The 57671-nt window shown below is 68.2% G+C and carries 47 protein-coding genes (2 of these 47 cut by a window edge); 34 read left to right on the forward strand and 13 right to left on the reverse strand.

All coding sequences use genetic code 11. The features are described from left to right. A protein-coding gene (locus WC326_05245; protein ID MFA7330464.1) for a tetratricopeptide repeat protein crosses the window boundary here: on the reverse strand, positions 1 to 1229 show its 5' portion. 31 nt of this gene lie to the left of the window's left edge; 1229 of the gene's 1260 nt are visible here — the first part of the coding sequence; the start codon lies at positions 1227 to 1229; the stop codon falls past the left edge of the window. A gap of 174 nt (positions 1230 to 1403) precedes the next feature. Here WC326_05245 and WC326_05250 point away from each other — a divergent pair, with 174 nt between their 5' ends. Together WC326_05250 and pckA are read left to right on the forward strand one after the other, a co-directional pair. Then, on the forward strand, positions 1404 to 2621 hold the full coding sequence (locus WC326_05250; protein MFA7330465.1) for an aminotransferase class I/II-fold pyridoxal phosphate-dependent enzyme: 1218 nt from the start codon (positions 1404 to 1406) through the stop codon (positions 2619 to 2621). 21 nt (positions 2622 to 2642) lie between these two features. Further along, positions 2643 to 4292 carry a phosphoenolpyruvate carboxykinase (ATP) gene (gene pckA / locus WC326_05255; GenBank protein ID MFA7330466.1) on the forward strand — a complete coding sequence of 550 codons (1650 nt, stop codon included), beginning with the start codon at positions 2643 to 2645 and terminating at the stop codon, positions 4290 to 4292. A gap of 63 nt (positions 4293 to 4355) precedes the next feature. On the opposite strand, the gene WC326_05260 is transcribed toward pckA, so the two are convergent. The 3 genes from WC326_05260 to WC326_05270 all read right to left on the reverse strand — a co-directional run bounded on the left by WC326_05260 (position 4356) and on the right by WC326_05270 (position 7065). Beyond that, positions 4356 to 4703, reverse strand: a complete 348-nt coding sequence (locus WC326_05260; GenBank protein ID MFA7330467.1) for a DNA-binding protein — start codon at positions 4701 to 4703, stop codon at positions 4356 to 4358. Continuing rightward, the gene (locus WC326_05265) at positions 4684 to 4980 is read right to left on the reverse strand and encodes a DUF6516 family protein (protein ID MFA7330468.1); all 297 of its coding nucleotides are present in this window, start codon (positions 4978 to 4980) and stop codon (positions 4684 to 4686) included. The genes WC326_05260 and WC326_05265 overlap by 20 nt, the downstream gene beginning before the upstream one ends. 426 nt (positions 4981 to 5406) lie before the next feature. Further along, positions 5407 to 7065, reverse strand: a complete 1659-nt coding sequence (locus WC326_05270) for a PPC domain-containing protein (GenBank protein MFA7330469.1) — start codon at positions 7063 to 7065, stop codon at positions 5407 to 5409. Between the two features lie 476 nt (positions 7066 to 7541). Between WC326_05270 and WC326_05275 the strand changes: the two genes are divergently transcribed. From WC326_05275 to WC326_05290, 4 genes are all read left to right on the forward strand, one after another. Then, positions 7542 to 8876 (forward strand): efflux RND transporter periplasmic adaptor subunit, encoded by a 1335-nt coding sequence (locus tag WC326_05275; GenBank protein ID MFA7330470.1) that lies wholly within the window; start codon positions 7542 to 7544, stop codon positions 8874 to 8876. 2 nt (positions 8877 to 8878) lie between these two features. Beyond that, the gene (locus WC326_05280; protein ID MFA7330471.1) at positions 8879 to 9631 is read left to right on the forward strand and encodes an ABC transporter ATP-binding protein; all 753 of its coding nucleotides are present in this window, start codon (positions 8879 to 8881) and stop codon (positions 9629 to 9631) included. Next, complete coding sequence (locus WC326_05285) at positions 9628 to 10845, forward strand: ABC transporter permease (GenBank protein MFA7330472.1); 1218 nt, start codon at positions 9628 to 9630, stop codon at positions 10843 to 10845. Before WC326_05280 ends, WC326_05285 begins: the two co-directional genes overlap by 4 nt. Before the next feature lie 139 nt (positions 10846 to 10984). After that, positions 10985 to 11617: an HAD family phosphatase gene (locus WC326_05290; GenBank protein MFA7330473.1), complete on the forward strand. Its 633-nt coding sequence runs from the start codon at positions 10985 to 10987 to the stop codon at positions 11615 to 11617. 119 nt (positions 11618 to 11736) lie between these two features. On the opposite strand, the gene WC326_05295 is transcribed toward WC326_05290, so the two are convergent. Beyond that, complete coding sequence (locus WC326_05295; GenBank protein MFA7330474.1) at positions 11737 to 15255, reverse strand: S8 family serine peptidase; 3519 nt, start codon at positions 15253 to 15255, stop codon at positions 11737 to 11739. 533 nt (positions 15256 to 15788) lie between these two features. After that, the gene (gene tnpA, locus WC326_05300; GenBank protein ID MFA7330475.1) at positions 15789 to 16241 is read right to left on the reverse strand and encodes an IS200/IS605 family transposase; all 453 of its coding nucleotides are present in this window, start codon (positions 16239 to 16241) and stop codon (positions 15789 to 15791) included. A gap of 232 nt (positions 16242 to 16473) precedes the next feature. On the opposite strand from tnpA, the gene icmF reads away from it, so the two are divergent. Next, positions 16474 to 19710: a fused isobutyryl-CoA mutase/GTPase IcmF gene (icmF, locus tag WC326_05305; protein MFA7330476.1), complete on the forward strand. Its 3237-nt coding sequence runs from the start codon at positions 16474 to 16476 to the stop codon at positions 19708 to 19710. Between the two features lie 70 nt (positions 19711 to 19780). Further along, positions 19781 to 20839, forward strand: coding sequence for a methylated-DNA--[protein]-cysteine S-methyltransferase (locus WC326_05310; protein ID MFA7330477.1), 1059 nt, complete (start codon positions 19781 to 19783; stop codon positions 20837 to 20839). A 6-nt stretch (positions 20840 to 20845) separates the two neighbouring features. On the opposite strand, the gene WC326_05315 is transcribed toward WC326_05310, so the two are convergent. After that, positions 20846 to 21427, reverse strand: a complete 582-nt coding sequence (locus WC326_05315) for a hypothetical protein (GenBank protein MFA7330478.1) — start codon at positions 21425 to 21427, stop codon at positions 20846 to 20848. Here WC326_05315 and WC326_05320 point away from each other — a divergent pair. The 19 genes from WC326_05320 (at position 21416) to WC326_05410 (ending at position 45529) form a co-directional block, all read left to right on the forward strand. Next, entirely contained in the window at positions 21416 to 21889 is a 474-nt protein-coding gene (locus tag WC326_05320) for a tetratricopeptide repeat protein (protein ID MFA7330479.1), read from the forward strand. The genes WC326_05315 and WC326_05320 overlap by 12 nt on opposite strands. Further along, the gene (locus WC326_05325; GenBank protein MFA7330480.1) at positions 21882 to 24101 is read left to right on the forward strand and encodes a M23 family metallopeptidase; all 2220 of its coding nucleotides are present in this window, start codon (positions 21882 to 21884) and stop codon (positions 24099 to 24101) included. The genes WC326_05320 and WC326_05325 overlap by 8 nt, the downstream gene beginning before the upstream one ends. 239 nt (positions 24102 to 24340) lie before the next feature. Then, the gene (locus WC326_05330) at positions 24341 to 24565 is read left to right on the forward strand and encodes a hypothetical protein (GenBank protein ID MFA7330481.1); all 225 of its coding nucleotides are present in this window, start codon (positions 24341 to 24343) and stop codon (positions 24563 to 24565) included. Positions 24566 to 24574: 9 nt separating this feature from the next. Continuing rightward, positions 24575 to 25903 (forward strand): hypothetical protein, encoded by a 1329-nt coding sequence (locus WC326_05335; protein ID MFA7330482.1) that lies wholly within the window; start codon positions 24575 to 24577, stop codon positions 25901 to 25903. Positions 25904 to 26011: 108 nt separating this feature from the next. Further along, entirely contained in the window at positions 26012 to 27841 is a 1830-nt protein-coding gene (locus WC326_05340; protein ID MFA7330483.1) for a rhodanese-like domain-containing protein, read from the forward strand. A 64-nt stretch (positions 27842 to 27905) separates the two neighbouring features. Next, entirely contained in the window at positions 27906 to 28841 is a 936-nt protein-coding gene (locus WC326_05345) for a hypothetical protein (protein MFA7330484.1), read from the forward strand. Continuing rightward, positions 28822 to 29862: a hypothetical protein gene (locus tag WC326_05350; GenBank protein MFA7330485.1), complete on the forward strand. Its 1041-nt coding sequence runs from the start codon at positions 28822 to 28824 to the stop codon at positions 29860 to 29862. Before WC326_05345 ends, WC326_05350 begins: the two co-directional genes overlap by 20 nt. Further along, a complete protein-coding gene (locus WC326_05355) occupies positions 29849 to 30637 on the forward strand; it encodes a cytochrome b/b6 domain-containing protein (protein ID MFA7330486.1) in 789 nt (262 codons plus the stop codon). Before WC326_05350 ends, WC326_05355 begins: the two co-directional genes overlap by 14 nt. Beyond that, the gene (locus WC326_05360) at positions 30634 to 31437 is read left to right on the forward strand and encodes a hypothetical protein (GenBank protein ID MFA7330487.1); all 804 of its coding nucleotides are present in this window, start codon (positions 30634 to 30636) and stop codon (positions 31435 to 31437) included. The genes WC326_05355 and WC326_05360 overlap by 4 nt, the downstream gene beginning before the upstream one ends. Continuing rightward, positions 31437 to 34037 (forward strand): hypothetical protein, encoded by a 2601-nt coding sequence (locus WC326_05365; GenBank protein MFA7330488.1) that lies wholly within the window; start codon positions 31437 to 31439, stop codon positions 34035 to 34037. The genes WC326_05360 and WC326_05365 overlap by 1 nt, the downstream gene beginning before the upstream one ends. Beyond that, entirely contained in the window at positions 34006 to 34956 is a 951-nt protein-coding gene (locus tag WC326_05370; GenBank protein ID MFA7330489.1) for a hypothetical protein, read from the forward strand. The genes WC326_05365 and WC326_05370 overlap by 32 nt, the downstream gene beginning before the upstream one ends. Before the next feature lie 47 nt (positions 34957 to 35003). After that, complete coding sequence (locus WC326_05375; GenBank protein ID MFA7330490.1) at positions 35004 to 37205, forward strand: cytochrome c3 family protein; 2202 nt, start codon at positions 35004 to 35006, stop codon at positions 37203 to 37205. Further along, on the forward strand, positions 37202 to 38218 hold the full coding sequence (locus WC326_05380) for a hypothetical protein (protein MFA7330491.1): 1017 nt from the start codon (positions 37202 to 37204) through the stop codon (positions 38216 to 38218). Before WC326_05375 ends, WC326_05380 begins: the two co-directional genes overlap by 4 nt. Next, a complete protein-coding gene (locus WC326_05385) occupies positions 38215 to 40005 on the forward strand; it encodes a hypothetical protein (GenBank protein ID MFA7330492.1) in 1791 nt (596 codons plus the stop codon). Before WC326_05380 ends, WC326_05385 begins: the two co-directional genes overlap by 4 nt. Then, entirely contained in the window at positions 40005 to 41654 is a 1650-nt protein-coding gene (locus WC326_05390) for a cytochrome c3 family protein (GenBank protein ID MFA7330493.1), read from the forward strand. Before WC326_05385 ends, WC326_05390 begins: the two co-directional genes overlap by 1 nt. A 118-nt stretch (positions 41655 to 41772) precedes the next feature. Beyond that, entirely contained in the window at positions 41773 to 42480 is a 708-nt protein-coding gene (locus WC326_05395; GenBank protein MFA7330494.1) for a DNA alkylation repair protein, read from the forward strand. 102 nt (positions 42481 to 42582) lie between these two features. Then, positions 42583 to 43023 (forward strand): hypothetical protein, encoded by a 441-nt coding sequence (locus WC326_05400; GenBank protein ID MFA7330495.1) that lies wholly within the window; start codon positions 42583 to 42585, stop codon positions 43021 to 43023. Between the two features lie 31 nt (positions 43024 to 43054). Next, a complete protein-coding gene (locus WC326_05405; protein ID MFA7330496.1) occupies positions 43055 to 43582 on the forward strand; it encodes a hypothetical protein in 528 nt (175 codons plus the stop codon). Positions 43583 to 43648: 66 nt separating this feature from the next. Further along, positions 43649 to 45529 (forward strand): KUP/HAK/KT family potassium transporter, encoded by a 1881-nt coding sequence (locus WC326_05410; GenBank protein MFA7330497.1) that lies wholly within the window; start codon positions 43649 to 43651, stop codon positions 45527 to 45529. 43 nt (positions 45530 to 45572) lie between these two features. On the opposite strand, the gene WC326_05415 is transcribed toward WC326_05410, so the two are convergent. The 4 genes from WC326_05415 to WC326_05430 form a co-directional block, all read right to left on the reverse strand. Beyond that, positions 45573 to 46442 carry an energy transducer TonB gene (locus WC326_05415; GenBank protein ID MFA7330498.1) on the reverse strand — a complete coding sequence of 290 codons (870 nt, stop codon included), beginning with the start codon at positions 46440 to 46442 and terminating at the stop codon, positions 45573 to 45575. Further along, positions 46439 to 46744 (reverse strand): hypothetical protein, encoded by a 306-nt coding sequence (locus WC326_05420; GenBank protein ID MFA7330499.1) that lies wholly within the window; start codon positions 46742 to 46744, stop codon positions 46439 to 46441. Before WC326_05420 ends, WC326_05415 begins: the two co-directional genes overlap by 4 nt. Next, positions 46741 to 47340, reverse strand: coding sequence for a sigma-70 family RNA polymerase sigma factor (locus tag WC326_05425; GenBank protein ID MFA7330500.1), 600 nt, complete (start codon positions 47338 to 47340; stop codon positions 46741 to 46743). Before WC326_05425 ends, WC326_05420 begins: the two co-directional genes overlap by 4 nt. Before the next feature lie 147 nt (positions 47341 to 47487). Continuing rightward, positions 47488 to 47880 (reverse strand): energy transducer TonB, encoded by a 393-nt coding sequence (locus WC326_05430; GenBank protein MFA7330501.1) that lies wholly within the window; start codon positions 47878 to 47880, stop codon positions 47488 to 47490. Between the two features lie 2100 nt (positions 47881 to 49980). On the opposite strand from WC326_05430, the gene WC326_05435 reads away from it, so the two are divergent. Continuing rightward, positions 49981 to 50190 (forward strand): T9SS type A sorting domain-containing protein, encoded by a 210-nt coding sequence (locus tag WC326_05435; protein ID MFA7330502.1) that lies wholly within the window; start codon positions 49981 to 49983, stop codon positions 50188 to 50190. Positions 50191 to 50197: 7 nt separating this feature from the next. Here the strand turns inward: WC326_05435 and WC326_05440 are convergent, their stop codons facing one another. Then, positions 50198 to 51364: an MFS transporter gene (locus tag WC326_05440; protein ID MFA7330503.1), complete on the reverse strand. Its 1167-nt coding sequence runs from the start codon at positions 51362 to 51364 to the stop codon at positions 50198 to 50200. Between the two features lie 333 nt (positions 51365 to 51697). Here WC326_05440 and WC326_05445 point away from each other — a divergent pair, with 333 nt between their 5' ends. Next, the gene (locus WC326_05445) at positions 51698 to 52261 is read left to right on the forward strand and encodes a hypothetical protein (protein MFA7330504.1); all 564 of its coding nucleotides are present in this window, start codon (positions 51698 to 51700) and stop codon (positions 52259 to 52261) included. 17 nt (positions 52262 to 52278) lie between these two features. Here the strand turns inward: WC326_05445 and fabV are convergent, their stop codons facing one another. Further along, the gene (gene fabV / locus WC326_05450; protein ID MFA7330505.1) at positions 52279 to 53487 is read right to left on the reverse strand and encodes an enoyl-ACP reductase FabV; all 1209 of its coding nucleotides are present in this window, start codon (positions 53485 to 53487) and stop codon (positions 52279 to 52281) included. A gap of 286 nt (positions 53488 to 53773) precedes the next feature. Here fabV and WC326_05455 point away from each other — a divergent pair, with 286 nt between their 5' ends. From WC326_05455 to WC326_05475, 5 genes are all read left to right on the forward strand, one after another. After that, the gene (locus WC326_05455) at positions 53774 to 55096 is read left to right on the forward strand and encodes an FAD-dependent oxidoreductase (GenBank protein ID MFA7330506.1); all 1323 of its coding nucleotides are present in this window, start codon (positions 53774 to 53776) and stop codon (positions 55094 to 55096) included. A gap of 18 nt (positions 55097 to 55114) precedes the next feature. Beyond that, positions 55115 to 55411 (forward strand): 4Fe-4S dicluster domain-containing protein, encoded by a 297-nt coding sequence (locus WC326_05460; protein ID MFA7330507.1) that lies wholly within the window; start codon positions 55115 to 55117, stop codon positions 55409 to 55411. A gap of 57 nt (positions 55412 to 55468) precedes the next feature. Next, positions 55469 to 56242: an electron transfer flavoprotein beta subunit/FixA family protein gene (locus WC326_05465; protein MFA7330508.1), complete on the forward strand. Its 774-nt coding sequence runs from the start codon at positions 55469 to 55471 to the stop codon at positions 56240 to 56242. Positions 56243 to 56251: 9 nt separating this feature from the next. Next, positions 56252 to 57199 (forward strand): electron transfer flavoprotein subunit alpha/FixB family protein, encoded by a 948-nt coding sequence (locus WC326_05470; GenBank protein MFA7330509.1) that lies wholly within the window; start codon positions 56252 to 56254, stop codon positions 57197 to 57199. A 77-nt stretch (positions 57200 to 57276) separates the two neighbouring features. Then, positions 57277 to 57671, forward strand: partial view of an acyl-CoA dehydrogenase family protein gene (locus WC326_05475; protein MFA7330510.1) — the 5' end (the start) only. The gene runs 1306 nt beyond the window's last position; only the first 395 of its 1701 coding nucleotides appear in the window; its start codon is at positions 57277 to 57279; its stop codon lies off the right edge, out of view.

A 57671-nucleotide genomic window follows, 5' to 3' on the forward strand; every position in this document is an offset into this window, starting at 1 on the left:
TCCTGATACATGCCGGTGGCGCAGTCCGGGCAGAGGCCGTGGCTGAGTAGCAGGCCGTGGCTCTCCAGCAGGTAGTTCTCCAGCGGCGCCCAGCGGTTGGCGTCCTCTCGCACTTTTCGGCAACAGGAGCAGATGGGCAGCGGCACCTCGTCCCCGTCATCGCCGAGGCCCGTCAGATTGGGCAGATTCTCCCCTTCCGTCAACAGACCGCGCCAGCCGCTGTGCTGCTCCTGCAGCCGCGCCGCGGCTTGGGCGCGCTGGCCGGCCATCTCGCGGTCGTGATGCAAGCGGTGCTGTTCCAGGGCCCGCTCCTGCCAGGCAAGTGCCTCCGCCCACTCGCCGCGGGCAGCCAGCAGGCGGCCCAACTGTTCACAGCAGTCCACCGCCGCCAGATGCAGGTTGCGGCGCCGGGCGATTTCCACGGCCGCGCGCAACACCTCCTCCGCCCGGGCGACCTCGCCCACCTGGGCCTCGCAGCGACCCAGGATCTGCAGGACTTCCAGCCGGGCCTCCTCCGGCGCCTCCTCCCCCAGACTGAGGGTGGCTTCCCGGGCCAGCAGCACGGCCATGGTGCCCGAGCCGCGGCGCAGCGCCACGTTGGCCTGCAGCGCTTGGCAGAACGCCACCAGGCTGGAGGACCCCGTCTCCTGCAATCCGCGGAAGGCCTCCCGGCAGACCCGTTCGGCCTCGTCCAGTCGCTCCGCGCGCTCCAGCGAGCGGGCCATGTTGAGCCGGCAATGCGCCTCTTCGCGCGCGCCGAACCCGAGTTCGCGACCCAGTTGCAGGGTCTCCTGGCAGGTCTCTACGGCGTCGTCGTAGCGTTCCAGCCGATGGAGGACCACGGCCAGATTGTGCAGCAGGCCCAGCAGCTGCTCGTCACGCCGCGCCGCGCCCAGGCGCCGGCCGGCCTGGAATTGCTCCAGCGCCAGTTCGTAGTGGCCTTGCAGCAGGTGGATCAACCCCAGTTGCCCGCGGATGCCGGCCTCGGCCCCATTGTCGCGGTGCAGGCGGCAGATGTCCAGGGAGCGTTGGAACCACTGGCGGGCCTGGCCGAACTCCCGCTCCTGAAGCAGGCAGACGCCGATGACCGTGCTGGCTTCGCGCAGCGCGCCGGGATGGCCCTCGCGTTGGGCGGCCTGGAGCAGGGCTTGGGCCACGGGCAGGACGCAGTCCGCGGTCTGACCTTGGAGCGCAGCCAACTCCGCCGCCAACTGGTGGGTGGTCTTCATGGGGGGGGCTTTCCTACTCTCGTTTAACGGAATGGCGGAAGTTCACGTAGCGGCCCAAGAATTCCAATTCGCCCTGCCGGAGGGCAGGAAAGCCCGGCCACGGCTTTGGGCGACGGGGCCTCCTTCCTATCTTGCACTGTCGTTCCGTTAACATCCCCAAAGGGACAACCCATCATGAGCATCAGTCTGCTGGCACAAAGCATCTCCGAGTCTCCGACTCTGGTCATGAATGAGAAGGCCCGGCTCCTGAAGGAGGCCGGCCAACCCGTGATCCACCTGGGCTCCGGCGAGCCCCAGAGCAAGACGCCCGTGGACGCCATCCGGATGGCGGCCGCCCAATTGGTCAGCGCCGACGTGCGCTACACGCCCACCGACGGCACGCCGGCCTTGAAGAAGGCCATCCTGCGCTACACCGAGGAGAATTACGGCAAGGTGCTGGGGCCGGAAAACGTGGTGGTGAGCGCCGGGGCCAAGCAGTCCCTGGCGGGCATCCTCACCTGCATCCTCAACCCGCAGGACGAGGTGATCATCCTCTCGCCCTACTGGGTGAGCTACCCGGAACTGGTGAAGCTGTTCTACGCCAAGCCCATCATCGTCAAGCCCGAGGACGGGCGCTTCCATCCGCGGATGGAGGACATCAAGGCCAACGTGACCAGCTACACCAAGGCCATCATCATCAACAGCCCCAACAATCCCAGCGGCGCGGTCTACAGCGAGGATTTCACCCGCGAGATCGTCGAGTTCTGCGAGAAGAAGGGCATCTACCTGATCACCGACGACATCTACCACAAGCTGGTCTTCGACGGCGCCCGCTGGTACCCGGCCACGCGCTACCAGAAGTGCGACTTCGACGAGGGCAAGCTGATCGTGGTCAACGGCGTCTCCAAGCTCTACGGCATGACGGGCTTCCGCATCGGCTGGACCCTGGCGCCCAAGAAGCTGCAGGAGGCCATCGTGCGCGTGCAGGCCCAGACGGCCAGCTGCGCCCCGGCGCTCTCCCAGGCCGGCGCGGTGGGCGCGCTCAACGGGCTGCAGAGTTCCATCGAAAACCTGCGCCTCTCGCTGCAAAACAACGCGCTGGTGATGAAGAAGGAGCTCAACGCCTTCAACGGCGTCTTCCTGCGCGAACCCCAGGGCACCTTCTACTGCCTGGCGGATTTCAGCGCCTTTGAGAAGGATAGCGTCAAGCTGGCCAACCTGTTGCTGGAGAAGGTGATGGTGGTGACCGTGCCCGGCGTGAGCTTCGGCGCGGAAGGGCACCTGCGCCTGTCCACCTGCGGCACGGTGAAACAGATCATGGAGGGCGTGGCGCGCATGAAGTGGGCGCTGGATCCGGAGTCGCCCAACGAGATCTTCATCGGCGACCGCAAGCTCGTGCGCAACTGGAACTAGGCCGGCAAAGGGGACATATCCATGCTCAACTACCTCAACATCAAGAGCCCGGCCGCCGGCATCGCCAAGGAACTGAAGAGCGATTACGGCCTGGTCAACCACGGCTTCTCGAATTTCGGCAACGTCTACTGGAACCTGAGCGAGCCCGCGCTCTACGAGGAGATCCTCTTCCGCCGCGAGGGGCAGATCAGCAACCAGGGCCCCATCGTCGTCAACACCGGCAAGCACACGGCCCGCGCCGCCAACGACAAGTTCGTGGTGATGGAAGACGCCGTGCAGGAAGAAGTCTGGTGGGGCCAGTACAACCGGCCCTTCGGCAGCATCAAATTCGCCGAGGTGCTGAACCGCCTGCAGGCCTTCCTGCAGGAGCGCGACCTGTTCGTCCAGGACTGCTGGGGTGGCGCCGACCCGCGCTACCGCCTGCCCGTGCGCATCATCACCGAGTACGCCTGGCACAGCCTGTTCGCGCGCAACATGTTTATCCCGCTGGCCGGCGCGGACGAGTACCGGCGCCACGTGCCGGACTTCACCATCGTCAGCATCCCGAGCTTCAAGGCCGTGCCCGAGCTGGACGGCACGCGCAGCGACACCTTCATCCTGCTCTCCTTCGAGCACAAGATGGCCATCATCGGCGGGACGGGCTACGGCGGCGAGATCAAGAAGAGCGTGTTCACCGTGCTCAACTACCTGCTGCCGCGCCAGGGCGTGATGACCATGCACTGCTCGGCCAACGTGGGCAAGCAGGGCGACGTGGCGATCTTCTTCGGCCTCTCGGGCACGGGCAAGACCACGCTCTCCGCGGATCCGCGCCGCCAGCTCATCGGCGACGACGAGCACGGCTGGAGCGACGAGGGCGTCTTCAACTTCGAGAACGGCTGCTACGCCAAGGTGATCAACCTCTCGGCGGAGGCGGAGCCCGAGATCTACGCCTGCACGAAGAAGTTCGGCACCATCCTCGAGAACGTGATCCACGATCCCATCACCCGGCGCCTGGACCTGGACGACGACAACCGCACGGAGAACACGCGGGCCAGCTATCCGCTCTCCTTCATCGACAACGCGGTGCCGGAGAAGATGGCCGGCCATCCCACCAACATCATCATGCTCACCTGCGACGCCAGCGGCGTGATGCCGCCCATCGCGCGGCTCACGCCCGAGCAGGCCATGTATCACTTCATCAGCGGCTACACGGCCAAGGTCTCCGGCACGGAGCTGGACATGGGCAAGGAGCCGGAGATCACCTTCAGCGCCTGCTTCGGCGCGCCCTTCATGGTGCACAAGCCCGCCTACTACGCCGAGCTGCTCAAGCGCAAGATCCTGCGCCACGGCGTGCAGTGCTGGCTGGTGAACACGGGCTGGGTGGGCGGGCCCTACGGCGTGGGCAAGCGCATCAGCATCCGTCACACGCGCAACCTGCTGGATGCGGCGCTGGACGGCGAGCTAATGAAAGTGAAGTACCGCGTGGATCCGCTCTTCGGCTTCGAGGTTCCGCTGACCTGCCCCAACGTGCCGGAGGACGTGCTGGTGCCCGAGGAGCGCTGGCCGGACAAGGCCTCCTACAAACTGAAGTACAAGCAGTTGGGTGGCTTGTTCGTGGAGAACTTCCGCAAGTTCGCCGACGAGTGCCCGCCGGAAGTGGTGGCCGCCGGTCCGAACCTCAACAACTACTGATCCAAATCATCCACATCCATGACGAGAGCGGCCCGCGTGAGCGGGCCGCTTTTTGTGCGGGCCTCAGGCCGCCCGCAGGAGGAATTCCACCTTGATGGCGTCGTAGGGAAAGACGATGCGCCCATCCGCCACGCGCTGCAGGATGCCTGCCTCCAGCAGGGCCTTGACGTCGCCATGCACGGCTTTGACGTCCCGTCCCAGGCGCCGGGCGGCCTCGCGGATGGGGAGCGGACCGGCACCGCAGAGCTGCTTGATCAGCTCCCAGCGCTTGGCACTTAGCACCGCCCACAGTAGTTCGGGCGTGGCGAAAGAGATGCGGGCCTCCCGCTCGCCCCTGCCCGTGGCCATGGCCTTGGCGCTGCGTGCCAGCACCTCCGCCAGGGGCACGACCTCAAGCACGACCGTGTTCATGGTTCCACCTTTCCACATCGGCAAGAAAATCCGCCAGCAGGCGTTCGGGCGTGGTGAAGCTATAGGCTGCCTCAGTCCGCCCTTCGTGACGGTGATCGCCCTTGCCGCGCTCGTTGTCGTAGCGCAGGACACACACTTCCTCCACCACCAGTGCCAACCGGTACTTCAACGGGTGGGCGCATGGAGGCAAGGGCTCAGGCAGGCGCCAGACGACGATTTCCACAAAGGAATTGACGCTCGTCACAACGCGACGCTGGAGCAGCAGCTTGGCCTTCATGTTGGAGTAAATACCAACACTGGGGGGCCATGTCAATGGAAAATCCGACTCCTGGTACGCAGGCTGCAAGCGTCTTCCTCCTCATGCCCACTGGTGGAAAGGTGTCGCTTGCGCTCTTGCGAACAGAGGATGGGCGCCGGGGAACAGCGAGGGTCCAGACGCACTGTCTCCGTTCCGGGACAGTCGAGGGGATGACCGGATCCTGGGCAGTCTCTGTCCAATTCAGACCACTCACCAAGAACTTGTCCGTGTGGACGCCCAGGCGGCTGTGGGTGTAGGGCTGCCGGCGTTTGGTCCGGGCTGGAAGCTACCGCACCGCCGCACGGTCTTCTCCACATCCATGACGAGAGCGGCCCGCGTGAGCGGGCCGCTTCCATTGTGACTTGTGACGTGTTGGTGCGGCATCTCGGCCAGAGCTTCCGGCCGTCAGTTGCCCCCGCAGACATGCACGGCGCGATAGAAGCGGCGGCCCGCCGCCAGTGCGTTCTCATCCGTGAAGGACATGGCCTCGCCGGGCTGGACGCTGAGCAGGGTGCCTGGCGTGTAGGCCTCGGCCGAGGCCCAGATCTGCACCAATCCCTGCACCGGCGGCCAGCCAAGCCGTGCCGATCCCCCATCCATCTCCAGGGTGAGCGGGATGCCATCGCAAGCGGTGGAGTACTCCACGCAGAGGTTGAGTTCGTCGAAGAAGTCGTAGCCGCTGGACCACCAGTTGTCCCAGGTCGCCCCGTCGGAGAAGGAGCTGAAGCCTTCGTAGCCGCCCACGCCGCCCGCGTAGAAGCTGAGCTGTTGGCCCGGCATCAACGGTTCGTACTCGAGTTTGACCCAGAAGCCCTCGCCAGGCTGGACGTCGAAGCCCAGCGAGCTGATGTCGAACTCCGCCCAACCCTGGGGCAGCCAATCAGTGCCAAACCACAGCGTGCCCATCTCGAGCCACGGTCCGCCGGGCGTGCCATACCAGCCCTCCACGTCGGGGCGGCACAGCGTCAGTTTCAGCCAACCAGCCTGGTTGCCCCAATTCTGGCTGTTGATGTTGAGCAGCACGCGCGCCACCCAGCCCGCCTGCTCCGGCAGAAAGAACTGATAGTAGGCCTGCGCCTGTCCCAGGGGATCCGGCAGGGTCAGGACCTGTTGCGTGCTCATGTGGTGGCAGCTGGTACTCGCCGCCGGGTAGCAGGTGCCGCTTTCCAGGTAAAAGTCGTAGCTGTTCCCGTCCCAGTTGTAGGCGTCCACCACCACGTAGTAGGTGCCGGCGGGGAATGTGCCGGAGATGATCTCATCGCTACCCACCAGCCAGGGCTGAGCCAGGCAGCTGTCGGGATCGCAGGCGCTGAGCAGCATCAGGTCCAGTTGGTCGCTGGTGGAGGAACTGAGGCGCAGCGTGAGCAACCCGCCGGGGTGGGTCATTTCGTAGACGCTCTCCGGACCGGTCTCGCCGCCGAAGAGATACTCGCCCCACACGTTGCCAATGGGCGAGCTGTCGCTGGTGCCGTGCTGGGTGTCGTTGCAGGCGAGCGGCTGCGTGAAGAAACAGGGGCTTTCCGCGGGGCAATTTGAGGTGAGGGTGAAGGTGTAGGGATTGCCGTCCCAGTTGTAGGCGTCCACCACCACGTAATAGGTACCGGCGGGGACCTCGACGGAAATGGTCTCCCAACTGCCCAGCCACCAGGGCTGGGCCACGCAGGCGGTCTCGCCGCAGGCATTGAGCAGGATCAGGTCCAACTGGTCGGAATCCGTGCTTCTCAGCTGCAGGGTGAGCAGTCCACCGATATGCTCCAGCTGGTAGATGACCTCGGGTCCCGTGTCCCCCCAGTTCAGGTAGCTCTCCCACACGTTGCCGTTCTGGGATTCGACCGAGCCGCCGTTGATGGCCCAATTACAGCCGAAGGGCAAGGCGTTGTCGCAAAGCACGCGGTTGTCGCGCGCTGCCTGGGACGGGTTGGCAAGGTGCGGGTCGCTGTTCAACAGGACCTGGTGTCGCAGAAGCTCGTGCCTCGAACCGCTGTCGGAGGGAGTCGTCGGCACGGCCTGGGAGATGGTGGCGAACGCGCTCAGCATCGCAAGCAGGGAGATCAGGTGGCGCATGGAACCTCTGGGACAGAATTTTTTGGTGGGGCCGTGGCAAGATGCAAGCCAAGAGCGCCTCGATTCTGGATGAAATCAAGGGTCTCGAAATTCATTGACGGTCTTGATGTTCCTTCGCGGCGCGCCCACTGGAAGGGCGAGCCAGACCCTTCGCCTGGGTAATCAGGGTGTTGATGCCGACGGATTCCGGACACATTTCCACGGCTTGGGGTCGAGCGTCGCCGTTGACTGGGGCGCTGGTGGGTTTGAGGTTCAGGCTCGCGCACCTTTCGCCGGGCGGGCAGGCGGAGCGCACGACGTGCTGGCGGAAGAACAGGTCACGCGAGACCGTCCTTCATCCCAGGCCTCGTGCCAGACACCGCTGGCCGGGCAACCGCCGAACCGCTTGCGCACCGTACCTTGGACCGTGAGGGAATGCTCGCGGGACCGACCGCGTCTGAGCCCTGTTGTCCGAGTCGAATGCAAAGGACCCTCGAATGTTCAAGCGCCTGCTGATTGGCCTGGTGGCCCTGGCTGTTGTGGCGGCCGGACTGTTCTACTGGCTGGGATCGCGAAAGAAGCAGGAGGAGTCCGGCTGGCGGATGGTGGACGTGGTCAAAGCCGACATCACCGCCACCGTGGGCGCCACCGGCACCCTGGGGGCCACGCGCACCGTGGAAGTGGGCACCCAGGTTTCCGGGCAGATCGTCGAGCTGCTGGCGGACTTCAACGACCATGTGAAAAAGGGCCAGCTCATCGCACGGCTGGACGACACCATGCTGCAGCAGGCGGCCGTCCAGGCTGAGGCGGAGCTGCAGCGGGCGAGCTCTGACCTGGACTACAAGCAATATCTGCTGGAACAGTCCGAGTCCCTGGCCAGGAGCGGCAGTCTCTCGGACACGGATCTGCGCTCCGCCCGGCTGGCGCTCTCCCAGGCCAAGGCCGCGCTCAGCAGCGCGGGGGCTGGCCTGGACCGGGCCCGGCGCAACCTCGAGTACACCAAGATCACGGCGCCGGTTTCGGGCATCATCATCGACCGCAAGGTGGACGTGGGCCAGACCGTGGCCGCCAGCCTCTCCGCGCCCCAGCTCTTCCTCATCGCCGAGGACCTGACGCGCATGCAGATCCTGACCTCGGTGGACGAGAGCGACATCGGCCGCATCCAGCTGCAGCAGCCCGCCGAGTTCACCGTGCAGGCCTGGGCGGACAAGAAGTTCAAGGGCCAGGTCAGCCAGATCCGCCTGCAGCCCACCTCGACGGAGAACGTGGTCAACTACACGGTGGTGGTGGACGTGGAGAACGCCGACCTGCAGCTCATGCCGGGCATGACGGCCACGGTGGACTTCATCGTGGACAAGGCCAGCCAGGTGCTGGCTGTGCCCAACGCGGCGCTGCGCTTCAAGCCCAGCGAGGAGCTGCTGGCCGAGCTGCGGGCCGCCCGCCAGAAAGCCCGGGCGGAGAAGGGCGCGGATTCCGCCGCCACGACGCAGCAGGATTCCGGCAGCGGCGTGACACGGAAGCGCAGCGTCTCGGCCGCGGGCGGGGATCCCCATGGGGCGGCGAGCATCGCCGGATCGCGCTCCACCACCGCGCGCAAACCGGGCGCCGCCGTGCTCTGGGTGCTGGGCGAGAATCAGAAACCGCGCCCGCTGCGCATCACCACGGGCCTCAGCGACGGGCAGCAGACGCAAGTGACCGGTGAGGGCCTGTCGGAGGGTCTCCAGGTGATCGCCGGCCAGATCAGCGGCGAGGCGGGATCCGGCGCCGCGAAGAGTCCCTTCCAGACCACCCAGTCCGGCGGCATGTCCGGTCCGCCGCGCGGAGGCATGTAACGATGGCGGATTCCCGGGCGGTCATCCGGATCGAGGAATTGACGCGGACCTACTCCGAGGGCGACACGGCCGTGCACGCCCTGCGCCACGTGGACTTGAGCGTGAACCCGGGCGAAATGCTGGCCATCATGGGCGCCTCGGGCTCGGGCAAGTCCACGCTGATGAACCTGCTGGGCTGCCTGGATCGCCCCAGCAGCGGCCGCTACTGGCTGGACGGGTTGCGTGTGGACGAGATGAACCGCCGCCAGCTGGCGGACATCCGCAACACGCGGATCGGCTTCGTCTTCCAGGGCTTCAATCTGCTGGCCCGCACCAGCGCGCTGGACAACGTGGAACTGCCTCTGCTCTACGACCGGCGCGGACCCAAGGTGGACCGCGTCAAGCTGGCCCGGACGGCGCTGGAGCGCGTGGGCCTGGCCGACCGCATGCAGCACCAACCCAGCGAACTCTCCGGCGGGCAGCAGCAGCGCGTGGCCATCGCCCGGGCGCTGGTGATGCAGCCGGCCCTGCTGTTGGCCGACGAGCCCACGGGCAACCTGGACACGCGCACCAGCCTGGAGGTGATGGCGCTGTTCCAGGAACTCAACCAGGCGGGCATGACCATCCTGCTGGTGACCCACGAGCACGACATCGCCGAGTGCGCCGGGCGGCTGGTGGAGCTGCGGGACGGCCGGATTCTGCGCGATCAGCCGGTGGAGGCGCGGCGCGACGCCGTGGCCGAACTGCGGGCCCTGCCCGCGGGAGTGGAGGAATGAACACCTGGGTGCTGATCCGCATCGCCCTTAAAAGCATTCGCAAGAACAAGACACGCACGCTGCTGACCATGCTGGGGATCATCATCGGCGTGGCCGCTGTGATCGTGATGGTGGCGCTGGGGCAGGGCGCGAAGGAGCAGATCCGCTCGCGCATCGACAGCCTGGGCTCCAACCTGGTGGTGATCACGCCGGGCGCCAGCCGGAGCGGCGGGGTCAGCCAGGGCGCGGGCAGCATGAACCGGCTGACCTTGACGGACGCCGAGGCCCTGGCGCGCGAGAGCATGTGGCTGAGTTCCGTCTCGCCGCTGATCGTCGCGCCGGCCCACGCAGTGGGTGGCTCGGGCAATTGGCGCGTGGGCGTTTCCGGCGTCTCGGCGGACTACGCGGCCATTCGCAACTGGGACGTGAGTTCGGGCCGGCTCTTCGACGAGACGGAAGTGCGGGCCATGCGCAAGGTCTGCGTGCTGGGCAAGACCGTCGTGGACAACCTGTTCGCCGAGCAGGATCCCGTGGGCCAGCAGATCATCCTGCGCGACGTGCCCTTCGAGATCATCGGCGTGCTGGAACCCAAGGGCCAGACGGCGGAAGGCCGCGACCAGGACGACACCATCCTGGCGCCCTACACCACGGTGAAGACGCGCCTGGCGGGCCGGCAGTTCATCCCGATGATCCTGGGCGCCACGGACAACAAGGCCGACGTGCCCGCCGCGCTGACGGAAGCCAAGGCCATCCTGCGCGAGACCCACGGCCTGGCCAGCTACGACGACGACGACTTCACCGTGCGCGACCAGAACGAACTGGCGGAGACGGCCGAGGGCGCCACGGAAGTAATGACCCTGCTGCTGGCGGCCATCGCGGGCGTCTCGCTGCTGGTGGGCGGCATCGGCATCATGAACATCATGCTGGTGAGCGTCACGGAGCGCACGCGGGAGATCGGCATTCGCATGGCCGTGGGGGCGCGGGGCGGCGACGTGCTGCTGCAGTTCCTGATCGAGGCCATCGTGATGAGCCTGTTCGGCGGCCTGATCGGCGTGGCCGCGGGCTACGGCGGCTCGGCGCTGCTGGAAAAGTTCACGGGCTGGGAGACGGTGATCACGCCCCAGCTGGTGGCCATCAGCCTGGGCTTCTCCGCGGCGGTGGGCATTTTCTTCGGCTTCTACCCGGCGCGCAAGGCGGCGGCGCTGGATCCCATCCAGGCGCTGCGCTACGAATAGGCGGATGCGGGAGCGCTGCGGGCGACGTAGGCTTTCCAAGTGAACCGCATGTTGGATCCGCGAGACAAAGCGACCAGCTGGTGTCAGGCATGATGCCAGACACCAGCTTTGACTCCACCTCCCAGGGGAAGGCAAGCGGGTGATCAAGGCGATCTTCTGGGACAACGACGGTGTCCTGGTGGACACGGAACGACTCTACTTCCAGGCCACCCGGGAGGTGCTGGGCCAGGCAGGCATTGAACTCACCCCGGCGCAGTACCTGGAGTGGTTCATGGTGCAGGGAACCGGCGCGTGGCACCTGGCGGCGGAACGGGGCTTCCCGCCAGCGGCCATCGACCGGATGCGCCAGGAGCGCAACGCGCGTTACAGCGACTTGCTGGGCCGGGAGCCGCTGGTCATCCCCGGCGTCCGCGAGGTGCTGGAGGCCTTGCACGGCTCCTACACCATGGGGATTGTCACCAGCTCCGAGCGGGAGCACTTCGAGATCATCCACCGCTCGTCCGGTCTCCTGCCTTACTTCCAGTTCGTGTTGACTAACGGCGACTACACCCACAGCAAACCCCATCCCGAACCCTACCTCCTGGCCGTGGAGCGCAGTGGATTCCGCAAGGCGGAGTGCCTGGTCGTTGAAGACACGGAACGCGGGCTCACAGCGGCGCTGGCCGCCGGCCTGGCCTGCGTCGTGGTGCCCACGGACCTGACCCGTCGCTGCGCGTTTGCCGGAGCCCGGCACGTGCTGGAGAGCATCACGGAACTGCCTACGGTGCTGTGACCTGCAGGGGGCCCGGGCCCCCCCGTGCATCCTGGTATCACCTCCAACGAAAACCGGCCCGTCTCGCGACGGGCCGGTCTTGTAGCTGCGAATGTCGAGGCTGCGCCTCTGGAACCGGACTAGTCTCGCGGTTGCGAAACGAGGATCGGCAGTCCGGACGGAGAGACGGGAAGCGTCGACGCGCCCTCGGCCTGCGGAGATGCGAGCAGCACGCCATCCGTGTCGTGGGCCGTCACGCGGAAGAACAAGGGCGGATAGAAGCTCACACCGAAGTAGAACTCACTGGTCGCGCTGGACCAGGCATAGCTCCAGCCGGCAGGGAAGGGGGCATAGGGGTTATAACTGTAGTAGAACGTATAGGAGTCCACGCTGAGCGGGTTGCCGTCCACATCCTGCGTCACGTCGGGGAAATCCAGCACGTAATCGGCGTAGCCATAGTCCTCATAGGTGGTCAATCGGATCAACTGCTGTCCCGTGACCTGCGCCGGCGCCCGCGGGCCGGGCGTGACCGTGAACTCCACCGGAACGGACACGGAGCCCGGCAGCTCGTTGGTGTTCACCTGGACCGTGCTGTGATAGACGCCCGCGGTGAGGGCCACCGCACTCATCGACACATCCAGGTTGGTGCTCTGCCCGGGTGCCAAGGTGCCGGCCACTGCAGAGAAACCGGTCCACGGCGCAAGGCGGATGGCCATGTCGTTGTGCAGGTAGGGCGCGTTGAACACCACCTGCAGGCCCATGCTGGCGTCGATGTTCTCGATGCCCACCGTGGCGCTGGTCACCTCGCCCATGGCCCCGTATTGGAACTCGATGGAGTTGTCGGCGTGGAGGATCACCTGGAAGGTGTAGGACCCCGAGTTGGAGAAATGCGGCACGCCGGTCCACTGCACCACGAAGCGGTCGGCGAAGGCCTGGACATGCACCGTGCCGCCCACGCCGGGGTTGAGGTCGTCCCAGAAGGGGGCGATGACCGCCTGCGGCTCGCCGCCGCTGGGCAGCGGCTGGTTGATGAAGGTGTTGATGGTGGAAACGAAGCTGAGGAATCCGTTGCTGCAGATCCGGACATCGCCGAACACAAGGCCATAGTAGGTGAACGGGAAGCCCAGGGAGAAGGGCCCCTGGTTGACGTCGTCACCCAAGGACAGGGCGGTGCCCGTGGCGCTGATGTCCTGGAAGTTCACCGCGGGTCCGCCGGGCTGGTCGCTGTCGCTCCAGACGTAGCCGAAGGGGTCGGGACCACCGACGGCCGTGATCACCGCGCCCGGGCGGGGATCGGCCTCGCCCTTGGCCAGCTCCCGCGGCTCATGCACGAGCTGCGCCGGCGCGTTGGCGAAGAGCTGCGCCGCGGCGTTGACGTTCCAGTTCAGCGTGCGGTGGCCGGTGTTGGTCAGGGTGAGCGTCTCGGAATCCGCGCCGCCTTCCATGGCTGTGCCGCTCAAGGAGGGAGGTGAAACCGCCAGGTAACCGGGCAGCACGTTGAAGAGGGCCTCGCCGAACAGGGTCTCGATGATCGGCTGGAAACCGCTCAAGCCGGCCAGCTCGAAGGAGACGCCCGCGGTGGTGCGGGGGCCGGTCTGGTAGTAGCCGCAATTGTAACCGGCGGCATCGTTGCTGAGGAGCAGGAACGCCCCGGCAGTGCTCAGGCGGTCGATCCAATTGTTGGCGCCCGTGTAGGTCCAGCTGCCGGCGAGGGGGCCGTGGCCGGTGGCATTGGACAGGTCCGCGCCGCCGTCGGAATCGCCATTCAACCCGAACAGGGCGTTGAAGTTGTGCCCGCCGCTATAGATGGGGTCAAAGGCCCAACTGTCGCCACCCTCGAGGTAGACCTTGCCGCCCGCGTTGACGAAGGACTCGATGGCGGTGGCCATGGCGCTGCCTGCCGGAATCACATAGTTGCTGGAGTAGATGCCCAGCAGCACGATGAGCGCATCGGTCTGCGGCCCCAGGATCACGCCGTCCAGGTTGTCCACGTTCATGATGGTGCCGTCATAGCCGGCCGCGGTGAGAGCCGTGGCCCACTCGGTGCCGCCGGAGAGCGGGCTGGCGGAGGGCGTCAGCAGGACGATGCCGTCCGCGCTGGCGAGCACGGTGAAGGTCCAGGTGGCGCTGGTGGCCGTGTTGGGCAGGGCGGCGCCGTCCGTGGCCGTCAGGTAGTAGTCGATCACGCTGCCCGCGGGCTGACCGGGAATGGAACCCACCCAGGAGGGACCGGAAGGACTGAGCGGGCTGCTGCTCCACGCTCCGCCGTCGACGCGGTGGTGCAGGTCCGCCGCCGCGATGCCGGACGCGTCCGACAAAGTGACGCTGACAGCGTAGGGACCCACGTTGTCCGCCGTGTTGCCCAACGGCATGTGGGCGATGACCGGAGGCGTGCCGTCCGGGGTCAGGGCCAGGGCCGCCGCGATCAGTTGGGGGACATCGGGCTGATTGGAGATGAGCTTGGAGAAGCTGCCGGTCTGGGGCGTGCCGGTGGTGCGCAGCAGGGAGCGGAACTGCCAGGCGTCCAGCACCGTGCCCGTGGCGCTCTTGAACGCGCCCTGCGTGGCAGCCACGCAACCGGAGACGATGGGACAAGCCGACGAGGTGCCGCCGAAGCTGCTCGTGTAGTACTGGCGCGTGTCACCGCCGCCACTGAACAGGTCGCCGTAGCCGGCGCTGTAGACCGCGCTGCCCCAGGCGTGGGCGTCCACGCGGCTGCCGTGGTTGGTCCAACAGGTAGGATTTCCGCCCGGATCGATGGCGCCGATGAGCAGGGCGCCACTGTCGCGCACGTTCAAATTGTAGGCGCCGCCGTAGAAGGCGTCGTCCAGCGGCATGGAGCCGTTGCTGGCGGAATTGACCACGATGTAGCCGTTGGCGGTCACCGTTTGGATGGCGTCGAAGTCGGCTTGGTTGGCCTCGGCGGGGACGCCGCCGAACTGGCCGCAGTTGCAGACGCAGACCTGGCCGGGGACAGGCGTGCCACTGTAGCCCCAACTGGCGGAGATCACGTCGCCGACGTTGAGGTAACCCATGGAGGCGATCCAGGCGGCGGGTCCGCCGGCGTCCATGATGCCGTGGCTGAAGAGGCCATCGAGGAGGGGCGTCATGCCCGTCACGCCGTAGCCGTTGTTGCGCGCGCCCAGGATGGAGACGCAGGCGGTGCCGTGGTTCCACCAGCCGGAATCGCCGGAATTGCCGCCACCCGTGTAGGTCAGGTCGTAATCCTCGTGATCCAGCACCCAGCCGCCCTCGCAGTGCAGGACGCGGATTCCCTGGCCGCTGCCGCCGGGCATGGCCCAGGCGGAGGTGATGCCCGTGCCAGCGGGCGCCGCGGCCTGGTAGCCCTGGTTGGCCAGCCAATTGGGCGTGGCCGGCGCGATGTCGGCGGCGAACATCACCGGAAGCGGCGTGACCGACGCGCTACGGATGCGCGGGTTCTTGGCCAGCCGGGCGGCGAGCTCCACGGCGGCCTCGTCGCTGGGCAGAACCACCGTGTACCAGTTGTTGAGATTGGCCAGCTTGATCCCGCGGCGAGCCTCGCCCGCCTTGCGCAGCTGGTCGAGCTGCTCGGGACTGTGCTCGCTGAAGAGACGCTTCCACTGGGAGGCGCCGGTCTCGCGCAGCAGCGTCTCCACATCGGAGTAGTCCCACTTCATGGGACTCGTGAAGTCCTCGCCATTCAGGCTGACGGCCGCCTCAGCGCTAAAAGAAAACTCCACTCGGGGCTGGGCGTAATACCCCTCCGCCGGACGTTCTGGGGCCTCGGCCCAGGAACGCGCCGGAACCGACAGGATGCCTGCTCCCAGTAGGATTGCCAGACGGCAGGCGTTGAAGTGACGAACCGTGGATTTCAAGAATCCCCCTTGTTGTTGCCGGGTTCGAGATTCGCGCTCCGCCCGCCTCGAATGGGCGCAGCGGGAAGCGGGAAGCTCGATACCCGTTGTGTGTGCTGTGTGTGGGCGAGCGGTTGGGCCGATCACGAAGGAACAGAGTCCGGAAAGCAGACCACTGCGACAAGCTTCAGCGGGCTTGTGAAGAAATGAACGTTGAGCCAACCGGGAAGCTCGTGGGTGGCGCGAAAGCTCCGCAGTGGGGAGTTCGCCAATGGATCCCTTCATGAGCGCAGCACTTCACACTGGTGGAGATGAAGGATCAGGGTATCGCCCCATCGGGGCGATACCAGGCCTGATCAGGACCACAAGTAGCGTTCATCGAAGCGCATGTCGTGAGCTGCCAGCAGCATGCGCAGCTCATCCTGGTAGTTACTGACGGCATGGTATCGCCGCTGCGCGGCAAGACGGAGCATGAGCGAACGAAGGCGGGATTCACTGACGGAGAACACGACGTAGCCATCCTGCCAGGAAAACTCGGTCAAGGCCGGATCCTGCTGCTTGAGCCACTTGCTGGATCCGGTCTTCAGCTCCTCCACAACCTTGGCGATGGATCGTGTGCGCGCCAGCTCGAACACCAAATGGACATGGTCAGGCTGGATTGTGGCAGCATGTGGTGGACAAGCCAGGTGCCGCAGAATCCCGACGAGATAAGCTTGCAGCCGTCCGTGGATGTGTTCTTCCAGGCAGGCTTCCCGGTCTCTTGCACTGAAGACAAGGTGTATCAGGATCTGGGCAAGCGATTGAGACATCTTCGATCTCCTTGCGCTTGACTGTGCTGTGGGGCTATCGGGACGATGCCCCGATAGCGGACTCGCCACGACAGCATGCCATCGCCACTCCAGCAGACCAAGTTCTCGTTGCGCCGCAAGGGATTCGTTTCTCCACACTGTCAGGCCAATCGAACATTTCACTTTCGCCCCATCGGGGCGAAAGCCGATCAGGTGGTAGATTCCGCAAACGAATCAGTTTCAGAGAGCCGTCATGTCCCAACGCTACACCGTCAAGCACCCCGTCCGGGTGATTACCGCCGCCAGCCTCTACGACGGCCACGACGCCGCCATCAACATCATGCGGCGCGTTTTCCAGGCCGCCGGAGCCGAGGTCATCCACCTGGGGCACAACCGCAGCGTGCTGGACATCGTGCGCGCCGCCGTGCAGGAGGACGCCCAGGCCGTGGCGGTCTCCAGCTACCAGGGCGGCCACGTGCGCTTCTTCAAGTACATGAAGGAGCTGCTGCTGGAGCGCGGCGCCGGCCACGTGAAGATCTTCGGCGGCGGCGGCGGCGTGATCGTCAAGGCCGAGATCGAGGAGCTGCACGCCGCGGGCATCGACCGGATCTTCAGTCCGCAGGACGGCACGGAGCTGGGCCTGGAGGGCATGATCGACCTGGCCCTGGAACGCAGCGACTTCGACCCGGCCCAGTTGGAGGTGGAGGAGTTGGCGGCCCGCGTGCTGCGGCGGGAGGAACTGGCCCTGGGCCGCGCCCTCACCTTGTGCGAACGGCGGGCCGGCGGGACGGCCGTTCCACCCGCCCTGGAGTCGTTGCTGGAGCGGGGGAAGGCCGCCGGCACGCCGGTGGTCGGCATCACGGGCACGGGCGGCGCGGGCAAGAGCAGCCTGACGGACGAGATCCTGCGCCGCTTCCAGACCTGCTACCCGAACAAGAGCGTGGCCGTGGTGAGCGTGGATCCCACCAAGCGCAAGAGCGGCGGCGCCCTGCTGGGGGACCGCATTCGCATCAACAGCCTGACCGGGGAGAAGACCTTCCTGCGCAGCCTGGCCACCCGGCGCAGCGGCAGCGAGTTGTCCGCGGCCACGGGCGACGCCGTCCACCTGCTGAAGGCGGCGGGCTTCGATCTGGTGCTGCTGGAGACCAGCGGCATCGGCCAGGGAAGCAGCGCGGTGGTGGACCTGGCGGACTTCTCCATCTACGCCATGACCGCCGAGTACGGCGCCGCCAGCCAGCTCGAGAAGATCGACATGATCGACTACGCGGACATGGTGGTGCTGAACAAGTACGAGAAGCGCGGCAGCGAGGACGCCCTGCGCGACGTGCGCCGGCAGTACCGCCGCGCCCACTCGATTCCCTGGGAGGTGGCCGATGAGGAGTTGCCCGTCTACGGCACCGTGGCCAGCCGCTTCGACTGCAACGGGACCAACTGGTTCTTCGACCACCTGATGGCTGCGCTGGAGGCGCGCTTCGGCGGCGGATACAGCCACGCGCCGCTGGCCAAGGACGCGCGCGTGCTGCGTCGCCAGCTCATCCCCGAGGACCGCACCACCTACCTGGCCGAGATCGCCCGCGGCGTGCGCGAGTACAAGGCCCGGGTGGTGGCGGACGCCGGCCGGCTGCGGCTCCGTTCGCATCTGGCGACGGCCGTGGGCGAACTGGGCGCCGGCGCGGCCGCCGACTCGCTGACGGCCCGGCGCGACGAGTTGGAGCGCCAGCTGCATCCGTCCGCGCTGCCCGCCCTGCAGGCCTACCACGACACCGCCGCGTGCTACACGGGCGACAGCTACGAGTACATGGTGCGCGGCCAGGTCCACCGTCAGGAACTGACCCGCATCAGCCTGTCGGGCACGCACGTGCCGCGCGTGGCCCTGCCGCGCTTCAGCGACGAGGGCGACCTCTACCGTTTCGTGGCGCTGGAGAACCTGCCGGGCTTCTTCCCTTACACGGCCGGCGTCTTTCCCTTCAAGCGCCAGGGCGAGGATCCCACCCGGCAGTTCGCCGGGGAAGGTCCGCCGGAGCGCACCAACCGGCGCTTCCACTACCTCTCCCAGGACAGCGCGGCCAAGCGGCTCTCCACCGCCTTCGACAGCGTGACGCTTTACGGCGAAGACCCGGCGGAGCGCCCGGACATCTTCGGCAAGGTGGGCGAGAGCGGAGTCTCCATCTGCACGCTGGAGGACATGAAGCGCCTCTACGCGGGCTTCGACCTCTCCGCTTCCAACACCAGCGTATCCATGACCATCAACGGACCCGCGCCGATGATCCTGGCCATGTTCCTCAACACGGCCGTGGACTTCGCGCTGGACAAGTTCCAGGCCGAGCACGGCCGCGCGCCCAACGCCGTGGAGCAAGCGGAGCTGCGCCGCCTGACCTGTTCCACCGTGCGGGGCACGGTCCAGGCCGACATCCTGAAGGAGGACCAGGCCCAGAACACCTGCATCTTCTCGACGGAGTTCGCGCTGAAGTTGATGGGCGACATGCAGGAGTGGTTCATCCAGAACCAGGTGCGCAACTACTACAGCGTGTCCATCAGCGGCTACCACATCGCGGAAGCGGGCGCCAACCCCATCACCCAGTTGGCCTTCACGCTGGCCAATGGCTTCACCTACGTGGAATACTACCTGAGCCGCGGGATGGCCATCGACGACTTCGCGCCCAACCTCTCCTTCTTCTTCAGCAATGGGCTGGATCCCGAGTACAGCGTGATCGGCCGGGTGGCGCGGCGGATCTGGGCCGTGGCCGTGCGCGACGTGTATCACGGCAACGAGCGCAGCCAGAAGCTCAAGTACCACATCCAGACCAGCGGCCGCAGCCTGCACGCCCAGGAGATGGACTTCAACGACATCCGCACCACGCTGCAGGCGCTGCTGGCCATCTACGACAACTGCAACAGCCTGCACACCAACGCCTACGACGAGGCCGTGACGACGCCCACCGAGGAGAGCGTGCGCCGCGCCCTGGCCGTGCAGCTCATCGTCAACCACGAATTCGGGGTGACGAAGAACGAGAACCCACTCCAGGGCTCGTTCATCATGGACGAGCTGACCGAGCTGGTGGAGGAGGCCGTGCTCAGCGAGTTCGTGCGCCTGAGCGAGCGCGGCGGCGTGCTGGGGGCGATGGAGACCCAGTACCAGCGCGGGCGGATCCAGGAGGAATCCATGGTCTACGAACTGCGCAAGCAGTCCGGCGAGCTGCCCATCATGGGCGTGAACACCTTCCTGCGGCCCGGCGGCTCCGAGGTCTCGGCGCAGATGGAGCTGGCGCGGGCCAGCGACGAGGAGAAGATGCTGCAGGTGACCCGGCTGCGGGAGTTCCAGCAGGTCCACGCCGCCGAAGCGCAGCAAGCGCTGGCCCGCCTGCAGCAGGTGGCCGCGGCGGGGGGCAACCTCTTCGAGGAGCTGATGCAGACCGTGCGCGTGGCCAGCCTGGGACAGATCACGCGGGCGCTGTTCGAGGTGGGCGGGCAGTATCGGCGCAACATGTGATCCGCCATTTCGCGGATTGACGCCGCTTTTTCGGTGGCGCGGCTGAACCGCCGCACGCCACCTTGGAGCCATGAATCCACAATTGCCCAACCGCGTGGAGATGCTCCGGGCCGTGGCTGCCCGCGACCGCTCCTACGACGGCATCTTCTTCCTGGGCGTGCGCAGCACGGGGATCTTCTGCCGTCCGGGCTGTCCGGCCCGCACGCCACGGCCGGAGAACTGCGAGTTCTTCGCCCACCCCCGCGACGCCCTGTTCTCCGGCTACCGTCCCTGCCTGCGCTGCCGCCCGCTGGACGTGGCCGGCGCGCCGCCCGCGGACATCCAGGACCTGTTGCGGCGCGTGGACGCGGAGCCCGAGCGGCGCTGGCGGGCGGCGGACCTGCGCGCGCTGGGTCTGCATCCGGACCGCGTGCGGCGCTGGTTCCAGGCCCGGCACGGCATCACGTTCACGGCCTATGCGCGGGCCCGGCGCCTGAACCGGGCGCTGCAATCCATCCGGGAGGGAGGACGAGTGACGGATACGGCGTGGGAGGCGGGCTATGAATCCCTGAGCGGATTCAGCGAGGCGCTGCACAAGGTGGCCGGGGAGGCTCCCCGGCGGGCGGGCGCGCGGCGCGTGATCCACCTGCGGCGGCTGCTGAGCCCCTTGGGCCCGCTGTTGGCGGGCGCCGTGGACGAGGGCCTCTGCCTGCTGGAGTTCGCCGAGCGCCGCATGCTGGAGCGCCAGCTGGGCACGCTGGCCCGGCGCCTGGACGCCGTGCTGCTGCCGGGTGCCCATCCCCTCCTGGACCAGGTGGAGCGGGAACTGGAGTCCTACTTCGCGGGAAGAGGCGAGCCCTTCACGACGCCCCTGCTGCTGCCGGGCACGCCCTTCCAACTGAAAGTGTGGGAGGAACTGCGGCGGATTCCCGCCGGCACGGCCATCAGCTACGGCGAACTGGCGGCGCGGATCGGCCAGCCCAGCGCCAGCCGGGCCGTGGCGCGGGCCAACGGCGACAACCGGGTGGCCATCCTGGTGCCCTGCCACAGGGTCATCGGGGCGGACGGCAGCCTGACTGGCTACGGCGGCGGACTCTGGCGCAAACAGCGGCTGCTGGAGCTGGAACAGGGCCTCGCGCGCCTGTTGTAACCCGGGCTATTCCCTCACCAGGACCGTGGGTTCGTCGTAGAGGGCGGGATCCTGCAGGCGAGACTCCAGGAAGTCCGCCATCTCCTCGCGGCTGCCCAGGAAGAGCAGGCGGTTGTCCAGCTTCTCCAGCCGCGGATGCTCCGTGCCCTCCAGCAGCAGTTCCACGGACTGCGGATTCAGCGAGCTCAGGCGCAGCGTGTCCTGATCCAGCGTCCAGCGGTGCAGGCCGTGCAGCGGCAGCAGGTACCAGCTGACGGGTCCCGAGGCGTAGGATCCGGGCACCGGGCTGAGATCCAAGAAAGCGTTCTCGCCCACGCGGAAGTTCAGCGCGAAGAACTCGCCGGACTGGTTGTCCTCCTGGTAGAGCAGGCGCAGCGAGTCCCCGTTGGCCAGGAACACCCAGGTGTCCTGGCCGCCCGCCTCCCGCCACACACCCCGCAGGGCGGGTTCGGCGCCGCCCGTGCCCTCCGGGTACCAGGGCTGCAGGGAGTAGACACATCCACCCAGCAGGGTCAGCAGCGGCAGAAGTCCCGCTTTCAGCTTGCGCAAGAGCCCGGTCTTCCTTTGGTTGGAGACATGCTGCGACATGGAATTCTCCTCATCTTCTGGTTGAGTCTGGCCCTCGGCGTCCGGGAGCTTCCCGGCGTGGAGGCGCCCGTCAAGAGCGGAACCCTGCTGGCCCAATATGAACAAGCCCTGGCGTCGTTCAACGCTGGGCGGGCGGAGCGCGCGCGTTCCCAGTTCGAGGACCTGCTCACCCGCCCCGACCTGCCCCTGGACTTGCGGGACAACTGCAGTTTCTGGCTGGGCGAGGCGTGGTACGCCCAGAAGGCCTGGTTGGACGCGCTCTCGTGCTTCTTCAAGGTCCTGGAGCAGGCCGACTCCAACAAGGAGGAAGACGCGCGATTGAAGATCGCCCTCTGCTGGCAGAATCTGGGCGAACCCGAGCGGGCCTGCGCCGAGGCGCGGACGCTGCTGGGTCGCTTCCCCGCCGGTGATTCCGCACCGCGTGCCCGGCGGCTGCTGGAGCGTTGTCCCCCGGGTGAATGAGCCCGCGCACATGGCCGCGGACGCCCGCGGGCGGCCCGCTGGTGAGGGGCGCCGTTGCGCCTGGCGCCGCCATCCGGTCCTGCTGCTGACCCTGCTGCTGATCTTCGCCGCCACTTGGCCGGCCCTGCGCATGTGGACCACCGTCCGCGCCGCCGACTCCGACCCCCTGCCCATCGCGCCGCTGGGGCCCTTGCTGGCCGAGCGCACGCGCTTCACCTCCGGCTTCGCCGAACCCCGCTCCCTGCGCCTGCACGCAGGCGTGGACTTCTCCACCAACCGGCGCCAGGGCATGCCCGTGCTGGCTCCGGCGGGCGGCTGGATCAGTCGCATCGCCGCGGACTACACGGGCTACGGTCTGCAACTCATGCTGACGGATTCCCTGGGACGCCGCCACCTGTTCGCCCACCTCTCCGCCTTCCGTGAAGACCTGCAACAAGAGCTGGAGCGGGCCCGGCAGGCGAGCGGCGCCTATTCCCAGGCCCTCTTCCCGGAACCCGGGCGCTTTCCCGTCCGGGCCGGCGAGGAGATCGGGCTCAGCGGCGACACGGGCAACGGCCCGCCGCACCTGCACTACGAATTGCGCTCGGCGACCGAAGACCGGGTCTACAATCCGCTGCGCCACGGACTGCGCGTCTACGACGACCAAGCGCCGGTCCTGGAGAGCCTGGCCCTGATCCCCGCCGCCTGCGGCAGCCGCGCCGGGGGCGGACTGCTGCCGGTGCGGGTTACGCCGCGGGCCGCGGGCCCCGGTCGCTGGACCCTGCCGGACACGCTGGACTGCGAGGGACTGACGGGCCTGGCCCTCCACGCCGTGGATCACCTGCCGGGCAACGAGGCCCGCCTCCTGCCCTGGCAGGTGGAGGTGGTGGAAGAGGGGGACACGCTGTTCCGGCTCTGCCTGGATTCCTTTCCGCTGACGGCCCAGGGAGAGAGCGGCCGCTTCTTCCAGCGCTGGCTGCAGCAGATGTACGGGCGGCCCTATCTGCGTCTCTGGGGCGGCGAGGGCGAGTTGGGAATCTGGGGCGGACGGGCGGCGGGCGGTCTGCTGGTGCCGGATCCGGCGCGCCCGCTGCGGCGCCTGGACCTGCTGGTGCGGGACGCCGCGGAGAATCTGGCCTCGCTACGCGTGGTGCTGCGCCTGCGGCCGGCGCCCGTGACGGAGCCGCGCTTCGCCCCGCCCGACAGCGCCGCGCTGGCGGCCCTGAAGCCGCCGCCTCCCATCAAGAAGGAGAAGAAGACCAGCAGGCGTTCCCGCTCCCGGCGCAAGTCCAAACCGCCGCCGTCGTCCCCGCCGCCCGTGCCCGAATGGACGCTGCTGGACACGGGCGACGGCCTGCACGTGCGGCTGGCGCCCCTGCCGCCCTCCGCCGCCGCAGTGAGCGTGCCGGTGCTGCTGGGCGAACGCGGCGCGCTCCCGGCCTGGGGGCAGCTGCGCGACAAGGGCTGGGAATGGGTGCTGCCCCGGGCGATGGTGCCCGACGGTCCGTTGCGGGTGGCCGCACCGGCGGATTTCCCCGTGCTGGACCTGAGCGGCTTCTGGCTGGAACCGGACCACGACCAGATCCTGCGCGCCACGCGGGGCGGCGCCCCCATCGTGCTGTATCCGGAGGCCGGCACGGTGCCGGACCCCACGCGCCTGCTGCTGCGGCGCGGCGCGCGGGGCTCCTTCCACCTCGGGCCCGGCGAGCTGCAGTTCGAGACCCCCGTGCTGCTGGAGTTGAGCCTGGCCGGGCTGCCCGAGGCGGAGCGGGCCCGGGCGGCGCTCTTCCAGGCCAACGAACGTGGTCTGCCGGTGGGACTGGTGGGTGGAACCGTGGCGGACGGGCGCCTGCGGGTCAGCCTGGCCCGGACGGGGCATTATGTCCTGCACGCCGATACCCGGGCCCCGTCCATCAGCCTGCGCAAACCCCCCGTGGTCAAGGCCAAGGGTCGCAAGGGCCGCAAGCGGAGCAAGACCCCGACGGGCTACGATCCGCGCCCCACCCTGAGTTGGGAGATCGGCGGGGATCCGTCCGGAATCGATGTGGTGGTGTTGGTGGAGAACGGACGCACCCACTACCCGCGCTATGAGCCCGACACCCACCTGGTGGTGTTCCGTCCCGCAGAAGAGTGGCCGGCGGGTCCGCTGGAGCTGGAATTGCGGGTCCGGGATCGCTCGGGCAACCTGGCCGTGGACCGAAATCGAATTCAAATCCGTGCCGCCAAACCCTGATCCATTCTATTGACAAGCAATGATCACTTGATTCTCAACCGCTCTCGGCTATATTGTCAAAGTGCTAACAGTTTCAAAGCTGAACGGCAGCCGAATTGTCGGGAGATAGTTCGAAAATAGATCTAATCTCCCCAACTTGTTAAAAATGCCTCGGGCACTGCCCCGTGGCTCCCGATAAAGGTCGGGTCCGGCAGCGCCGTCGAACCAAGTCGCAACCAGTGAAACATTAGGAACGCGCCATGGTGCACCCACATCCTGCTTCCTCCTCCTGGAGCTGCGGACTCAGCCTCGTCATCCTGGCGCTGCTGCTGCTCTCCTGCGAGAGGATCGAGCCGGTGCGCCAGGCCCCGGAGATGGGTGCGGAGTCCGTGGTGTTGACCTGTGAAGGTTGTCACACCACGCGGGCCTATCTGCGGCGCCTGGCCATCGATGACGGCAGCGGCGGCGGCGGGGGCGGTGGCTGAGGCGGCACCGTGGTTCCGTTGGAACCCTTCGAGAAGGTCTTCATCAACGCCGCGACCTACGCCGAAATCGACCCCAACCACGCGGCCGTGGGCTGCGTGACCTGTCACGGCGGCACCGAACCCGTCGTGGCGGCTAGTGAAGCCCGCGACGACCTGTGGGTGGCCATGGCCAAGGCCCACGAATTCGAGGCGGAGTATGACGATCAGGGTGTGCTGATCCGGCGCAAACCCGAAGTCAAGGGCGTCCTGCGCGACCCCTCCTCCCAGGCCGAGTCGAATTGCAACGGCGCCGGCTGTCATGCCCAGATCGTGGCGCTCAACGCCACCTCCATGCACACGCAGCTGTGGGGCGAAAAGCACAAGATCGCACTCCGGGCCGGCTACGAGAGCTACGAGGAGTGCCCCCAGCTGCTGAAGGACGGGTACGAGGGCGAGTGCACCAACTGTCACACGACCTGCGGTCAATGCCACGTGTCACGGCCCAACGGCGTGCACGGCGGCTTCCTGGACAGCCACAAGTTCCAGCGCACGCCGGACATGGAGAACAACTGCACGGCCTGCCACGGCAGCCGCGTGGGCAACGACTTCAGCGGCCACCACGAAGGCAACCGCCCGGACGTGCATCAGGAGCAGGGCTACGACTGCTTCTTCTGCCACCAGGAGGACCTCCACGGGGACGGGCGCACGGACTACACCTCGCGCTACGCCGTGGAAGGCCTGCCGCAGTGCGTCAATTGCCACGAGCTGTCCGCCAGCGACAACCTGTTCCACGAGTACCACTGGCCGGACGGCAATTCCCTGGAGGAGGGGCTCTCCTGCCACGTTTGCCACAGCCAGCCCTACACCAACTGCCTGAACTGCCACTCGGGCGGCGTGTGGAGCAGCAGCGATCCGGAGGGCTACTCCGAGTACGTGGACTTCCGCATCGGGCGTAACACGGGCGAATGGCCGAACCACCCGGTGGCCAAGGAGGAGTGGGTGACTGTGCGCCACATTCCGGTGATCAAGGACGGCTTCCGCGAGTGGGGCTGGTGGTCGCAGCCCAATTGGTCGGACTTCGAAACCTGGGAATACGCCAGCCCGCACAACATCCAGCGCTTCACGCCGCAGACGGAGATCGCCCTGACGAATCCGGCCTACAGCATGGGCGACTGCTGGATGAGCTGCCACGTTCAGGGTCCGCACGAAGAGGAAAACGCCCGGCGCTTCCTGTGGATGAGCCGCCTCGACAGCCTGAAGAGCTCCGTCACGGGGTTGAGCGATCCGGACGAGTACATCCGGGCCAACCGCCGCGTGGCCGTGGACGACAGCATCAGCCAGTATTGGAACCGGCATTGAATTGATGTGAGACGGGTCGCACCCGGCGGTCTGGGAGGGTCGACGGGACGGTTGGACCAGTAAGCGGGGATTCGCCAAGCCCCGGAAGTATCATCGCAAGGAGAGTTCATGAAACACACGAAAGCCGCCCTGGCTCTGTCAGTGGCCCTGACCCTGTCCGTCTTCACGGGCTGCTCGGAAGACGACGACGACACCACCCCGGCAGCGGACGAATTCGCCCTATTGTCCGACATCACCGATGTCCAGTTCGCCGCCTGGACCACCTCGTGGATCCAGCCGGCCTCCTACGTGCAGACCAACCTGTCCAACCTCTACATCATGGACGTGCGATCGGCGACGGACTTCGCCGCCGGGCACATCGAGGGCGCCCACAACGTGGCGGCCGCGGATGTCGTGGAAGCGGCGGCCAGCGCCGGCTCCAGCACCATCTGCGTGGTGTGCTACACGGGCCAGACTGCCTCCTGGTGCACCATGGCCCTGCGCATGGCGGGCTTCGACGACGCTTTCGCCATGAAGTTCGGCATGGCGTCCTGGAACGACGAGTTCGCCGCCAGCTGGGACAGCGGCGCTTCCAGCGACTACGTGGCCCAGTTCAGTGACGACAACGCCCCGAACCTGCCGGTCTACACGGCCATGCCCGTGTTGCACACCGGACAGACCACGGGCGAGGCGATCCTCGACGCCCGCATTGAGGCCGTCCTGACCGAGGGTTTCGGCGCCAACGCCGTCACCGCCGCCCAGGTCTTCGGCGCCCTGGACGACTACGAGACCTACAACTACTGGGCGGCCGCCGACTACGCCGCCTTCGGCCACGTCCCCGGCGCCTTCCAGCTGACACCGGGCACCCTGACCACCGACGACAACCTGACCGCCCTGGACCCCGACGGCGACAACGTGATCTACTGCTGGACGGGCCAGACCAGCGCCTTCACGGCCTTCTACCTGAACGTGCTGGGCTACAACGCCCTGTCGCTGAAGTTCGGCGCCAACGGCATGATCCACTCCGCGCTGGATGCCAGCCACGCCTGGCAGATGGGCGGCTATCACGCCAACTACGCCTACACGGGCGGCCAGCAGACCGACGAGTTCGAGCTGCTGACGGCGGTCACCGACGCCGAGTTCGCCGGCTGGAACACCACCTGGGTGAAGACGGCGACCTACACCCATGACAACATGGCCGACCTGTTCATCGTGGACCTGCGCAGCGCGACGGACTTCGCCGCCGGCCACATCGAGGGTGCCCACAACGTGGCCCTGGCCGACGTGGGCGACTACGTGGCCGCCAACAACACCAACAGCGACGAAGTGGCGGTGGTGTGCTACACGGGCCAGACGGCGGCCTTCGCCACCATGGCGCTGCGCATGCTGGGCCACGACGCCTTCTGCATGAAGTGGGGCATGGCGGGCTGGAACGACAGTTTTGCCGGTCCCTGGGACGCGGCCATCAGCAACGACTTCTCCGCCGACATGGTGACCACGGCCAGTCCGGCCCTGCCGACCAACAGCTGGCCCACGCTGAGCACGGGCCTCACCAGCGGCCAGGCCATCCTGGAAGCCCGCGTGGATGCGCTGCTCGCCGAAGGCTTCACGGCCAACACGATCTCGGCCTCCACGGTGATGGGCGCCCCCGAGTCCTACAACATCTTCAACTATTGGAGCGCGGCGGACTTTGAAGGCGTCGGCCACATCGACGGCGCCTATCAGCTGACCCCCGGCGCGGTGACCACCTCCACGGACCTGGCCGGTCTGCATCCCACCGAGACCAACGTGCTGTACTGCTGGACGGGCCAGACCAGCGCCTTCACGGGGTTCTACCTGGGCGCCCTGGGCTACGACGTGGTGAGCCTGAAGTTCGGGGCCAACGCCCTGATGCACGACGATCTGCCTTCCAACGGCTGGGCCCACACGGCCCTCAACTACCCCGTTGTGACCAACTAGTCAACCTGGAGCCCGGAGCCGCTGCGGCGGCTCCGGGTCCCCTTTCCAAGCGGCGGAGTCCCCGGTGGAACGACCTGCAACCCGCAGCCTCCTCTGGTTCCTGCTGGCGGCCCTCTGCGCTGGCGGTTTCCTGTTGCTGATGGGCCCTGCCGCCACGGCCGAGGCCCCCAAGTCCGCTTCCTGCGGACTGTGCGCGCCCGGGGCTCCGGCCTGCAAGACGCCCGCCCCGCGTGACACGCTGACCCACCACCTGACCCGACCGGGCAAGCTGAACCCGCACGGCCGTGAGAACCGCTGCGCGGAGTGCCACGTCGCCGGCGCCGAACCCGGCGCCGCCTCCTTCCGGGGGGAGTCCTGCACCGAATGCCACGACCCCGTGGCGCACCTGCGGGAGATCCATCCCACCAATTTCGCCGGGGACAACCCCAAGGCGCCGTCCTTCAAGGGCGCCCGCCTGCAGGAAGGCCGCTCCACGTGCCTGACCTGCCACAACATCGGTTGCAAGGGGGACGGCAACTTCCGCGTGCACCGGGAGAACCGCGCCATGCTGGTGGGCGGCCCCTGGCCCCGGGAGACGGACTTCTGCTACCAGTGCCACGAACGCGCCCTCTATCCCCAAAAGAACCCCCACCGCACGGCGGGAGACCCCAACCTCTGCTGGTACTGCCACGCACCGGGCAGCGACGGCCAGAGTCTCTCCCCCCAGCCGCAGTTGCCCGCCGGGGAACTGTGCCTGAAGTGCCACAAGGATGTGAAGCACGAGCGCGAGCATCTGGGCCGCTCCGTGCTGCACAACCGCCTGAAGATGGACACAGCCTCCGCCCTGAAGCGGTTCCATGATACATCCGGAGTCACCCTGCCCTTGCGGGAGGGTGAGTTCCTCACGTGTACCACGTGCCACACGCCCAACCCGGCCTGCGGCCAGGGGGTGGAGCCTCCTCCCTCCAAGCTGCTGCGCGCGCCGAAAGAGCGGATCTGCTATGCCTGTCACGATCTGTAGAAAACCCGGAGCCTGGCTGGCCGGGGGCGTCCTGGCCCTGTTGCTGCTCGGAGCGGCAACCACGGACGCCGCCCCACGCCCGGCGGACTCCGAGAACTGCGAACTCTGCCACGGACTGCCCCTGTTGTCGCGCATGGACGACCAGGGAAATCTGCGGCTCTTCGAGGTCAGCGCGGAGACGGTGCTGCACTCCTCCCACAAGGGGATCAGCTGCCGGGACTGCCACGTCGACATCGAGGCCTTTCCGCATCCGGCCGTGGTGCAGAAGGTGGACTGCGGCAAGACCTGCCACGTCAACCGGCCCTTCGAACTGACGGTCTTCTCCCACCGCACCGAGGTGGAGGCCCACGGCCTGGGCGTGCACGGCTTCAGCGCGGAGGATGACGCGGAGACCAACGCGGCCAAGCCCACCTGCAAGTACTGTCACGGCAGCCACCTGATGGCCGAGCCCTCCCTGCGCGTGCAGGAACAGGCCGAACACTGCGCCAACTGCCACGACGGCAACTCGCTCGAGGGCGTGATCGAACACGTGGACCGCCACACGTCCCACCGCAGCGCGGACAATTCGCTGGACATCGTGCGGCTCTGCGCCAGCTGCCACGGCGACGCCACGCTGATGCAGAGCGTCAACCTCAGCAGCACGCAGGTGGAGGGCTTCCAGCACCACTTCCACGGCAAGGCCATGCGCCGGGGCCTGGACGGCGTGGCCAACTGCGCGGACTGCCACAACAGCCACATGATCCTCGCCCAGGACGACCCCGCATCCACGCTCTCCACGGCCAACATCCGCCAGACCTGCGGCACCACGGGCTGCCACCAGAACCCCAGCCTGGAGTTCGCGCGCTCGGCCATCCACTCCAAGCCAAGCATGCAGGGGAATCCGGTGGTCTACGCCGTGACCTGGGGCTTCATCCTGCTCACCGCCATCACCATGGCCTTCCTGTTCAGCCACATCCTGCTGGACTTCGGACGCTGGGTGCACGGGCGCGTCACCCGGGGAGGGCGCCATGAGGACCAGTGACCGCATCCGGATCGTGGGCGATCAGCGCCAGTACGTGCGCTTCTCGCTCAGCCAGCGCCTGCAGCACGTCTTCATGTTCGTGCCCTTCATCGTCCTGGTGCTGACGGGCTTCCCCATCAAGTTCCCGGACAACGCCTTCTGGGCGCGCAGCGTGGACCTGTTCGGCGGCATCCAGACCATCCGCTCCGTCCACCGCATTGCCGCGGTGGTGATGATCGCCGACTTCTGCATCCACGTGCTCTATGTGTTGTTCAACGTGGTGCGCAACCGCACGCCGCTGGCGCGCATGCACCTGCTGCCGAACCTGCAGGACGCGCGGGACATCCGGGACAACCTGCGCTACTTCCTGTTCATGACGGACGAGCGTCCACGTTTCCACCGCTTCTCCTACATCGAGAAATTCGACTACTGGGCGGTGTTCTGGGGCATGTTCATCATGGCGGGCAGCGGCCTGATCCTCTGGTACCCGGAGGCGGCGGGGCGCTTCATCTCGGCCGAGCTGATCCAGATCGCCTACGTGGCGCACAGCGACGAGGCCCTGCTGGCTTTCCTGGCCATCGTGATCTGGCACTTCTACAACGTGCACTTCAACCCGCGGGTCTGGCCCGCCAACAAGGTGTGGTACAAGGGCACGCTGACGGAGGAGGAAATGCTGCACGAGCATCCCCGTGAACTGGAGGAGATCCTGGAGCAGCTGAAGCGCGGCCGCCCCCGGCGGCGCGAGGACGCGGAGGCGGAACAGGGGCCGACGGACGGCCAGGGCGGGCGCGCATGAACGGCAAAACCCTCATCCGCGTGGTCTACGGACTGGTCATGCTGGCGGTGGGCAGCACCATCGCCGTGCTGCTGGTCCGCTGGACCAACACGCCCCACAAGCCCCACGTGGAGGCCGTCGAAGGCAAGCGCGTCTTCGCCGACCACATCCGCCACCTGGAGACTTGGTTCGAGGACTACCGCAACCAGGAGCAGCACTATCACGGCGTCCAGCTCCACGGGCTGCTGCCGCTGGGCCAGCAGGAGGCCTGTCTGACCTGTCACACGCTGTTTCCCCACGACAAGGACCCCAAGCGCCGGGCCTTCTACAACCAGCACTCGCACTTCCTGAGCTGCCTGGCCTGCCACCTGGACGACGAGAACCGCAGCCGGACCCGGCTGGAATGGACGGATTTCGGCGTGAAGAACAGCGTCACGGCCCAGGGCCCCTACGGCCTCGAGCGGCTGGAGAACGGCGGGCTGACGGGCAAGGGGAACTACATCCAGCGCATCGTGCCCGTCCAGGACTTGTCCGGGCGGCGCACGCTGATGTTCACGCCCTACGACGACCAGCGCTACAAGGAATTCCGCGCCGACGCGGTGGGCGGCCTGGAGATCGACGAGGCCCAGTTCCGCGAATTCGCCGAGGACCACGTGGGCGACAAGCCGCTGGCCTGCCTGTCCTGTCACACGCCCGAGGCGACCTTCCCCTGGGCCACGCTGGGCTTCAGCCAGGCCCGCATCCACGAGCTGACCCATTCCGCCGCCGTGGGCATGGTGGAGAACTACGAGCCCTTCCACTTCCCGATCCTGGAGGACTGATGCGCCGCGCGCTCATCCCGTTCCTGAGCCTGTTCCTAAGCGTGAGCTTAGGCCTGCTCCTGGCCCTGTCCACGGCGTCCCGCGCCCAGGACACGAGCTTCGACCCGGAGAACTGCCTGTTCTGCCACGGCAAGCCCTGGATGGCGGTTTCGGACTCCGCGGGGGTCCGCAACTTCCACATCGACGAGGGGGTCTACAAGGAATCCGTCCACGGGCGCTTTGCCTGCCGGCAGTGTCACACGGACGTGGACCAGGTCCCGCACCGCGCGCCGGTGGCGAAGGTCAACTGCGCCGTGGCCTGCCACGTGATCGACCCCTACACGGGCAAGGACTACAGCCACTTCAAAATGGCCCAGGATCTGGCCGCCTCCGTGCACGGCAAGACGGGGCACGGGGCCTACGACCACCGCAAGCCCACCTGCAAGGACTGCCACTTCAACTCCGTCTACTGGCAGGAGCTGCCGGTGGAAATGGAGCGCGCCAAGGCCAAGTGCAAGACCTGCCACGAGAACTACAACGAGCTGGACAAGGACTTCAAGCACCTGGCGCTGCACATCAGCGAGGACGAGTACTGGCGTCACCAGCAGAACTTCGAGGCCTGCATCCGCTGTCACACGGACAACAAGCTGGTGTCGGACAGCCTGGAGGCCCTGCTGATCGACGGCACGATGGTCTCGAGCTTCCTGGAGTCCTTCCACGGCCGCGGTTTCAATTTCGGCGACAAGCGCAGCCCCGTCTGCGCGGACTGCCACGGCCACCACGGCATCCTCAGCCACGAGGACCCCAATTCCATGATCAACCCGGCCAACCTGCAGAAGACCTGCAGCACGACGGGTTGCCACGATGGAGCCACTGCGGCCTTTGCCACGGCGGGCTCCATGCACAACCTCTACCAGGGCGTGAAGGTCTCGATCCTCGTCTGGGTGAAGCGCGTCTACATCTGGATCATCCTACTGACCCTGGGTGGGATGATGCTCCACAACCTGCTGGATTACATCGCCTGGCGCCGGCACCGCAAGGCCCACGCCGCGGCGCATCACGAGCCGGCGGAAGGCGTCGTGCCGCGGGTGTTCAAGCGGCTCACGCCGGCGGAGCGCATCTCCCACGTGATCATGTTCGTCAGCTTCACCATGCTGGCCCTGACCGGCGTGATGCTGTGGATTCCGCCGGAGCGCTTCGGCACCCTGACGCAGTGGGCTTACTTCATGCCGGTGCGCGACTGGAGCCACCGCGTGGCGGCCATCCTGCTCACGCTGGTCTCCTTCTACCACTTGTTCTACGCCGTGTTCACCCGGCGCGGTCGGGCTCTGATGCTGGCCATGTTGCCCGCGCCGTCGGACATCAAGCTCTTCCTGCACAACTTCGCCTTCATGCTGGGCAGGCGGAAGGATCGTCCCGCCTTCGGCTTCTTCAACTACGGCGAGAAAATGGAGTACTGGGCCTTCGCCTGGGGCTCCGTGGTGATGACCGGAACGGGCATCATCCTCTGGTTCGAGCACCTGGGCTCCAAGTTCGTGGTGGACCTGGCCCGCCTGGTGCACTCGCTGGAGGCGATCCTGGCCGTGGCGGCCATCGTGGTCTGGCACTTCTGGAACGTCCATTGGAAGCCCGCCCGCTGGCCCATGAGCGAGATCTGGATCGACGGCAAGATGGGCGAAGAGGACATGGAGGAAGAGCACGGCGCCCTGATGCAGGAGGGCGCGCTGGAGAAGTTCGGCCCCATCCTGCTGCAGGAGGTGACCGGGCGCAAGCGGGACCGCCGCCAGACGCGCAAGGTGCTGGCGCGCACGCTGGGCTGGACCTTCCTGGTGCTGACCATCGGCACCTGCGCGGCGATGGTCTGGTCCTTCCGGCTCTACCTGGGGCTGGACAGCAAGCCGGATCCCGACTCCGTCATCAACCAGTGGTGCAAGCGCCCGCTGGCCGACAAGGAGGCCGCGTTGGCCGATCCCAGCTATCCGCTGCGGGTGGCCCACGAGGACGTGGATTGGCGGCACCGGCGCTTCCACGATTCCGTGCCGGTGGTGGAGGTGGACAGCACCCTGCGCCAGAGCGAGTGCCTGCTCTGCCACTCCATGCTGCCGCACCAGGTGAACGTCAAGACGCGGGCCTACCTGAACCTGCACAGCCGCTTCATGACCTGCGAGGCCTGCCACGCCAAGCCCGAGCAGCGCGGCACGGCCAACTGGGCCTGGCTGGACCTGCGCATGGCCGCGGAGGGCGAGCCCGCCACGCCCTACAAGCTGCTGGCCCAGCCCGCCGAGACGGGCCTGGACAACTTCACCAGCCTGCTGGGGCTGAAGGTGGACGGAGCGCCGCTCTACGCCGACCTGGAGAGTGAGCGGGCCCGGGAATACCGCACGAACTCGGCCCCCATGACCCAGGCCCGCATGAAGGACACCAAGGACCGCTTCCATGACCGCATCCAATCCGGTGCGGGCAGCGGCGCCCAATGCAACGAGTGCCACGTGGCCGAGGGCGGCCTGCTGGACTTCAAGGCCGTGGGCTTCGACGAGGAGCGGATCCGTCAACTGCGCAGCAATGCCATAACCGCGAGTGTGACCGACAATGAAGTCTTCTATCTGCCGCCGGCCTATTGATCGGCTGACGGCCGCCTGCTGCGTCCTGGCGCTGCTGTTGTCCCTGGCCCTGCCGGGCCGGACCGCGGAGGTGCGCATCCTGCAGGAGGTGGCCGCGGGGACGAACTTCCCCACGGATCTGGCCACGGACGCCAAGTCCAACGCCTACGTGGTGGACGGACTGAACAAGCGCATCGTGGTGATCAGCCCGCAGGGCCAGCTGCTGCGCGAGATCCGCCATCCGGGCTTCGTCAATCCGGTGGGCAACGACATCTGGCAGGACCGGCTCTACGTCAGCGATCCGGAGGCCGGCAGCATCTTCGTCACCACGCTGGACGGCCGGCCGCTGGATTCCATCCAGCTGCCGGGGAACTGCGACCCCGTGGACGTGCTGGCGCTGGAGGACAAGCTGGTGGTCAGCGACAACGACAACCACCGGCTGCTGCTCATCTCCTACGACGGCGCCCTGCTGCAGGTGATCGGGCGCGGAGGCGCGGACATCCGTCCCATGCGCCGGATGGCGGGCATGACGCTGCCCGACGGCCGGCCGGGCGAGCGCGTGGAGGAGTTCAAGTTCCCGGGCATCCTGGCCCGCCACCTGAACGGCTTCATGGTGATCGACGTGCTGGGCGGCCGCATCCAGGCCTACACGCGGCTGGGGAATTTCGACCGGATGGTGGGCAGCTTCGGGACGGACGGCGAACGACTCTACCGCCCCAAGGGCGCCTGCGCCTGCTGGAACGGCAAGGGCCTGCTGATCACGGACAGCTACCTGGGCATGGTGCACACCTATGACGAGTACGCCCAGAGCCAGGGCATGCTGCAGCTGAAGGGCAAGCCCTGGCGGATGGAGGGACCGACGGCCATCGCCTGCTGCGGCAGTTCATGGTGGGTGGTGGACAGCCGGGCCAGCCGGATCATCCGCTTCGACATTCCCTGATGGAGACCCGGCGTGGGAAGTCACTGTTGAAAAAGGAACGGATGCACATGGCACCCCAACCGCGCAGGTCGGCGTTGTCTCACGGCCGGGCCACCGCCCGGCTCGCGGGCATCGGTCTGGCCGCGCTGTCCCTGCTGCTGGCCGCCGCACCCGCGGGCGCCCAGCTGAGGATGGACCGCTCCAAGGAATGCGTGATCTGCCACGTGGAGTGGGGCGAGGGCTACGAGAAGATGGCCCCGCTGCTGCCCCCGGTGGATCACCCGATCCTCATCGACGGGCGGGAGGCCCGGGTGGCCACCCAGGACATGTGCTGGTCCTGCCACGACGGGTACGTGGGCGATTCCCGCAGCCACTTCGGGAAGAACGATCCGCACTCCAAGAAGCCCTCCAATCCCCACGCCGTGGCGGCCAGCGGGTTGCCGCGGGACATGAAGGGCGAGATCTACTGCGGAACCTGCCACACGCCGCACATGAACAAGATGGAGCGTGAGTTCCTCTACGTGCCCTTCCTGCGCAACGAGACCGAGAACTCGGCGCTCTGCCTGCAGTGCCACGCCGATCACGCGCGGCGCAACACGGACCACCCGATCCACGCGCGGCTGGAGTCGGCCCTGCCGGACACACTGGCGGGACGGCACGTCTCCGCGACCCAGGTGGAGTGCCTCAGCTGCCACCGCATGCACGACCAGAAGTCGGTCAAGCTGATGGAGAACGGCGACCGCACCCAGCTCTGCAAGAGCTGCCACGAGTCGAGTTTCTCGATCCTGCAGAGCGACCACCATCTGGCGCTGGAGCACGCGGATCTGGTCATCGGGGATGGCAAGCGCACAGCGGGCAAAAGCGACGCCTGCGCCTCGTGTCACGTGAGCCACGGCGGCAAGGGCCCATCCATGTGGGCCTGGCCGCTGCCCAACGGCCGCGCGGCGGACCCGGTGGCATCCGGTGTGGACGCCCGCTGCCTGAGCTGCCACCAGGACAAGGGCGTGGCCTCCGCCAAGACCTGGGTGGGCCACGGCCATCCGCTGGACAAGCCCGTCAAGGCCCAGGGCGTCGCGCTTCCGCTCTTCGGCGCGCAGCGCATGAGCTGCACCACGTGTCACGACCCGCACCGCTGGAGCCCCATGGCCGACCGGCTACCCGGCGCGGGCAACGAGGAGGGGGACGCCCTCTCCAGCTTCCTGCGGCTGCCGGACGACGAGAACGGCCGCCTCTGCGTCAACTGCCATCGCGACGAGTCCCAGACCCTGGTGTCCGACCACAATTCCTTCAACTGGAAGGAGCCCAGCCGCGGCCAGTGCACGTCCTGCCACAACACGCACGAGAAGGCGGCCTTCTCCGACGGCCACTCCCAGGGCGGCGTCTCTGAATTCACGAGCCTTTGCCTCTCCTGCCACGAGGGTCATGGCCGGCACGGGGCCACGCCGCTGGGCGAGCATGGCCATCCGCTGTCCGTCAAACTGAAGGCGGAGGACGGCCTGCCGGGATTCCGGGCGGACAACCTGCGCACCTGGAAGCCGGGCGCCGAGGCGCCGGCGGGCGTCGACCTGCTGGTGGGCTGCGAATCCTGCCACGAGCCGCATCACTGGCGGCCGGCCGGGGCGCCCTCCTGGACGGGACCTGACGCCCGGGGCGACGACGCTTCGAGTTTCCTGCGCCTGGACAACACCGGGGCCCAACTCTGCACCGCGTGTCACAAGCAGGAGGCCCACGTGTTGGGCTCCGGCCACGACCTGGGCGAGCGCCAGCCCAACCAGAGCGCCTGCCGGGCCTGCCACACCACGCACCACGCGGTCTCCGACTGGGCGATCATCGCCAGCAGCCTGACCGACGCCCAGATGGACAGCGTCACCCGCGGCTTCCCCGAGACCGCCCTGGAGCGGAACCCGGAGAACTGGTCGCCCGGGGCCCGCCACTGCCTCTCCTGCCATCGCGAGCAGGGCACGGCCACGCGCATTCCCGAGGCCTGGGGACATCCCCAGAAGTACCTGACGGTGGACGGTCCCTGGCGGCCGGACGGCCGCAGCATGCCGCTCTTCGACAACCAGGCCCGGGCCCTGGGGCCGGTGGGTCACGTGGACTGCACCAGCTGTCACAACCCGCACGTGGCGCAGCCGCCCACGGGCGGCGAATCCTCGCCGGACTTTCTACGGCAGGAGACCAGTGAGGCGGTGTGTTCGGATTGCCACGGCGACAAGGCCCTCTGGAAGCATCGGTACTATCACCTGAGCGACAAGCGGATTCTGCCATGAACGTCACCCGTCGCCTATTCCCACTGCTTCTGCTCGCGCTGCTGGCCGGTTGCGCCACACTCGGCGAGCGCGCGGAACGGCCCCTGGTGGCCGCCGGAACGGACACGCTGCTCCTCCACGAGGGGGACCTGCTCACGCTCATCCGGCGGGATGGCGGAGCGGGCATCCGAACCCTGCGCGCCCTCACGGGTGGCTGCGACCTGGCCGCCGTGGGCCGTCCCAGCGACCTGGATGTGGACGCGGACGGCCGCGTGCTGGTCTGCGACGGCGATCTGTCGCAGGTGCTCCGGCTCAGCGTGGACGGCTGTTCGCCGCGGCCCTACGAAGTGTTCCAGATCCCCGAGTTCGCCACGCCCACGGGCGTCGAATCCTTTCCGGCGGGCATCGCCGTGGCCGACGCCGGCCGCGCCAAGGTCTTCCTGCTGGGGCAATCCTCCGGCCTGCTGAAGGGAGAATTGGCGGCGCCGGACGGCTGGAAGCGTCCCGGCCAGATGCATTGGGACGGCGAGTTCCTCTACGTCGCGGACGCGGGCCGGCACCTGGTGCAGGTCTTCGACGGCGCCGGCCGCTGGCTGCGCACCGTGGGTTCGGAAGGCACGGGGCCGGGCCAGTTCCTGCATCCCGTCGCCGTCTGCACCAGCCCGGACGGCCGGCTCTGGGTGCTGGACGCGCTCAACCACCGCGTGCAGGCCTTCACGCGCGACGGCCGGCCCGACGCCGCGTTCGGCGTCTACGACCACGCGCCGGGCGGCTTCATGTTTCCCAAGGGTCTGGCCTTCGACACCGACGGCAACCTCTACGTCAGCGACGCCGGGGTGAACCGCGTGCAGGTCTTCAGCCAGGGCGGCGCGCTGCTCTACTGGTTCGGGTCCACGGGCCGCTCCGACGAGGATTTCCTGCTGCCCAGCGCCATTTGCGCGGAGGGCAACCGCCTCTACATCGCCGACCAGTACAACCGACGCGTGCAGGTCTACCGCTATCTGCCCTATCTCTCCGCGGAGGTGACGCCATGAAGCACCGCGGAATCGGAGTGCTGCTCGGCCTGAGCCTGCTGGCCGGAACGGGCGCCCAGGCCCGGGAGTGGAGCGTGCCGCAGTGGCTGCGGACGCCCGCCTATCAACCCAGCCGGCAATTCACGCTGGACGGCTGGCTGGACCACACCAGCACCTGGCTCAGCGACAGCAGCTACGCGGGCGCCTTCCAGGAGAACCTCAACCTGCACACCACGCGCCTGATCGTCGGTGCGCACGGCGTGCTGCCCGCGGCGGGCGAATTGCGCTACCTGGTGCGCACCGGGGCCACCCTGGCCCAGAACACGCTCTACGAGCAGCGCGTCTACACGCCGGAGCTGCAGGGCGACCTGGACTGGAAACCCGTGCATCAGGTGCAGTTGGGACTGTTCAGCCGCTATGGCTGGCGGCGGCCCAACGCCTTCCTGGTGGACAGCCTGCGCCTGCGCGACCTGATCCTCGGCGCGCGCCTGGCGCTGCGGCCCCTGGATCACACCGAACTCACCGTGAGCGCGGGCAACCGCCGCGTCCTCAACGAGCGGGCGAGCACCGACCACCGCTTCTTGCGCGGCGAGTTGGAGCAGCGCATCCCCGCCTGGAACCAGTTCCTGATCCGGGGCTGGGGCGAGAGTTCCTGGTACGGGCTGGCGGACAGCCTGGACTTCGACCTGCAGCGCAGCCTGGCCGGCCTGACCCTGGCGGGCACGATGCCGGGCGGAGCGGCCGTGCACAGCAATTCGGGGCTGGTGGAGCGCGAAGGCGTCCGCCGTCTGCTGGGCCAGAACCGCGTGCGCTGGCAGCAAGGCCCGCATCGTCTCTCGGCCAATGCGGGCGCCGACTACACCAAGCAGGACGAGCGCAGCATCTACCGGCGCCAGGCCGGCCTGGCGTGGCGTTGGATGCCCACGCCGGTCCTGGGCAGCGAGCTGCGCATTTCCAGCGACCGGGCCCAGGTGGACGACGTGGACCGCAGCCATCGGCGGGACTACCTGGCGCTGGCGATCTTCGACTGGCGCCCCCTGGCGGCGCGGGCCGCGGCCCAGACCGCGGCGGGCGTGCAGACGGACTGGAGCCAGCCCATCCGGCACGGGCTCTGGCTCAAGCGGGACCTGCTGCTGCGCGGCGACCTGGGCGGCGGTTGGTCCGAAACCGCCGAGTACGGCAATGGAATCACGGGGCGCGGCGAGCTGGAACTTCTGCTGCCCGTGGAGCCCGTGGATTGGCTGGGCCTGAATCTGCGCGAGTTGGCCCGCGGCGAGTTGTTCCGCCTCCAGGACCAGGAGACCGTCGCCCCGCATGCCCGGACGCTGCAGCGCGAGGCCGACAACCTGCTGGGCCTGGGCAGCACGCTGCTGCCGCACGGGAGTTTCCAGGTCGGGCACAATGTGGACTGGCGCCGGCACGTGGGCACGGAGCTGGTGTTCAGCGACGACACCCTGCGCAACACGATCAACAACGAGCTGTGGATCAAGTGGCGCCGCAACCGCATCCAGGCGCGACTCTCGGGCATGAGCGTCCAGCATCTGGTGGACGAGGATCCGGTGAAGTGGGAGCGCCGGGTGGCCGCGCAACTGCGCTGGCAGCCCGTCCGTCCGGCCACCTTCAACCTGCGGGGCGTCTGGCGTCCCCGGCGCGATCCGCTGCCGGAGCGGATGTGGATCCGCGCGTTCGCGGAGTTCGAAATGAACAAACTGCAACTGACGGCCGACCTGCGCTTCGTGGGAGACCCCGCCAATTTTGGCGACACGGACACCCAGGCCTGGATCCATGTGCTGAGGAGGCTCTGGTGATGCGATCCTCACTCCTGCTGCGTGGAGCCCTGGCCCTGCTGGGACTGACCCTGCTGGCGGATGCCGACGGCCGGACGGTCCTGCCGGTGGACGCCTCCCGCGTGCAGGCCTCGCCGCACAACCTGACCCACTGGCACGGCGGGGACGGACAGCCGGACAGCACGCTGGAGCGCCAGCTCTGCCGCGTGTGTCACGGCCCCCGCGTGCACGAGCAGCTGGTGCCGCTCTGGGATCGCCGCCTGGCGCGCGGCCCCTTCGAACTGGGAGCCCAGCTGGATGACGACGAGCCCGGTTTTCCGGCCGATCCCGCCAGCCAGCTCTGCCTGGCCTGCCACGACGGCAGCGTGGCCCAGGCTTTTCCCACGGATCCCGGCGCGCACATCAGCCGCGAGATCGACCTGGGCGAGCGGGCGCTGACACCGCCCACCCACATGAACACGCACCTGTTCACCTTCAACGGCCGGGACCGCGAGCTGGTGCGGCCGGACAGCCTGCTGACGGGCATGACCCTGCGCGGCGACCGGATCCGCTGTTCCACGTGCCATGATCCCCACGACAACACGCGGGGCAACTTCCTCAAGGTGAGTGCCTCCGAGGGCCAGATCTGCCTCACCTGCCATCAGCTGGAAGGCTGGTCGCACAGCGTGCACGCCAATCCCGACGATCCGCTGTTCGCCGCGATGCGCGAGTTCTCCTGCAGCCAGTGCCACAGCATCCACGCGACGCCGCCCCAGCCACGGCTGCTGCTGGCCGAGGAGAACAGCCTCTGCTTCCGCTGCCACGACGCCACGCTGGATGGCCCGCGCGAGGTCCCCTCGCCGCAGAACCTGAAGCGCGAGTTCGACAAGCTCTTCACGCACCCGGTGAGCCTGCACACCGGCTCCCCGTTCATCGAGCCGGACGCCGCGGGGTTCATCGGCTTCCTGACGGGTTCGCGGGAGAACCGCGCCGTGCGCTGCTCGGACTGCCACAACCCGCACGCCGCCTCGGCCCAGTCGGTGGCCGGCAACCTGCCGTCCAGCCTGGAGGGGGTCTCGGGAATCAGCCGCCTGGGCATGGCCAAGGACGCGGCGGACTACGAATACGAGATCTGCCTCAAGTGCCACGGCTTCTCCAGCAGCACCTTGCCGGGCCAGCGGGACATCGCCCGGGATTTCGACCTGGGCAACCGCTCGACCCACGCGGTGATGGGCCCCGGGCTGAACTCAGAGGTGCCCAGCCTGAAGCCCGAGTGGAGCCCTCTGGATCAGCTGACCTGCTCGAGCTGCCACGGCAACGACGATCCGGGCGGTCCCCTGGGGCCCCACGGCTCGAACATCGAGCACCTGCTCAAGGCGCCGTTCAACCCCACGCCCTACCTGACCGGCGAGGCGGACGAGAACGGCCTCTGCTTCACGTGTCACAAGGAGAGCTGGTTCTCCAGCGGACAGGGCTGGCGCTGGCACCGGTTGCACATCAACCAGGGCGGCTACAGCTGCGCGGCCTGCCACGATCCGCACGGCTCCCCTGACCAGGCCAGCCTGCTGCGGCTGGACAAGCCCTGGATCACGCCCCTGGACGGCGTGCTGAAGGTCGAGCGCGTCTCCCTGGAGCAGGGCAACTGCACCTTGAGCTGCCACGGGCATCCGCACAACGGCGCGGCTTACTGAGGCCGGCGCAGCGCAATGGACTCCACCGACCCCCGCCCCGGCGGGGGTCCTTCATGTTCCACGGGTCCGTCTTGGGCGGACGCAGCGGCCCGGCGGCGGGCCAGGAAGGGCGGGACCCATGAATGTGGACGAGGTGCTGGCCGAGTTGGCGACCCTGGGCCACGAGGACACGCGGCGCATCTGGCTGAAGCACGGGGCCCCGGCGCCCTTCTTCGGGGTGAAGATCGAGGATCTGAAGAAGTTGGTGCGGCGGATCAAGGTGGATCAGGCGCTGGCGCTGGCCCTGTGGGAAAGCGGCAACAGCGACGCGCGCTACCTGGCGGCGCTGATCAGCGACCCGGCCGCTTTCATCCGGGACCAGCTGCGGCACTGGGCGGACACGGCGGGCTGGCACATGCTCAGCGAATACTCCGTGGCGTGGTGTGCGGCGGAGAGTCCCCACGGGAGGGCGCTGGCCCGGGAGTGGATCCAGTCGCCGCGCGCGGCGACCGCCTGCTCGGGCTGGGCCACCTGGTCCAGCCTGCTGGCCATTACGCCCGACGAGCGCCTGGACCTGGCGGAGCTGCGCGGACTGCTGGGCCAGGTGCGCGACACGCTTCCCGGCAGCCCGGGCCGGCTGCCCCACGTGATGAACGGCTTCCTCATCGCGGCGGGGGGCTGCGTGCCCGCTCTGACGGAAGAGGCCCTGGCCGTGGCTCGCGCGCTGGGACGGATCCGGGTGGACATGGGCGGCACGGACTGCCGGACCCCCGACGCCGTGGCCTACATCGAGAAACTGCGCCTGCGCGGCGTGATCGGGAAGAAGCGCAAGAGCGTCCGCTGCTGAGCGGCCTCCGCGCCGTCGGACCCGGATAGACTCCGCCCCTGGAGCGGCTCAGCAGGCCATCCTATCTTGGGCCACCCCCGGAACACCAGACTGGAGGCTGCCATGCTTGTGGCGCAACTCCGCCGACGCGTGATCTTCATGGAGGCGACGGGCTTTCTGGCCGTGATCGCCGTGCTGTGGCTGGACGAGATCCTGGATCTGCCGCACGCCTGGTTCGGCTTCCAGGCCACGCCTGTGAATTGGGTGGAGGGGCTGACCGAGACCGTCATGACACTGCTGTGTGCCGGCGTGGTGATGGCGTCCACCAGTCAGATTCTCCGGCACCTGAAGATGCTGCAGGGCATGCTGCCCGTCTGCAGCCACTGCCACCGGGTGCGCGACGACCGGGGCGCTTGGCGGCAGATCGAGGCCTACGTGCGGGACCACACGGGGACGGAGTTCAGCCACGGCATCTGTCCGGACTGTCTGCGTGTCCACTACCCGGGGTATTGCGACGACGCGGACCCGCCGGCTGTGCGGGAAGATGAGAAAGCCGGAGACTGAGGGTCGTGACACGGAGCCGGGAGAAGAGCGCATGACCGGAATTCAAGGGACCACCCCCGACGGACGCGCCGCCTGGCTGCTTTCCCTGCGCCGACGCGAGTGGGTGGTCGTGGATCCGGCGACGCACCAGAGCCTGCGGCGCGAGCGGCATCGCTGGTGGATCAAGGGACTGTTGATCCTGCTGCTGCTGGCCGTGCTCAACGGGCTGCTGGACTGGCTGACCGACTGGCACACCCTGCCCTGGGGCGCGCTGCTCCTGACCCAGCTCCACCTGCTGCAGGAGGACCGGCAGTGGCGGCGGCGGCTGGCCGCCGCGGGCGAATTGCGCCAAGGCGGCGTCCGCCTGCGGAACGTGCCCCGCGAGGGGTTCTGGCTGGTCCTGTCCTTTGTCCCCGCCCTGTTGGCCGCGCCGGTGGTGCTGTTCAACTGGCGGATCGCCCACATGAGTCCGACCAGTTTCCTCTACCTCATGCTGCTGTGCTGGCTGCTGATCGCGGCCCAGATCCACCAGGTCCGCGCGGTCCGCTCCCTGGAGGGAGAGGCGGATCCGGCGGAGTAGGGGGCGCACGCGGGACCGCTGGATGGGGCGGGATCAGGATCGCAAGCCGTGACAGGAAGGCATGCCTTGAACAATCAGCAGCACCAGAAGGGTCTCATCGGCCTCTGCCTGACGGCCATCGGCGTGGTGTTCGGCGATATCGGAACCTCGCCGCTCTACACGATCAAGGAATCCCTGGGGGAGCACTACCGGCTGAGTCACGACCCCGTGACGATCTTCGGGGTGATGTCGCTGGTGTTCTGGGCCATGACCATCGTCGTGGTGGTGAAGTACCTGGGCTACATCCTGCGCGCCGACAACCACGGCGAGGGCGGCATCATGTCGCTGCTCGCGCTGGTGCTCACCGCCGACAACGGCAAGCGCATCCGCGCCCTGGGGCTGGTCTCGGCCCTGGCCATCGTGGGAACCTCGCTGCTGCTCTCCGACGGCGTGATCACGCCGGCGATCACCGTCCTCAGCGCCGTGGAGGGACTGGAAGTGGCCCTGCCCCGGCTGGGGGCGGCCGTGCTGCCCATCTCCCTGCTCATCCTGGTGGGCCTGTTCCTAGTGCAGAAGTTCGGGACGGACCGCATCGGCCGGGTGTTCGGACCCGTCATGCTGCTCTGGTTCTTCACCATCGGCACGCTGGGACTGGGCGGGATCCTGCAGCACCCGGAGATCCTGGGGGCCGTGAATCCGCTGCACATGGTGCGCTTCTTCGGGCAGTACGGCTGGCACGGGGTGCTGGTGCTGGGTTCGGTGGTGCTGTGCATCACGGGCGGCGAGGCCCTCTACGCGGACATGGGCCACTTCGGCCGGCGGCCCATCCGCCTGTCCTGGGCCTTCCTGGTCATGCCCTGCCTGCTGCTGAGCTACTTCGGGCAGTGCGCGTCCGTGCTGGTGGACCCGACCGGCGTGGCCAATCCCTTTTACAGCCTGTCGCCGGCCTGGTTCACGCTGCCGCTGCTGCTGATCTCCACCAGCGCGGCCATCATCGCCTCGCAGTCGCTGATCACCGGCTCCTTCTCCCTGGCCCAGCAGGCCATGCAACTGGGCTACCTGCCCCGCGTGCAGGTCCAGCACACGTCACACAGCGTCCACGGCCAGATCTACGTGCCGGTGGTGAACTACCTGCTGATGGCGGCCTGCCTGGCCTGCGTGCTCTTCTTCCGCTCCAGCACCAACCTGGCGGCGGCTTACGGGATCGCCGTGATGGGCACGATGACCATCACCACCTGTCTGTTCTTCGCCGTCACGGTGGCGGTCTGGAACTGGCCACTCTGGCGCGCGCTGTTGATCTGCGGCGGCTTCCTGCTGATCGATCTGGTGTTCACCGCGGGCAACGTGGTGAAGATCGCCCACGGCGGCTGGTATCCGCTGGCCATGGGCGCCGTGCTCTTCGCCGTGATGACCACCTGGAAGAAGGGCAGCCGGGAGTTGAACCGCCGGGTGCGGCAGAGCCTGCTGCCCCTGGAGTACTTCGTGCGCGACATCGCCCACAGCCAGAACGCGCCGCTGCGCGTGCCCGGCGTCGCCGTGTTCCTGACGCAGAACAGCGGCACGGTGCCGCGGATCATGCTGCACCATTTGAAGCACACCAAGGTGCTGCACGAGACGGTGATCGTGCTCTCCGTGCTGGTGGAGCGCCAACCGGTGGTGGACCGCGAGGGTCGGGTCAACGCGCGGGCGCTGGGCGAGGGCTTCTACCAGGTGGACGTGCACCAGGGCTACATGGAGAACATCTACGTGCCCGCCATCCTCAAGGGATTGGGCGAGCCGCGTGTCAACCTGAACCAGGTCAGCTACTACATGGGGCATATCACGCTGATCGACAGCGGCCGGACGCATCTGGCCCGCTGGCAGCGCCTGCTCTTCATCTTCCTGTCCCGCAACGCCCGCAGCGCCCGCACCTTCTTCGGGATTCCCCCCGGGCGCGTGGTGGAACTGGGGCTGCAGGACGAGATCTGAGCGCGTCCGCGCCGGTCCGCCCGCGGCCTGCCGGCTCCCCGGCTCAGCGCGGGGTGGCGGCCGGCTTGTCGGACAGCTGGAAGCGCACAGGCACCGTGACCCAGACCGCCACGGGACCCTGACGGTCCCGCCCCGGCGTGAAGACCGCCTGCTCCAGCGCGACCCGGGCCGCGGAGTCCAGGTCGGCGCGCACGCGGCCCACCACGCTGCTCTCCCGCACCCGACCCCTTTCATCCACCCGCAGGGCCACCAGCACGGTGCCCTTGATTCCGTCCCGCAGCGCGGCGGGCGGATAGCGGACCAGTCTGCCCAGCTGGGCGGGGCCGTCCACCAGCGCCGGCAGGGTCTCCAGCGGCCGCCACGTGGCGCCGGCCAGCAGGCTGTCCGGGAAAGTGGGTCCTGGCTTGTGGGAACCCGCCTCCATGGCTGCGGGCGGCAAACGCAGCAACAGCCCCGCGCCGTCCGCCAGCGGCAGCCCCAGCACCAGGTCCTCGCGCTCCAGCAAATCCGTCCAGCCGCTGAGCCGCTCGCCCAACCCGTCCTCCCGCACGCGCAGCTGGACCTGGCGCCGGCCCGCGCGCCGGCGGGTCTCGAGGACCCAGTCCAGCGGCCCCTGGCGGCCGTTGGTCCAGACGCGCTCCCCGCGCCCGCCGGGAATCTCCAACAGGCGCGTGTCCAGCAGCCGCAGGCGGGGCTGGCTGAGCCAGCGAGCCAACTCCGTGCGGAAGCTGTCGGAGTCTGCCAGGGTGGTGCGCAGCAGCAGCGGGTGGGAGATAGGCAGCACCTCCGGCAGCTCCAAGCCGGGTTCGCCGGGTCCGCCCAGGTAGAGCTCAAGCGTGCGGTGAGCGGCGGGGGGCGGCGTGCAGGCCAGCACCAGCGCCAGCAGCAGGATCAAGGGAAAGACGCGCTTCACTTGGAGGCCTCGCTTGCGTTGATTCGCACCCACACCAGATGAACACGGCCAGAGCGCAGCTCCAGGCGGCGGCCGCCCGCGGGTTCTTCCGGCTCCGCCCCCACCAGGATCAGCAGCAGGATCGCGGCCAGCGCGAGCAGCGCGAAGCGCAGGCGCCCGCGCTCCTCCCGGCCGGGTTCGGCGTCCGGCAGCGGCAGGCCGCGCAGGTGGCGCCGGATCTCCGCCGGGATCGCCTGGGCGCGCCACAACTCGCCCGCATCCGGACGCAGCGGCGGGATCTCCCCTGTGTCACACGGGCTCATGGCCGCTCCTCTTGTTCCTTCAGCCAGCCCGCCCGCAGCCGGGCCCGCGCCCGCATCAGATGCACGCGCACGGTCTCCGGCCGGCAGCCCAGGGCGGCTCCGGCGACGGCGCTGTCCAGCTCCTCCAGGTCGCAGAGCAGCCAGGCCTCGCGCTGTCGGCGACTGAGGCCCCGGGCCAGCCGCAGCAGATCCTCCACCTCGGGCAGGTCGTGTTCGTTCGCGGGGGGCGGGGCGGGCACCTCGGGCAGGTCCTCCAGCCGCAGCCAGCGCCGCACCCGGCGCCGACGCAGCAGGCTGCGGCAGCGGTTGACGTGCACGCGCAGCACCCAGGGCCGCAGCGGCGCCGAAGTGTCCAGGGCGGGCAGGTGCTGCCAGAGGGTCAGCAGGGTCTGCTGGCTGGCGTCCAGCGCCTCGTCCCAGTCACCCAGCAGGCCGCGGCCGATGCGCAGCAGCTCCGGCTCCAGGTCCGCCGCCAGTTGACGAAAGACGCGCTCGTGCTCCGCTCGGTCACTCAGAGCTCGACCCTTCCCTAGCAGTTTGTCGGACTTGGTCGCTTGGCGGTCTTCATCGCCCCTATCGGCCCGGATTTTCCGCAAGTTTCTTGATCAGACCACCAGTATGTTCAGCGAAACTTCCGAAAAACCGGTCTCGATATGGGCGCGAATCCCATCCAAGGCCCAAGCCCGACAGACTGCAAGGGCTTTGCGGGTCGGCTGGGTCCGCCCCTTGGCAAGGTCGGCAGATCAAGGCTTGGGGGCCAGCCGAAAGTTCACCGGGACCACGACCGTGCAGGGCTGCGGACCCTCCGCGCTGCGCCCGGCCACCCAGGGGCAGTCGCGCACCGCGTGGACGGCGGCGGAATCGAGATCCGCCCGGGCGGTCTGCAGCACGAGCACTTCGCCCACGCGACCATCGGCGCCGATCTCCACCTGGAGGCGCACTTCGCCTTCCAGGCCTTCGCGCAGGGCCGTCGGCGGGTAGGTCAGCGCCGCGGCCAGGGCCTGCGGTCCGCCCACGGGACCGGGCGCCTCCAACAGCGGGACGCATTCTTTCTCGCCCGCCTGGACCGCGCCCAGCCCCAACGTCGCCAGGCCCACCAGGCCCGGCAGCAGGATGGATTTCCAATGCGTGTTCATGTCGGCTCCTTGGTTGACGCAATGAACACGCGGAGTGGGGGCCAGCGTTTACCTGCAGGCGGTGAGTTTTGCGCCGGGAGCCACGGGAGATTCCCGCCTGTAGCGGATTGGGTTGGATACCAAACAGAAGACTCGCAGCTTGCCCGTGCTTGCAGAGGATCACAACCGGGGAGGCTGGATGTTTGCGCGACTCACCTTGCTGTTGCTGGCCTGCACCAGCGTTCAGGCGGACCTGTGGTGTGACGACGTCTGGGGCGACCTGGCCGAGCGGCGGAAGAACACGCTGGATGCCAACCAGGTCTGGACAACGCTCTACAACAGCGGATTGCTGGGTCGGCTGGGTCCCGAATACAGCTTGGACTGGCCGGGGGGCCGCGGCGACGAATACGCAGGGGAATTCGCGCTGATCCTGGGCAGCGCCGTCCACAATCCGCTGCTGGGGCGTGAGGTGGTCAGCGTGCTGACCACCCAGAGTCCAGCCCGGGGTCGCGATGAGGTCAACCCGGCCAATCCCGCGGAGTACTGGACCCTGGCGCCGCTTCCCGGCCTGGCTGCGGACACCGGTCTGGTGGCGCTGAGCACCCAGCCCTGGAGCTGGCCGGCCAGCTGGCCGGACACAGACGCGGCCGGCTGGAACAGCGGGTTGGCGGAGGGCGCGCGGCCGGCGACCCAGGAGGCCTACTTCTGGCAGGACGACAGTCGCGATCACGAGTTCCTGGCCACCGAGTTTGTGTCACGCGATGATGTGCCGGCAGAGGTCTGGCTGCACTACTTCCCGGACAACCCGGCGGGGGCCGATGTCCCGCTCATCCAGCCGCACCCGGGCGACGAAGCGCACGGCGGACTGGGACTGAAAATCGCCACCCGCGCCTACGAGTGGTCCGAGCCGGCGCTGCAGGACCTGGTGCTGCTCACCTATGACATCCACAACACGGGTGGACTGCCCCTGGAAGACTCCCGGCTGGGATTGGTGCTGGGCACCTACGTGGGAGGAAATGGGGACTCGACCGACGACCGGCACTCGTTCGATCGGCAACACCGCTTGGTCTACGTCGAGGATGCCGACGATCAGGGGAGCCCGGGCTGGGATCCGCTCCTGCCGGGTGTGCGGAACGTGGGGGTGATGGGAGTCGCGCTGCTGGAGACCCCCGGCGACGGGGCGGACTGGATCGACAACGACGGCGACGCGGGGCCCGGCTGGCCCGTGCTGGACGCCCCGCGACTGCAGGAGATGCTGACGCCACGGAGTCTGGTCCAGGGCGAGGTGGTGGTGTTGATCGACTACGCCGATTCCAGCGGTCTCAATCCCCGCCGGTTGGTGCGCGTGCCCGCGGCGGACGAACCCTATCTCGTGAGACATCGCGGCCAGACCCTGTCCTGCGCCGCCGGACAAGCCGTGGCGGAACTGTCCGACAACCGGCTGGACGACAACTTCAACGGGTTGATCGACGAAGGCGCGCACCAGACCGGTCGGGCCTTCGTGGACTGGAGCCTGCTGGGGCTGGAGCTGCCGGCGCCGGGGGCGGAGGTGCCTGTGCCGGCAGACCTGCTGCAGGCCGTGGCCGCCGGACTGGACGAACGTCCGGACGACGGCATCGACAATGACGGCGACTGGGGCCCGCAGGACGACCTGGGTGCGGATGCTCGCGCCGGCACAGGGGACGTGGGCGAGGCGGACGGCCAGCCCACCGTGGGCGAGCCGCACTTCGAGTGGCGGGATCCGGACGAGTCCGACCAGCTGGGCCTGACCGGCTTCGATCAGTTCACCTTCCCCGAATTCAGCTATCGCAACGACGCGGATCTGTGGCAGCGCCTGACGCCGCAAGTCTTCGACTCCACAGCGGGCCAGCCCGGGGATTGGGATTGCCTGTCCAGCTGCGGGCCCTTCCCGCTGGCCGTCGGCAGCCGGGCCCGCCTGAGCGTGGCCGTGTTGTTCGCGGTCAGCGTGGAGGAACTCTTCCTGCGGGCGGAGGAGGCGCAGCGCTTCTACAACAGCGAATTCCGTGAGCTGAGTAGCGGTCTGGAGGAGGAGGCCTCGTCCGGCCGACGGGCCTGCAACTGGGCGAACCTTGGCCCAATCCCTTCAACCCCGCCGCCCGGGTGGACTTCCGCCTGCCCAGGAACGAGCACGTCAGGCTGCGGCTATACGACCGGGCGGGCCGGTTGGTGCGGACGCTGCTGGACGAACGGCGCGCCGCCGGTGAGCATTCCGCGGTGGTGAACGGCGCCGGGCTGGCCTCGGGCCTGTACTTCCTGCGCCTGGAGGCGGGCGACGGGCAGATCGTGCGCAAGTGCCTGCTGCTGAAATAGGCGGACCTCAGGTGGTGGCGGAGCGGGACTCCCGCCGCCAGAGCCAGACTCCCAGCGCGCTGAGCAGCAGGCCGCTGGCCAGGAAAGCGCCGGGCAGGCCGAAGGCGCGGATCAGCGGCGCCGACAGGAAGGGCGTGCAGAACTGGCCCAGGAAGATGGAGCTGGACATGACGGCCACGGCGGAGGCCCGCGCGGGACCGGGCACGTGCGCGTGCAGCCAGGCGGTGAAGTTGGGGCGCGCCAGGCCGAAGCCCAGCGAGGCCACGGAGAGGCCCGCGATGATGGCCCAATAGCCGGCCTGCAGGAAGACCACGCCGTAGCCCAGTCCCACCAGGGCGAAGGCCAGGGCGAAGCCCGCCCCGATCCCCAGGCGCCGCCGCAGCCGCGCGTACTGCAGCGAGGCCAGCCCGGCGAAGAGCGTGGCGCCGGAGATGGCCGCGGCCACGGCGCTGGGCGAGCGGACGCCGATCTCCTTCAGCAGGAAGGGCGTCTGCACGGGCAGGTAGTAGAACACGACCATGTGGACGAAGGCCAGCGCGCTGAGCAGCATCAGGAATCCCCGCAGGCGGCGGCGGGTGGCGGGGTCGGGGGGACCGCCACGTTGAACGTGGCGGACCGGCTCCGGCAGCAGGAACCAGGCCACCAGCGCCAGCGGCAGCGGCGCGGCGTACACCCAGAAGGGACCGCGCCAGCCCAAGGCCTCCGCCAGGAAGCCTCCCAGCAGCTGGAACACCACGCCGCCGAAGGACATGAAGGCGTTCTGCCAGCCCAGGGCCCGGCGCTGCTCCTCGCCCTCCCAGTACTCCAGCACCAGCGTGGTGGCGCAGGTCATGATGAAGCCCACCGCCATGCCCAGCACCGCCCGGCCCACCAGCAGCTCGGTCAGGGAGCCGGCCCAGAGGCCCTGGGTCCCTGCCAGCGCGTAGAGGATCAGGCCCGCCAGCAGCACGCCGCGCCGTCCGTGGCGGTCGGACAGCCAGCCCGCCAGCGGGGCGGCCGCCGCCGTGAACAGGCCCGGCAGGGTGAGGACCAGCTTGACCAGGGTGGGATCGCCGCCGTAGTGCTCCTGCATCAGGCCCAGCCCGGGGGCGATGGTGGCTCCCGCCATCACCGTCAGGCTGCTGGCCGACAACAGGGTGAAGAGCCGGGCACGGTGGGAGGGGAGACCGCTCACGCGCGGAACCCGGCCGTGGTGCCGGTGATCCGGCCCGGGCGTGGACTGATTGGCTTCATGCGGCTCCAGGTTGTCGCGTGCTCGAGGCGGACGAACCCAAGGTAGAAAAGCCGTGAGCGCCGGGGCGATCCTACATTGCACGGCATTCCGACACCACTGGATCAGACGGGCCACCTGCGCTTGACGCTCGGCCTTCCCCGAACCAGCGAGTTGCAGGAGCCCCGCATCCCCACGTCCTGGCGGAGCGCCTGCTGCGGCGCATCCGGGTGGTCTTCGGGTTGGGGGTTGAACACGCCTGGGGCGCGGCGGCGCGGGCGGAACAAGGAGGATCGCATGGCACTGCTGGAACGCCTGCTGGGGCACACGCTGGTCCGTGACCACGAGGGCCGCCTGCACTTTCTGCCCTGGGGCCTGTTCAGCCTGCTGACCCCCTTCACCCGGACCTTCCTGCTCCCCGACGCGGAGGCGGAGGCGCGCGTGCGCCGGTTGATGGCCTGGTATCTGGGCGGCCAGTTCGCGCTGGTGCTGGTCTGGATCGCCACCAGCCGCCTGCTGCTGCCCGGCTCCGAACTCTGGTGGGCCCTGGCCTGCATGCTGCCGGCGCCCGTGCTCTACCTGCTGGGAGTGGCGCGGCTGGCGCGGGACCTGCCGCCGTCCAGCGTGGACGCAAACCTGCGCTCCCGGCTGCGGCTGGTGGCCGCCGGGCAGCATCTCGTGGTGATCTGGCTGAATCTGCTGCTCTGCCTGGGCGTGCTGGCGCTGGGGCTCTGGGTGCTGGGCTTCGACCAGAGCCTGTTCGGGCGGATGGTGGGGGCCCTGCTGGTCCTGCTGGCCCTGCTGCTGATCGTCTACCAACTGGCCCTGCTCAAGGCGCGCTCCGAGCTCGAGCGGCGCTGAGGGCCGGGGAGCCCCACTCAGAGCGGAATGTCGATGCGCACCGGCAGTTCGTAGTCCACGTCCTTGACCTGGAAGCCGAAGAGGCGCATGAAGTCCTCCTTGTAACCCGCGATGTCACACAGCTCCGGGACCGTCTCCGTGGTGATGGAGTCCCAGCGCCGCTGCACCTCCGCCTGCACGTCCTCGCGCAGTTCGAAGTCGTCCAGCCGGATCCGGCCGTCCTCGTCCAGCCGGGGCGACTTGCCCGGCGCGATGTGCTCGCGGAACAGGCGGCGCATCTGCTCGATGGCGGTCTCGTGCAGGCCCTTCTCCTTCATGATCCGGTAGGCCAGGCTGATGTAGAGCGCGATGGCCGGAATGGCCGCCGAGGACTGGGTGACGATGGACTTGGCCACCACCGTGTGACACGAGCCGCCCAGTTCCGTCCGCAGCCGCTCGTCCAGCTCGCGGCAGGTGGCCTCCATGTGGACCTTGGCGTGGCCGATGGTGCCGTCCCGGTAGATGGGGTGGGTGGCCGGGGGGCCGATGTAGCTGAAGGCCAGCACGCGGGCGCCGGGCTTGAGGAGCTTGCGCTCCAGCAGGGCCTGGGTCCAGCGGCGCAGGTCGTGCCCGCCCATCACGCCCACCGTCGAGCGGATCTCCTCTTCCGTGGCGGCCTCGAAGACGCCCTCGGAGATCTCCCAGCTGGCCGTGTCGATGAGCTTGGTGTGGTGCGGCCGGCCCACGGCCTTGAGCACGCTCTGGAAGGTCTCGCCGGTCTCGGGATCCGTGCGGCGCGGCGCGGCCAGGCTGTAGACCAGGTAGTCCAGCGGCCCCAGCTCGCGGGCCACGCGCTCCAGGCTCTCCTCCAGGGCTTCGCGTGAGAAGGCGTCGGCGATCACCGTGTCGGCGTAGAGGCCCTCCATCCGCGCCAGGCGGTGGAAGTGGGCCGTGTTGTACCAGCCGGCCGTGGCCGTGCGACTGCCGCGGTGGGGACGGGCGTGGGAGACGCCCAGGGTTTTCATGCCGTAGCCGAAGGTGGCGATGATCCGCGCCGCCAAGCCGTAGCCCATGGAGCTGCCCAGCACCAGCATGTTGCCGCCCAGTTCGCGGTGGCGGATGGTGCAGGCCACGCGGATCTGCCGGGCCACCTCCCGCTCCAGCCCCACCGGATGCGCCACGGTGCTGATGAAACCGAAGGTGCGCGGCGTGAGGTGGATTTTATGGTGATGGTGATGCGGGTTCATGATTCTCCTGCTGACGGACGAAAGGGCCTGACGGCCCTTCCTTAGGTTGATGCGCGTCCAATATAGAAAGTGGACCGGGGTTCGGATGGGCGAACAATGTGCTTCACAAGGCACGGGAGCCCCGCAGTCGTTCGCGAAAGCAGCCTGTTACAGGGGAAAACCGTTCCCTTCATTGCTCCCCCCTGTGGGCTTTTCTACTTTTTAACAGGAAAATGTCCGGGTCCTGACGGCCGGACAGGTGTTCGCCCGGCCGCAGATCGGACCCGGGCAAGTCATGAGGCCGCGCATGAGCGACGAACAGGTCAAGGTGGACGCCCTGGTGGTGGGAGCCGGCCCGGCCGGGATCAGCGCCGCCCTCTGCCTGGCCCGGCGCGGGCTGGAAGTGGTGGTGGTGGAGCGCGGCGAGAGCGCGGGCGCCAAGAACATGGGCGGTCTGCTCTACGGCACGGTGCTGAACCGGCTCATCCCGAACTTCCACGAGCAGGCCCCGGTGGAACGCGCCGTCACCCGGCGCCGGATCGTCTTCCTGGGGCCCGAGCGCCAGTTGGCGCTGGACTTCGGCAGCGAAGCCTGGGGGCGGGCGCCCTTCAACCACACCTGGACCGTGCACCGCCCGGCCTTCGACCGCTGGTTCGCCGGCCAGGCCGAGGCCGCCGGAGCGGGTCTGGTGGAAGGCACGGTGGTGGAGCGCGTGCTGCTGGAGGGTGAGGGCGCGGCCCGGCGCGCGGTGGGCGTGCAGCTGCGTGGCGAGGAGCAGTTCCGCGCCGACGTGGTGCTGCTGGCCGACGGCGCCCACGGTCTGGTGGGCCAGGCGGCCTGCCGCGAACTGGGCATGGCCGGACCCAAGCCCCAGCATTTCGCGCTGGGCGTCAAGGAGACCATCGGGCTGCCCGCCGGCGTCATCGAGGACCGCTTCGGACTGGAGCCCGGCCAGGGCGCGGCCATCGACTTCATCGGCGCGCCTTTCGAGAACCTGATCGGCGGCGGCTTCATCTACACCCAGAAGGAGACGGTGAGCCTGGGCTTCGCCGGACGGCTGGAGAGCCTGCAGAAGGCCGGGCTGGAGCCGGGCGACGTGCTGGAGCGCTTCAAGCAGCACCCGGAGGTGCGGCGCTACCTGCGCGGCGGCGAGCTGCTGGAATACAGCGCGCACATGATTCCCGAGGGCGGGATCGACTGCCTGCCGCGCTTCGCGGGCAACGGCGCCCTGGTGCTGGGCGACGCGGCGGGCCTGGTGAACATGTCGCTCTACAAGGAAGGCACCAACCACGCCATGTTCTCCGGCACCCAGGCCGCCGAGGCCGTGCTGGAGGCCCGGGAGCGCGGGGACTTCAGCCGGGCCGGGCTGGCCTCCTATGAGCGCCGGATGGCCGGCAGCGCGGCGCTGGCCGACTTGCGCAAGTACCGCGAGCTGCCGCGGATCCTGGAGTCCACGCCCGAGCTGCTGGGACTCTATCCGGACCGCGTGAGCCGCCTCTTGGTGGACTACTTCACCGTGACGGAGGACTCCAAGGCGGACCTGCAGAAGCGGGCCCTGCGCGAGTTCTTCCAGGGCCTGTCCAAGCTCAAGCTGGTGCGCGACCTGCTGCGCGCCCGCAAACTGTTGTAACAGAAAGCGGGAGAGGCCATGGCCGACCTGTTCAGCCTGACGCTGGAGGACAAGCTCTACCGCACGCGCTACGAGCCCGACAGCGACCATCCGCACATCACCGTGCAGCCGGCGCTCTGCCGCGACTGCGCGGGCAAGCCTTGCGTGCTGCTCTGTCCGGCGCACGTCTACAAGCGCAACCCCAACGACCCGGCCGTGGTGCTGGTGTCGCATGACAACTGCCTAGAGTGCGGCACCTGCGTGCAGGTCTGCCCGACGGACTCGCTCGACTGGCGCTTCCCCGACGGCGGCATGGGGGTCAAGTACCGCTACTGAGCCGCGGCGCCGGCGCGCCTCCTGTCCTTTGGAACACAGAAGGGGAAAGGAAGAACCTTGTCGTATCACATCATCGTCGTCGTGCGCGAGGTCTGGGACACGCGTGACCTCGTGGGCGAGCCGCTGGGACCGGGCGGCGTCCTGAAGGCGCTGCCCCGGCGCTTCGAACCCGAGGACCTGAACAGCCTGGAGCAGGCCCTGCAGATCAAGGACCGCGAGGGCGGCACTGTGACTGTGCTCGCCGTGGGGCAACCCGGCGAGGTGGACGTGCTACGCGAGTGCCTGTACCGCGGGGCCGACGAGGCCGTCCGCGTGACGGCGGACGAGGGCCTGGACACGGGTGCGCGGGCAGCCCTGCTGGCGGCGGCCATCCGGCGCATCGGCGCCCACGATCTGGTGCTGCTGGGCGTCAGCGTCCCCGAGGGCGAGAATTCCCTGCTGGCGGGCGAACTGGCTGGCCGGCTGGGCCACGCCCAGCTCACCTACGTGGACAGCCTGACGGAGCTGGTCCCCGGCCAGGTCACCTGCCGGCGTGAGATCGAGATGGGCAGCGAGTTCGTGCGCCTGCCCCTGCCCGCCGTGCTGGCCCTGGGCGTCTACCTGCTCAAGGACGATCCGCGCACGCCACGCGCGGCCAAGGCCATGCTCAAGCTCAAGCTCAAGAAGGCGCCCATCCCCGAGTGGAGCGCCGCCGAGTTGGGCCTGGCCGAACAACCGCGCCGCATGCGGCTGGCGGGGCTGACGGCCCTGCCCCAGCGCAGCGTGGAGACGCACGACGTGGACGCGGGCAGCGAAGCGGCCCTGGCCGCCCTGCTGCGGGACATCCGCTAGGAGGAATGGATGACACGGATCCTGGTTTTTCTGGAACACGACGAGAACGGCGTGACCGACCTCTCCCTGCAGGCCCTGGCCCTGGCCGGCAATCTGGGCGGCGCGGCGGAGGCCCTGCTGGTCGGACAGTCCCTGGCCGCGGCGGCGGAGGTCGCGCTGGCCCACGGCGCTGCGCAGGTGCTCACCGTGGAACACGCGGCGCTGGCGAACTACCTGGCCGGCCCGGTCTCGTCCGTGGTGGCCGCGGTGGTGGCGGAGCGCGACCCGGCGCTGGTGCTCTTCCCGGCCAGCACGGTGGGCAACGACCTGGCGCCCCTGACGGCGGGCCGGCTGGAAGCCGCCTGCCTGGTGGACTGCGACGGCGTGGAGCGCGCCGGGGACTCCTGGCGCCTGCTCAGGACGGAGTTCGACGCGCGGGTGCGGGCGGCCTACCAGCCCGAGGGCGCCGGCCCCGTGCTGGTCACGCTCAAGGACGGCGTGGCGGAGGTGCGGGCCAGCGCTGGCGGCGGCAGCGTGAGCGCGCTGAACTTGGCGCCCGGGGACGGGGCGGCGGGCGAGGTGCTGCGCCGCGAAGTGGTGAAGAAGACCGTGAACCTGAAGGACGCCCGGGTGATCGTGGGCGGCGGCGCGGGCGTGGGCAGCCGGGAGAACTTCGCCCTGCTGGAGCGTCTGGCGGAGAAGCTGGGCGGCGAGATCGGCGCCACCCGGGCCAGCGTGGACGCGGGCTGGGTCTCGGCGGAGCGGCAGATCGGCCAGACGGGTGTGACCGTCAAGCCCGACCTCTACATCGCCTGCGGAATCAGCGGTGCCGTCCAGCATCTGGTGGGTATCCGCGACGCACGTACCGTGGTGGGCATCAACAGCGACCCCTCGGCGCCCATTTTCCGCGTCTCCCACTACCGCATCGTGGGGGACCTGACCACCGTCGTGCCCAAGCTCATCGAGCTGCTGGGCTAAGCGGGAAGGGGACACGAAATCCGCGATGCGATCTGCGAAATGAATGAAGAGCGGGAAGAGCGAAAAACGAGGCCGACATGCTGACCAGCGAGAATTTCTATCAGGACAACCCCGATCTGCGCTTCGTGATGGAGCAGATGACGGACTGGGCCTCCATCTTCGCCATGCGCGGGGACACGGGCCACGCCGAGGCTCCCTTCGAGAGCGTCGAGGAGGCCCGCGAAGCCAACCTCGACATGCTGTCGGATCCCATCGGGACCATCGCCGCCCAGCGCATCGCCCCCCGGGCCGAGGAAGTGGACCGGCTGGGCTGCCGGCTGGAGAACGGCCGGGTGATCTTCTCGGAGCCGCTGCAGCGCAACCTGGACGACCTGAAGGAGGCCCAGCTGACTGGCCTCACCATGGATCCGGCCTACGGCGGCATCGGCTTCTCCAAGACCTTCTATTCGGCGGCCGTGGAGATCGTCAGCCG

Source organism: Candidatus Delongbacteria bacterium (genome assembly GCA_041675285.1).
GTDB lineage: Bacteria > CAIWAD01 > CAIWAD01 > CAIWAD01 > CAIWAD01 > CAIWAD01.

Excerpts from the sequence above, each read along its gene's own strand:
- WC326_05250 (MFA7330465.1), top strand. The coding sequence starts at position 1,404 with ATGAGCATCAGTCTGCTGGCACAAAGCATCTCCGAGTCTCCGACTCTG.
- pckA (MFA7330466.1), top strand. The coding sequence starts at position 2,643 with ATGCTCAACTACCTCAACATCAAGAGCCCGGCCGCCGGCATCGCCAAG.
- WC326_05260 (MFA7330467.1), bottom strand. The coding sequence starts at position 4,703 with ATGAACACGGTCGTGCTTGAGGTCGTGCCCCTGGCGGAGGTGCTGGCA.
- WC326_05265 (MFA7330468.1), bottom strand. The coding sequence starts at position 4,980 with ATGAAGGCCAAGCTGCTGCTCCAGCGTCGCGTTGTGACGAGCGTCAAT.
- WC326_05270 (MFA7330469.1), bottom strand. The coding sequence starts at position 7,065 with ATGCGCCACCTGATCTCCCTGCTTGCGATGCTGAGCGCGTTCGCCACC.
- WC326_05275 (MFA7330470.1), top strand. The coding sequence starts at position 7,542 with ATGTTCAAGCGCCTGCTGATTGGCCTGGTGGCCCTGGCTGTTGTGGCG.
- WC326_05280 (MFA7330471.1), top strand. The coding sequence starts at position 8,879 with ATGGCGGATTCCCGGGCGGTCATCCGGATCGAGGAATTGACGCGGACC.
- WC326_05285 (MFA7330472.1), top strand. The coding sequence starts at position 9,628 with ATGAACACCTGGGTGCTGATCCGCATCGCCCTTAAAAGCATTCGCAAG.
- WC326_05295 (MFA7330474.1), bottom strand. The coding sequence starts at position 15,255 with ATGAAGTGGGACTACTCCGATGTGGAGACGCTGCTGCGCGAGACCGGC.
- tnpA (MFA7330475.1), bottom strand. The coding sequence starts at position 16,241 with ATGTCTCAATCGCTTGCCCAGATCCTGATACACCTTGTCTTCAGTGCA.
- icmF (MFA7330476.1), top strand. The coding sequence starts at position 16,474 with ATGTCCCAACGCTACACCGTCAAGCACCCCGTCCGGGTGATTACCGCC.
- WC326_05310 (MFA7330477.1), top strand. The coding sequence starts at position 19,781 with ATGAATCCACAATTGCCCAACCGCGTGGAGATGCTCCGGGCCGTGGCT.
- WC326_05320 (MFA7330479.1), top strand. The coding sequence starts at position 21,416 with ATGCTGCGACATGGAATTCTCCTCATCTTCTGGTTGAGTCTGGCCCTC.
- WC326_05315 (MFA7330478.1), bottom strand. The coding sequence starts at position 21,427 with ATGTCGCAGCATGTCTCCAACCAAAGGAAGACCGGGCTCTTGCGCAAG.
- WC326_05330 (MFA7330481.1), top strand. The coding sequence starts at position 24,341 with ATGGTGCACCCACATCCTGCTTCCTCCTCCTGGAGCTGCGGACTCAGC.
- WC326_05340 (MFA7330483.1), top strand. The coding sequence starts at position 26,012 with ATGAAACACACGAAAGCCGCCCTGGCTCTGTCAGTGGCCCTGACCCTG.
- WC326_05350 (MFA7330485.1), top strand. The coding sequence starts at position 28,822 with ATGCCTGTCACGATCTGTAGAAAACCCGGAGCCTGGCTGGCCGGGGGC.
- WC326_05355 (MFA7330486.1), top strand. The coding sequence starts at position 29,849 with ATGAGGACCAGTGACCGCATCCGGATCGTGGGCGATCAGCGCCAGTAC.
- WC326_05360 (MFA7330487.1), top strand. The coding sequence starts at position 30,634 with ATGAACGGCAAAACCCTCATCCGCGTGGTCTACGGACTGGTCATGCTG.
- WC326_05365 (MFA7330488.1), top strand. The coding sequence starts at position 31,437 with ATGCGCCGCGCGCTCATCCCGTTCCTGAGCCTGTTCCTAAGCGTGAGC.
- WC326_05370 (MFA7330489.1), top strand. The coding sequence starts at position 34,006 with ATGAAGTCTTCTATCTGCCGCCGGCCTATTGATCGGCTGACGGCCGCC.
- WC326_05375 (MFA7330490.1), top strand. The coding sequence starts at position 35,004 with ATGGCACCCCAACCGCGCAGGTCGGCGTTGTCTCACGGCCGGGCCACC.
- WC326_05380 (MFA7330491.1), top strand. The coding sequence starts at position 37,202 with ATGAACGTCACCCGTCGCCTATTCCCACTGCTTCTGCTCGCGCTGCTG.
- WC326_05385 (MFA7330492.1), top strand. The coding sequence starts at position 38,215 with ATGAAGCACCGCGGAATCGGAGTGCTGCTCGGCCTGAGCCTGCTGGCC.
- WC326_05390 (MFA7330493.1), top strand. The coding sequence starts at position 40,005 with ATGCGATCCTCACTCCTGCTGCGTGGAGCCCTGGCCCTGCTGGGACTG.
- WC326_05395 (MFA7330494.1), top strand. The coding sequence starts at position 41,773 with ATGAATGTGGACGAGGTGCTGGCCGAGTTGGCGACCCTGGGCCACGAG.
- WC326_05400 (MFA7330495.1), top strand. The coding sequence starts at position 42,583 with ATGCTTGTGGCGCAACTCCGCCGACGCGTGATCTTCATGGAGGCGACG.
- WC326_05405 (MFA7330496.1), top strand. The coding sequence starts at position 43,055 with ATGACCGGAATTCAAGGGACCACCCCCGACGGACGCGCCGCCTGGCTG.
- WC326_05420 (MFA7330499.1), bottom strand. The coding sequence starts at position 46,744 with ATGAGCCCGTGTGACACAGGGGAGATCCCGCCGCTGCGTCCGGATGCG.
- WC326_05430 (MFA7330501.1), bottom strand. The coding sequence starts at position 47,880 with ATGAACACGCATTGGAAATCCATCCTGCTGCCGGGCCTGGTGGGCCTG.
- WC326_05445 (MFA7330504.1), top strand. The coding sequence starts at position 51,698 with ATGGCACTGCTGGAACGCCTGCTGGGGCACACGCTGGTCCGTGACCAC.
- fabV (MFA7330505.1), bottom strand. The coding sequence starts at position 53,487 with ATGAACCCGCATCACCATCACCATAAAATCCACCTCACGCCGCGCACC.
- WC326_05455 (MFA7330506.1), top strand. The coding sequence starts at position 53,774 with ATGAGCGACGAACAGGTCAAGGTGGACGCCCTGGTGGTGGGAGCCGGC.
- WC326_05460 (MFA7330507.1), top strand. The coding sequence starts at position 55,115 with ATGGCCGACCTGTTCAGCCTGACGCTGGAGGACAAGCTCTACCGCACG.
- WC326_05470 (MFA7330509.1), top strand. The coding sequence starts at position 56,252 with ATGACACGGATCCTGGTTTTTCTGGAACACGACGAGAACGGCGTGACC.